This window comes from Micromonospora sp. NPDC048935 (assembly GCF_043197875.1).
In the GTDB taxonomy this organism is placed as follows: Bacteria; Actinomycetota; Actinomycetes; order Mycobacteriales; family Micromonosporaceae; genus Micromonospora.
The window spans coordinates 1-57,671 of the sequence record NZ_JBICTZ010000016.1 but is presented as its reverse complement, the minus strand read 5'-3'; the positions used below and the strand labels follow the sequence as shown (position 1 = coordinate 57,671).

The following is a 57,671-nucleotide window of genomic DNA, read 5'->3' as shown; positions in this document are numbered from 1 at the left end:
CCGGCCTGCTCGACTACCAGGCCGCCTGGGACGAGCAGCGGCGCCTGCACGAGGCGGTTGTCGCTGGTGAGCGCGGCGACACCGTGCTGCTGCTGGAGCACCCGAGCGTCTACACCGCGGGCAAGCGCACCGAGCCGTGGGACCGACCCACGGACGGCACTCCGGTCGTCGACGTGGACCGCGGCGGCAAGATCACCTGGCACGGGCCGGGGCAGCTCGTCGGTTACCCGATCCTGCGGCTGCCCGACCCGGTGGACGTGGTCGCGTACGTCCGCCGGACCGAGGAGCTGCTCATCGACGTGTGCGCCGAGTTCGGGCTGACCGCCGGCCGGGTCGAGGGGCGCAGCGGTGTCTGGGTGCCCGAGGACGACCGGGGGCCGGCCCGCAAGGTGGCCGCCATCGGCATCCGGGTCGCCCGGGGCGTCACCCTGCACGGCTTCTCGATCAACTGCGACTGCGACCTGACCTTCTTCGACCGGATCGTGCCGTGCGGCATCCGGGATGCCGGCGTCACCTCGCTCACCGCCGAGCTGGGCCGCCCGATCACCGTCGCCGACGTGCTCCCGGTGGTCGAGCGCCGACTCGGCACCCTCGTCGCGGTCTGACGCGGGGGCCCGTCCGTTCCCCTCGGGTACGAGGCCGCCCGGCGGCCGGCGACACGACGCCGAGGCGGCGACCCCCCGTCCGACCGGTCACCGCGCGACGCCAGCTCCGCGGGTGCCAGTCTGCCAAGGTTGGGCCGGCGGAGGGCGAAACCCGCTCGACTCGACGACGGCCCGGCCATCGGATTCGCACCGTCCAGGCGGACGGCAACAGCCATAGAAGACGGCGTCCTCCCAGGTAGATCGCCATTACCTATCTGACAGTCGTACTGGGGTTGCCGTCTATGCCTGTTGCGACTAACGTTCCCGTCACGATGACGTTGCCTCCCACGGAGCTGTGACAGCCCGGCATGTAGCCCGAGGTCGCAGTTGCGCCAGCTCCGGCAGTGAGTGGCGACGATATCCGCGAACCCGCACATGAGGGTTGGCTGAAATAACGGGGGATAATTTGTTCAACCATGTCGCCGACGCGTTAGCGCGTGAGGATCTGATACGCCTGAGAGACGACCTTTATGTTCTCCGATTCGAGACGATGAAGGTCGCTTCCGCACTGGGCGCTGTTCAGCAGCTGATGGACGAGGGCCGCATCAGGCCCGGGGACACGCTTGTCGACAGTTCCAGTGGAATCTATGCCTACTCATTGGCGCTGGCGTGCCACAAGTTCGGTTTTAAATGCCATATCGTCGCGTCGCCAAGCGTGGACCTGACGCTGAAGGCACAATTGGAGTTTCTCGGCGCGACTGTCGACCAGCCCCGCGCCACGCGGGATGCCAGCCTCGATCAGGCCGAGCGCGTCCAACGAGTGGTGGAGTACGTCAAGGACCACCAGCGGGCGCACTGGATGAGCCAGTATCACGACCCGGTCCACTACGCCGGCTACCAGCCGATCGCCCAGCGACTCGCGGACAGCCTCCGCGCCGACCGGGTGACGCTCGTGACCGGTGTGGGCAGCGGGGCGTCCTCCGGCGGCCTGGCGACGGCATTGGGAGAGGTCGGTGTCGACGTCGACCTGATCGGTGTCCAGCCGTTCGGCAGCGTGTCCTTCGGCAGCCAGGACATCAGCGATCCCAAGTTCCTGATCTCCGGTCTCGGCAGTGGCATCTACTTCGGCAACATCCGTTATGCCGCCTTCAGGTCCGTGCACTGGATGGGCTTCGACTACGCCCGGTCCGGCAGCGTCGACCTGCTGCGCCACCACGGCGTGTTCGCCGGCCTGTCCAGCGGAGCCGCGTACCTGACCGCGGCCTGGGCGCTGGAACACCGTCCGGCGAGGCGCGGTGAGCCGGTCGTCTTCGTCGCCGCCGACACGGGGCACCGCTACGTACCGGAGGTCTTCGCCTCGACCGATCCGGTGGTGACCCGGGACCCGTCGCTGCCGCTGTTCATCACCCACCAGGACGATCTTCGTCTGCCCTGGTGCAGGACCGACTGGGTGCGGCACGGCACCGCCTTCTCCACGCCACAGCGGAGCCTGTGACATGACCAGGGTCGTGCTGCTGGAGGCTCTGGCTTTCGGCCTGGACCGGCTGTCCCGCGCCGCCGAGGAACGCGGGATCGATCTGGTGCTGTTGACCTTCGACCGCAAGTACTACCGGCGGCAGTTGGCCAAACACCACCACGTGCGGGTGGTCGACGTCGACACGTTCGACATCGACGCGATCCGCCGTGCCCTGGACGCGCTCGCCCCCGTGGACGGCCTCATCTCCAACACCGACACCTGGGCGGCGACTGCCGAGGTGCTCGCCGCGGAGCGCGGGTTCGTCAACGTGCTGCGCCACGCGAGCCGCCTCAGGGACAAGGTCTGGGTCCGCAACACCCTGGTGGACGCGGGGCTCAGCAAGGGCAGGGCCGCCCGCGCGACGCACTGGCTCGACCTTCGCGAGCAGCCCTGGTCCGGCCCGGTGATCGTCAAGGACGCGGCCGGCACGGGTAGCCGCGACGTCCTGCTGGCCCGGTCTGTCGAGGACGCCGAGAAGATGATCGCGCGACTGGTGGAGGGTGGCCTGCCGCCGGAGCGGGTGGCCGTCGAGCCCTACGCCTTCGGCCCCCTGTACAGCGCGGAAACCTACACCACCACCGCCGGGACGCTGCTCTGTGGCGTCACCAGCAGGACCATCTCGGAACTCCCCGAGTTCCGGGAACTCGACATGACCTATCCGGTCGGCCGCGGGACGGACTGGGAGGACCGGGTTCGTCGTTGGGTGGCGGCGGTGCTCGAGGCGATCGGCCGTGGCGTCGGTCCGTCGCATGTCGAATTCGTCGACACGGGCAACGGCTTCGAGATCGTCGAGGTGAACAGCCGGCTCGGCGGTGGCCTGATCGGCGAGAGCATCGAAATGGTGAACGGGATCAGCCCTTACCATTTGCTGATCAGCCAGGCACTGGTTCCGGAGCTGGGTCAGCAGCACGTCGAGCTGGCGAGGACCGCACCACAGGCTGCCGCTTTCGCTCAGGTGGACAAGCACCTGCCCCGACCCGGCCGCCTCGGTGAGATCCTCGGCGTCGAGGACCTGGCATTCTTCCCCGGAAACGTGCGCTGGCACGAGGTGATCGGGCCGGGCACCGTCGTGGCGAACACGACCGATCAGAGCGCCAACTACGGGACGGTCACCGCTACCGGTGCCACCCCGGGTGAGGCACTGCGTCGCGCGCATGCCGGCGCCCGTCACATTCGCCTCGTCCTCGAATAGCTTCAGCGCTTATCAGCGATTGCAGTGCCTCCCGTCCTGGCTTCGACAGACAAGGGGCCTCTACATTGATGCCGCCATTCCGACAGGCAAGCAGGTGAAGGCAAAACTGATTCTCCTCGGCGTGACCCGACACACCGTAGAGGAGGCAACGCGGCTCGGTGCCGAGGTGCTCGTGATCGACACGCCCGCATTCGTCTCGATCCTGGATCTGCCCGCCGGCAGTTGCGCCCTCGCGGACGCCGACTACCTGAAACGCAGCCCCGAGTCCATCGTCGCCACCGCCCGTGCCGTGATCGGCGGAGCCGACGCCTGCCTCACGCTCACCGAAGTCGCGATGAGCCTGTCCGCCGAGGTGAACGCCCTGCTGGGTGTGGCGGACAACAGCCCCGACGTCGTCCGCCGCACGATCGACAAGTCGCTGATGCGGGCCAGTCTGGACGGGACACCGCAGTTGCGGCTGCCCTGGCTCCGGCTCGGTTGCCAGGATGAGTTCGCGGCGTTCCTGCGCGAGGCCCGCGAGACGTACATCGTCAAGCCCGTCGCCGGCGTCGGCTCCGAAGGGGTCAAGCGCTACCAGAATGGCGACTCGCCGCCGTCCGACGGCTATCCCTTTCTGGCGGAGCCGGAGCTGCACGGACGCGAACTGTCGGTGGAGGCGTTCAGCCAGCACGGGCAGCACACGGTCATCGGGCTGACCAGCACCGAGTTGGGGACGAAGGGCGCGGCCGGCGAGTTCGTCGCCTACGGGCACATCTTCCCCGTCGCACTCAGCCCCGCCGAGACCCGGGCGGTCGAAGACACGGTCCGGATGTTTCTGGACGTTCTCGGCGTACGCCACGGCCTGACCCACACCGAGATCATCCTCACCGCCGACGGACCGAAGGTCCTGGAGACCCACACCCGTCACGGCGGCGGCAAGATCCGGGAGCTGGTCCAGGCAGCCCTCGGCATCGACATGGTGCGGCTGGCCCTGGCCGCCCGGCTCGGGCTGGCCCCGGCCACACACCTCACGCCGCGGCACCACCGCGTCGCGGCGGTGCGCTTCCTGCAACCGCCGCCCGGCCGGGTCAGCGCCCACAGCGGGGTGCACCGAGCCCGGTACCTGCCGCACGTCGTGCAGCTGGAGTTCCCGTGGCACGTCGGTGACGAGATCACCACGGAGGAGGTGCTCGGCGACCGACCCGCCTTTGTGATCGTCGCCGCCGACACGCAGCAACAGGTGGAAGAGGCCCTGGCCGCAGTGGAGGAGGAACTCGAATTGGTGGTGCGGAAGTGACTATCTCGGTAATCGGCATCGGCTATGGCGGGGATGTCACGAGCGAGGCACGGACCAGCCTCCAGGAGGCGGACGTCGTCATCGGGCACGAGGACTTCATCGCCTCCGTGCGGCACCTGGTGCGCGACGGCGCGGAGTGCTTCGACGTGCAGACGCTCACCGACACCACCGACAACGTCTTCGCCGCTCGGGCACGGGCCGCCCTCGACCGCGCCCGGGCCGGCGAGCGGGTGGTCATCGTGTCCGGCGGGGATCCTGGCCTCCTCGGCATGGCCGGCCCGCTGATCAGCGAGTTGTCCGCCATCGCCGACGCGCGGAGCCTGCCGCGGGTGCGGGTCCTCCCCGGGCTCTCGGCCTGGCAGTACGCGTCGGCACGGTTGGGGGCGCCGTTCAACGGCGGCATCTGCGTCATCTCGCTCTGCCTCCACAGCCACACGGAGGAGAAGATCCGGCGGCAGGTCGAGGGCGTTGCCGCCGCGGGGCTCGGCGTCGTCGCCTACATGCTGCGCCACAACGGTGAGGCCAAGCCGGAGCGGTACCCGACCGAGGTGCCGGCCGCCGAACTGGCCCGCCGGCGCTTCCTGCTCCTGCGGGACGCGTTACTGCGGCACCGGCCGGCGGACACACCCACCTACCTGTTCAGCGGCTTCGGGGACGAACGGGGTGACACGCCGGAGCAGGCGCCTCTCCAGGACAGCCTGCGGCTGTGGGAGCGGTCCGATGACGAGTCCGTCTTCTGCGTACCCGGCGTCGACCACGCCTCCGCCCACGGATACGTCTGGGACGTGACATGACGGACGCGGTACGACCGCCGAGCGGCACCGCCGTCACGGCGCTGGAGTGCGTCCGATGTGGTACCCAGCATCCGGTCGGCGACTATCCGCTCGGATGCCCCTCCTGTGCCGCGGCGGGCCACGGCTCGAACCTGTTCTGCCGCTACCCCACCGACGCGGTACGCCAGGACCAACTGGTGCCGTACCCGGTGGTTCCGAATCTGGGCCAGGGGCACACGCCGCTGTTCCCACTGCCCTGGCTCGACGGGGTGCTCGTCAAGAACGAGGCGGCGAATCCGACCGGATCCCACAAGGACCGGTTCGCGGCGATGGTGGTGACCCACGCGAAGGTCTCCGGCTACGAGCGCGTCGTCGTCGGATCCTCCGGTAACGCCGGGCTGGCCACCGCCGCCTTCGCCGCCGCCGTCGGTCTCCGGGCCGTGGTGGCCGGCTTCACCTGGCTGCCCGAATCGCTCGCGGGGCCGCTGCGCGGGCTCGGAGCGGACCTGCGCACCTTCGACACGGACGAGGAACGTGTCCGGTACGTCAAGGAGGCGGCCGCGCGCGACGACTCGTTGGCCGTCTCCAACGTCGCCGACATCGTCATCGGCAGTAGCTGCTTCGGGATCGAGGGTTACAAGGCCATCGCCTGGGAGATCGCGGCCAACGTGCCCGGCGGGGTGGACGACGTCGTGATTCCGTCGAGCCGTGGCGATCTGGCGTGGGGCATCCACCTCGGTTTCACCCAGTGGTCGGCCCTGACGGGCGGTCGCGTGCCACGCCTCCACCTGGTCGAACCCTTCCCCCGGTTGTCCGAGGTGCTCGCCGGCCGGGACGTCGCGACACGCTTTCCCGACAGCGCCGGAAGCCTCCACTCCATCGCCGGGGACAGCACGACCGTGCAGGCCCACGCCGCGGTGACCCGCAGTGCGGGCAGCGTCGTGGTGGTGCGGGAGGACGTGGCAACCGGCTGGTACGAGCGGGCGGGTCGACACGGGCACACCTGGGAGATCAGCAGTTGCACCGTGCTGGCCGCCTACGACGACCTCCGGCGACGCGGCGTCATCCCGTCCGCCGATCGCACGGTCCTGATCACCACCTCTCACCTATTCAAAGGGCTGTGACAGCCCCGGCACCGAGGAGACAACACCCATGAAGACGGCGAGTCTGTGGGGTGCGCCCCCGAAGCGCTTCTACCACTTCCTCCGGCGGCTGACACCGGCCGCACCGGGTGAGCCGCTCACCCTGGCCGTGCTCGGTTGTGCCGACGGAAAGTTCGTGCTGCCCGCGGCCCGGCGGGGCATCAGGGTCTGGGCTGCCGACATCGACGAGATCACCCTCTTCGGCGGCTACAAGGAGGACAGCAGCGGCAGGGTGCACGTGCCGGGGCTCACCGCCCGTCTCAAGACGGAGGGGCTGGAGGAGCTTGTCGACATCCACCACGGCAGTTTCGTCGACACACCGCCGGAGCGTCGGTTCGACGGCGTCTTCACCAGCGGCGCGCTCCAGTACTCGAACAACATCAGCCACGACCTCGCCGACATGGTCGACCTGGTGGGCGGCTGCGTACGGCTGGGTGGGCTGCTCTACGTGGACTACATGCTCCCCTACGAGGAGAAGTACAAGGGCCGGCCCAACTGCCCGGAGGCCGGGTGGTGGAAGGAGTACTTCCACGGCCGCCCCGAGTGGCACGTGCACTACAACCGGGCGATGGCGCCCACCCTCGACCGGGCCCACCTCGACTACCCGGTCGACCACTACCACCAGTGGGGGCACGTCCTCGCCGAACGTCGCGTCGACCGCGGCTAGACGTCCGACACCTGGGTCCGGACCTGTGAGTCTCGTGGAGGAGCCCGATGCCGTGACTGTCTCAACTGTCAACAGCGAGTCGGGCCGGTGGCCCACCGGGGACGGGGTCCCTGCCCTGGACGCGATCCGCCCGCTGACCGCGCAGACGCGATGCCCCTTCGCCAGCGGAGCCAACCTCGTCGCGGCACCGAGCTACCGGGGTGGCCCCATCGACGATCACCTGGACCGCGCGCTGCCGGACCTGACCAGCTTCACCCGTCGCGCCGAACGGGACCGACTCGACGCGTTCGTTCTCTGGTTCCCCCTCACCATTGTGGACGCCGCCGACCTGCGAGGTCTCGGCCGCCTGACACATTCCCTGGTGCGGGCCGTCCTGCGGGGCGACCCGAGCCAGCCTCGGGCGGTGGACCCGGAGTTGATCCAACAGCCTCGCTGGCGGCTGTCGTACGCGGAGATGGACTACTTCATGGCCGTCTTCGCCCCGATCTACGGCCCCCACCACAGCAGGTACACCTTCGGCATCAAGAACCAGGTCTTCGTGCTGCTGCAACCCGACAGCTCGTTCCACCTCCGCCTCGGGCGCGACCCGGGCCGGGTGCGGAAGAGCATCAGGAAGCGCTTCGCCCGGGCCGGCCAGTCCTACGACACCCAACTGCTGGAGGCACACAAGTTCGTACTCCCCCTGTCGCATGGCGACCCACCCGTGCGGTGGTACGACATGCCGGTCCTGTGACACGTCTAATCCGAGGATGCGCTCCCCCATGGTCGTCGCCTACCTGGCCAGCCAGAACAAGATCAAGATTGCCGAGACCCGGGAGATCATCCCCGGGATCGAGCCGCTGGACATCGAACTGACGGAGATCCAGTCGCCCGATCCCGCCGTGGTCGTTCGTCACAAGCTCCACCAGGTGGCGGCCGCCGGCCTCACGAAGCCGGTCCTGGTCGAGGACACCGGGCTCTTCGTGCACCACTGGCACACGCTGCCGGGCGCCCTCATCAAATGGTTCGTCGAAGAACTCGGTACGGCCCGGCTGTACCAGGCACTCACCGCGGAGGGACCGACGGCGGCCACCGCGGTCAGCGCGGTAGGGGTCGTCCACCGGGGCGAGACGAGCGTGTGGCAGGGGCAGACGACCGGACGGATCGTCCCTCCGCGCGGCGACCTCGGCGGGTGGACCCCCGTCTTCGAGGTCGGCGACACCGGCACGACCCTCGCCGAGATGTCGTTCGCGGAGCGGATGCGCCACACCATGCGCGCCGCGCCCCTGCGCCAGGCGGTGGCCTGGTTGGCAGAGCGGCAACCCGACCTGTTCCCCTCGTGAGCCCGGGCGTCCGTCCGCACGGACACCACCACCTGGCCGACCGCTGCACCGCCGACCCGATCGAAGACCAGACACGGGAGATCCGTCAGTGCGAATCTGCGTATTCCTATCCGCCACCAACACCGACGAGTCCTACGCCAGCGCGGTACGGGAACTCGGCAATCTGATCAGCGGCCACGGGCACGATCTCGTCTGGGGCGGGTCCGAGGCCGGTCTGATGCAGATCCTGGCCGACACCGTCCAGGAATCGGGCGGTCGCCTCATCGGGGTCTCCGTCGAGTCGTTGCGCTGGGTCCTGCGGCAGAAGCTCAACGAGGGCGACGAGGTGATCGTCACCGCTGATCTCGCCGCCCGCAAGGCGCTGCTGCTCGAACGCTCCGACGCCGTCCTGGTGCTGCCGGGCGGCACCGGCACGCTGGACGAGGCGACGGATGTCATCGAGCTGAAGCGGCACCGGGTGCACGACAAGCCCATCGTGATCATCAACATCGGGGGCTTCTACGACGGGCTCCACCAGCAGCTGACGCGGATGGAGGAGGACGGCTTCTTCGACCTGCCGGTGTCCCAGCTCGTGCGGTTCGCACCGGACCCGTCCACGGCGATGGCCCTGATCGAGGCCACGAGCGCCGACCACGCCGGCGCGAACGGCGTGGCGCCGCACGCGGAGCACTCATGCCCCCGCGGTTAGCGACCCGGGTGTCCCGTGCCATTCCCGCCGGACCCGCTCGTATCCTCGTCGTCAACGCCCTGGTCGGCACCTTCGGCAGCGGCCTCTTCTACGCCGGCAACGTCATGTACTTCACGCGGGTCATCGGCCTCAGCGCCTGGGAGGTGTCGCTGGGCATCTCGATAGCCGGTGCCGCCGGCCTGGTCGCCGCCATGCCGATCGCCGCCCTCGCCGACCGGATCGGATTCCGTCCGACCCTCGTCGCGTTACACCTCCTGCGGGCGGCCGTCTACCTCGCCTACCTCTGGGTGGACGACTTCACCGGCTTCCTCGTGCTGGTCTGCGTCATCGGGGTGGCGGACAAGGCCAGTTACCCCCTCACCCAAGCCCTCGTGGGCAGCCTGTTCGACGGCGCGGCCCGTACGAAGACGATGGCCGTCATGCGGGCGACCCAGAACATCGGCATGTCCGGTGGGGCGCTCGCCGCCGCGGCCGTGCTGACCGTGGATCTCCGCACCGGCTTCCTCCTCCTGACGGCGGCCAACGGCCTGTCGTTCGTCTTCACCGCCAGCCAACTGTGGCGGATCCGTCCCGCCGCCGACGCGGTGGAGGCAGCCGCGGCCCTTCCGGAGGTCGCCGAACCCGCCGCGCGCGTGGGCAGATGGCGACACCTCGGGCTCAGCGGCCTCAACGGCGTGCTGTCGCTGCACGACACCGTCCTGTTCGTGGCGCTGCCGCTGTGGCTGGCCAGCGACAAGGACGCACCCACGGCGATGGTGAGCATCGTCCTCGCCATCAACACCGTTCTGACCGCGGCCGGGCAGGTGTGGTGGACGAGATTCACCCGGACCGTGCCCCAGGCGGCGTGGGCGGCGGTCGCGGCCGGCGCCCTGCTGGCCGGGTCGAGCTTGACCCTGTGCTTTGTCGGCATCGCCGGACCGATCGTCACCGCTGTGCTCGTGTCGGTCGCCGCCGTGCTGCTGACCCTCGGCGAGAACCTGCACGCCGCCGCTGCCTGGGAGATCTCCTTCGCGCTGTCCCCGAGTGACGCACGCGGCTCCTACCTGGCGATGTTCGGCCTCGGTCAGTCCGCCCGTGATGTCTGCGGACCCGCCGCCGTCACCGCGCTCGTCAGCAGCTTCGGCCCGTACGGCTGGGCTCTGCTCGGGGTCACGTTCGTTCTCGGTGGCGCCGGCTTCCGACGGTCGACCCTCCGACTCGTCGAGCGGCAGCGGCTCGCTCGCGAACAGCACACCCGCGGGGCCACCGCGCCAGCCGCACCGGCCGCTCACTAAGGAGGAATGAGTTGCACCTGCTCATCATCGGCGCGGGCAGCGAGCTCCCGCCGCGTGCCCGGGCGGCTCGTCCCGGCCTGAGGACCAGCGTGATCTGTCAGCAGCAGGCGGTGCCGTACCTGCAGGAGCCCGAGCGGATCGATCGCCTGGTCGTGCTCCCCCAGTCGGCGGCGGTGTCGGAGTGGGTGGCCGCCGCCACGTTCATCAACGACGTCGCACCCGTGACGTGGTTGGCGAACTTCACCGAGTACGACACCGACAAGACGGCGGCGATCGCGCAGGCGTTGGGTCTGACGGCGCCCTCGGCCGAGACGTACCGGTACATCAGCGACAAGTGTGCGATGCGCCAACGCCTGGCAGCGGCCGGGGTGGACGACACGCCGGCGGCCGTGGCGCACACCGTCGAGGACATCCGCCGCTTCGGTGACCAGGCCGGTTACCCGTTGATCTGCAAGCCGCTGAGCGGAGTGGGCAGTCGCGGGGTGGTCCTCGTCCGGTCGGCGGACGAGATCGGTCCGGCCTTCCGGCACGCCACGAGCGCGGCCGAGAGTCTCGACGTCACGCAGGTGATGGTGGAGCGGTTCCACCAGGGCCGGGAGTTCAGCGTGGAGGCCGTCAGCGAGCACGGGCGACACCTGGTGGTATGTGTGACGGAGAAGCACCTGGCCAACGGCTTCGTCGAGATCGGGCACGTGCTGCCCGCCCCGCTGTCGCCGGAGGTCCGCTCGGACATCGAGCGGACGGTCGGGGCGGCCCTCGACGCCCTCGGGGTCCAGACCGGTGTCACGCACACGGAGGTGATCGTCACGCCGGAGCGCGTGCGCATCATCGAAACCCACCTGCGGCTGGCCGGCGACGAGATCCCGCAGATGCTTGCGGGAATCTCGTCCATCGACCTCGCCGACGCGTTGGTGCGGCAGAGCGTGGGAATGTCCGTACTCGACGACGTGGAGGTGGCGAAGCGTCGCTTCGACGCCGCACCGCTCTACGCCGCGATCTGGTACGCCGAGCCGACCGCGGACGGCGTCATCGAGTCGATCGACGGAATCGACGCGGCCCGCCTGATTCCGCACGTGCGGGACGTATCGGTGACCGTCGGTCGCGGCGACCGGATCTCGCCGCTGACCATGTCCCGGGACCGGCCCGCGTACGCGTGGGCGACGGGCACGTCGGCACGTGCGGCCCTCGACCGGGCCAGGGCCGCCGTCGGTGAACTGCGCTTCACGACCGTGGCGGACCGGCGGGGGGAGTCTGCGGTGGCGGCGGGGCGATGACCACGCCGAAGGCCAGCACGCGCCGCCCGCGGAACCGTTTCGTCGGCCGGGCGTACGGCACCTTCGGAGAGCTGCTACAGGGCGTGCTGCCGGAAGAGGACGGTGACTTCCTGGTCACCATGCCCATCGCGCGGTGGTCCACAGCGACCTTCCACCGTGACCCGGAGCTGCGCGACCTGGCGGTCTGGCCACCGCACAAGACCAAGGCGCTCACCCTGGCCCGTCTCATCGCCGCCGACCACGCGACGGGGACGACGGGCGGCAACCTGGTGCTGCGCAGCGACATCCCGGAGGGGAAGGGGCTCGCCAGCTCGTCGGCGGACCTCGTCGCGACCGCACACGCCGTCTGCGGCGTGCTCGGAGTCGAACTCCCGCCGACGCGGCTCGAGGACTACCTGCGCGCTATCGAACCGACCGACGGCGTGCTGTATCCGGGCGTGGTGGCCTTCCACCACCGGGCCGTCCGCATCCGGTCGACGCTCGGCTCGCTGCCTCCGGTGTCGGTGGTCGGAGTGGACGAGGGCGGCGAGGTCGACACCCTTGAGTTCAACCGGCTCCCGAAACCCTTTTCGCGACGAGACCAGCACGAGTACGCCGACCTGCTGCACCGTCTCAGCGCCGCGGTCCGCACCGGCGACCTGACGGAGGTCGGCAGGGTCGCGACCCGCAGCGCGGAGATGAACCAGCGGCTGAGGCCGAAACGGCTGCTGGCCGCACTGCGGGCGACCTGCCGGGACGTGGGCGGCCTCGGCGTGGTGTGCGCGCACAGCGGCACCACGCTGGGCGTCCTTCTCGACGGCACCGAGACGGAGTACCGCTCGAAGCTGAGGCAGACCCTCGCCGCGTGCCGACGCCTCGCCGGCAACGCGTCCGTCTACCGGGGGCTCACGTTCGACCTGCCGGCACCGCACGACGCGGGTGCCACCGGGCTCCGGTGACCCCTGCCCCCGGCCCGGCCCGGTGACCCGCTCCCACCTCGGCACCGTCAGAGGGTATTGATCCAGGCCAGGACGGCCTTGGCGGTCGTGGTGGCGTGCTCCTCCATCATCGTGAAATGGTCTCCCGGCACCTCCACGGCGTCCGTGGCAGAGGGAGCGGTCCCGCCGCCGAGAAGCTCCGCGGCCCGGATGCGGAGGGTGGGAAGGGCGGTCCGGTCCGGGGTCCAGGCCGAGAAGATCTTGGAGTACGCCCCGAGTGCGGTGAGCCAGGTGTCGTCGATGAGGCCGAGGTCCTTCTCCCTCTCGAAGAGCCCTCGAAGGATTCCCGCCTGTGCGGACGCCAGGACAGGACTGTCCGGCGCGTAGGAGTCGATCAGGACGAGGCCCGCCGGGGCGAGGCCCCGCGCCTCGAGTTCGGCGGCGACGGCCTGCGCGATCCAGCCGGCCGAGGAATACCCGACGAGCACGAATGGAGTGCCGTTCGCGAAGGTCCGAACGGCGTCGGCGTGCAGGCGGGCAAGCGCGCTCACCGAGGCGGGCAGCGGGTCGCCCGCGGAGTAGCCCGGTTCCGGCAGCACCGAGACATCGCAGACGCCCGCGAAGGATGTCGCGAAGCGGGCGTACTGGAAGGTGCCCGACAGGGCGACCAGGGACGGAAAGCAGACCAGGCGGGGGGTGGCAGGGCCCTGAGCCAGCCGGACCGGGTCCGGGAACTTCACCTCCTTCGAGGTCTCGTCGAAGTGCGGGCGCAGCCCCGAGGCGGTCACCGCCAACTCCAGGCCCTGATCGAATCTGCCCTGCTCGCAGGCCTGGCGGAACATGGCCTCAAGCGAGCCGAACGACGGCGACGGTGCCTGCGCGGCCCCGCCGTCGGACGTGAGGTCCACGAGCAGCCGCCGGGCCAGGTCTCCCGGCGTGGGGTGGTCGAACAGGAGCGTGGCCGGAAGGCGGAGCCCGGTGGCGGCGTTGAGGCGGTTGCGCAGTTGCAGCGAGGTCAGGGAGTCGAATCCGATCTCCTTGAACCCGCTGGTGGGATGCACCTCATCGGGATTGCCGAAGCCGAGCACGGTGGCGACCTGGTTCCGGATGAGCTGGACCAGCACGGCCTCCTGCGCGGTGGCGTCCCTGCCCAGCAGGCTGCCGCGAAGGGCCTGCGGGCCGTCGGGACGCCCCACCGGCTGCCGGGCCGGCGGAACGAGGCCCCGTAGCAGGTGCGGCAGGCTCCCCTCCTCGGCCCAGGAACGCAGCGCCGGTGGGTCCATCGGAGCGGGGACCAGGACCGGGGCCGACAGGGAGAGTGCGGTGTCGAACAGGTCCAGTCCCTCCCGCGCGGACATCGCCACCGCGCCGGAGCGGACCAGGCGGGTAACGTCGCCGCCGGTCCGCTGCGCCAGGTCCTCCCACAGGCCCCAGGCCAACGACTGCGCCGCAAGCCCGGCGGCACGGCGGTGCTGGGCCAGGGCGTCCAGGAACGCGTTCGCCGCGGCATAGGCGCCCTGGCCCGCAGAGCCGAGGATTCCCGCGGCGGAGGAGAAGAGGACGAAGGCCCTCAGGTCGAGGTCCGCGGTGAGTTCGTGCAGGTGCCAGGCCGCCTCCGCCTTGGGCCGGAGCACCGCGTCGAGGCGGGAGGGGCTCAGCGCGGACACGACGCCGTCGTCCAGAACGGCGGCGGCGTGCACGACTCCGGTCAGCGGCCGGGAGAGCCCCGCGAGCAGGCCCCGCAGAGCCTCGCGGTCCGCGACGTCGCAGGCCACGGCCGTCACCTCGGCACCGGTCTCCGCCAGTTCGGCCACCAGGGCCGCCACGCCGTCCGCCTCGGGGCCCTGGCGCGAGGCGAGCACCAGATGGCGCACCCCACGTTCCCGGACCAGGTGGCGGGCGAGCAGGCGTCCCAGCCCGCCCGTTCCGCCGGTGACCAGGACGGTCCCGTCGAGATCCCACCCGCCTTCGGCGGCGGCGGAGGGCGCCACCCGGGCCAGCCGCGGCGCGCACAGCGCACCCTCCCGCACCGCCACCTGCGGCTCCCCGCAGCTCGCGGCGACCGGAATCGCGCGCAGCGACGCGTCGTGCCCGTCGCTGTCCACGAGGACGAAACGCCCGGGGTGCTCCGACTGGGCCGACCGGACCAGGCCCCAGAGCGCGGCCTGATCGAGACGTACACCGTCCTGTGGACGGACCACCGCCGCGCCGGACGTCACCACGACAAGCTTCGACGTGGCCAGCGCGTCCGCCGCCAGCCACACCTGGAGCTCCGCCAGCAGGCGGTGCGAGGCCGCACGGGCGGCGGCCGCCAAATCCCCGCCCGGGGCCGCGAACGTGCCGGTGGGCAGCACCACCGTGTCCGGGACCGGGGCGCCCTCCCGCACCGCGCCGACCAGCTCTGCGAGATCGGCGTACCGGCCGCGGCCCAGCTCCTCCAGGTGCCTCGCGGCCGTCAGACGACCGGGCGCGACGGGAATCCAGTCGGGCTGGAACAGGGCGTCGCGGTGGCGACCGCGCAACTGCGCGATGTTCTCCTCGGAAATCGCCCGGATGACGAGGGCGTCGACGGACAGGATCGGTGTGCCCGATTCGTCGGCCGCCACGATCGACACCGTGTCCGGGCCGACGCGGGCCAGACGCACCCGCAGACTGGTCGGGGCTGCCCCGTGCACCGACACCCCCGTCCAGGAGAAGGGGAGCCGCACCGGGCCGCCGGGGTTCGCCGGGTCGGTGCCACCCGCCGCGGCGAGTGCCTGCAACGCGGCATCCAGCAGGGCGGGGTGCACACTGAACCCGGCAGCGGTGCCCAGGCCCTCCGGCAGGGCCACCTCGGCGTAGACCTCGACGTCGTCGCCGGTGGTGCGCCAGACGGCCTGGAGCCCCTGGAAGGCCGGCCCGTAGACGTAGCCGGCCTCGGCGACCGCCGCGTAGAAGCCGTCGAGGTCGACCCGCTCCGCGCCCGCCGGGGGCCACTCCGTCAGGGCATCCGCGACCGGACCGGCCGCACCCTTGGTCAACACGCCCTCCGCGTGCTGGGTCCACGGTAGGTCCGGCCCGTCCGGCCGGGAGTACACGCCAAGCGTTCGGCGGCCGGACGCGTCCGCGGGACCGACCAGGACCTGCAGGCGAAGCGCCCCCTCCTCGGGCAGCACCATCGGCGCGTGCAGGGCCAGTTCCTCGATCAGGTCGCTGCCCGCCTCGGTGGCCGCATGCATCGCCAGCTCGACGAAGGCGGTGCCGGGCAGCAGGACCGCGTCGCGCAGCGCATGACCGGCCAGCCACCGCTGGTCGGCGAGGGCGAGCCTGCCGGTGAGCAGGAGCGTGCCGGTGTCGGCCACCTCGACGGCGGCACCGAGCAGCGGATGACCCGCGGCGTCGATGCCCGCGGACGACATGTCGCCCGGTCGCCGGGCGGGGACGTCCAGCCAGAACCGCTCCCGCTGGTAGGCATAGGTCGGCAGCTCCGTGCCACGCACGTCACCGGAGCCCAGCACGGGTTTCCAGTCCACCGGAACACCACGCACGTACGCCTCGGCGAGCGAACCCGCGAACCGGACCCAACCGCCCTCGTCGCGACGCAGCGAGCCCACCACGACGGTGTCCACACCGAGGTCGGCGGCGATGGTCTGCACCCCCGTGCAGAGGGCCGGGTGGGCGCTCGACTCGACGAACATCCGGTACCCGTCGGCCAGCAGCGCGCGCACCGCCGCCTCGAAGGCCACCGGCTCGCGCATGTTCCGGAACCAGTACTCGGTGCCGAGCGTCCCGCCGGTCTCCACGAGGCCGCCCGTGACGGTCGAGTAGAAGGCGACAGACGACGGGCGCGACTCGATGGGGCCGAGAAGCGCCAACAGCGGTTCGCGCACCCTGTCCACGATGGGGCAGTGAGTCGCGGCCGACGCCGAGAGCACCCTGGCCTTGATCCCGTCCGCCTCGCACTCGGCGACGAATTCGTGCAGGTCGGCGAGGTCGCCCGCGACGAGCACGGCCCCCGGCGCGTTGACGGCGGCGACCACGATGCTGCCGCGCCACCGGTCCATCCGCTCCTGCGCCAGCGCTGGGGACAGCCGGACGGCCGCCATCGCGCCGAGACCGAGCAGTTCCTCCACGAGGAGGCGGCTACGCAGCGCCACGATGCGCGCCGCGTCGGGAAGGCTCAGCGCGCCGGCCACGCAGGCTGCCGCGATCTCCCCCTGGGAGTGGCCGACGACGGCCGCCGGCTCGACACCGTGGCTCCGCCACAACTCGGCCAGGGAGACCATCACCGCGAACAGCACCGGCTGCATCACATCGAGGCGTTCGATGGACGGCGCGTCGGCCGCCTGGCGGATGACGTCCAGCGGAGACCAGTCGAGGTACGGGGACAGGGCCGCGACGCACTCGGCCATCCGGGCCGCGAACACCGGCGAGTCCTCCAGCAGTTCGGCCGCCATCCCCGGCCACTGCGAGCCGTGGCCGGGAAAGACGAAGACCGCCTTGCCGCTCAGATTGGCCATGCCCTGCGCCACGTTCGGCGCGGCCACACCCTCGGCCAGGGCACGTAGGCCGTTCCTGAAGTCCTCCGGCTCCCGGCCCAGGACCACGGCGCGGTGGTCGAACGTCGAGCGTGTCGCCAGGAGCGCCCGGCCGACCCCGACGGGATCGACGCCGTCCAGGTCGAGGAGGCGTTCGGCCTGCGCGCGCAGCGCCCTGCCGGTCTTGGCCGTCACGATCCAGGGCAGCAGGTCCTGCGCCGAGGGCTCGGCGCCGGGCTCCTCCCCCTCCTCCTCGGCCTGTTCGATGACGACGTGGGCGTTGGTGCCGGAGACGCCGAACGAGGAGACACCCGCGCGGCGCGGTCGCCCGGTCTCCGGCCACGGACGGGCCTCGGTCAACAGCTTCACCGCACCCGAGGACCAGTCGATGTGCGGGGACGGCTCATCCACGTGCAGCGTCCTGGGGAGCAGCCCGTGCCTGATCGCCAACACCATCTTGATCACACCGGCCACGCCCGCGGCCCCCTGGGTGTGGCCGATGTTCGACTTGAGCGAACCGAGCCAGAGCGGGGCGTCCTCCGGTCGGTCCTGACCGTAGGTCGCCAGGAGAGCCTGGGCCTCGATCGGGTCGCCGAGGGTCGTACCCGTGCCGTGGGCCTCGACCGCGTCCACGTCGCGGACCGTCAGGCCGCCGTCGGCCAACGCCTGCCGGATCACCCGCTGCTGCGAAGGCCCGTTCGGAGCGGTCAGTCCGTTGCTCGCCCCGTCCTGGTTCGTGGCCGTGCCACGGACCACCGCGAGGACCCGGTGGCCGTTGCGGCGCGCGTCGGACAACCGCTCGACCAGCAGCATCCCCACGCCTTCGGAGAAACCCGCCCCGTCGGCGGCGGCGGCGAACGACTTGCTGCGCCCGTCCCTGGCAAGGCCCCGCTGGCGGCTGAGCTCCCGGAACAGGGACGGCTGGGACATGATCGTGGTCCCGCCGGCCAACGCCAACGTGCAGTCGCCCTGACGTAGTGCCTGGGCCGCGAGGTGCAGGGCCACCAGCGAGGAGGAGCAGGCCGTGTCCACGGTGATCGCGGGGCCCTCAAGACCGAAGGTGTAGGAGATCCGGCCGGACGCCACACTGGCCGCGCTGCCATTGCCGAGGTAACCCTCGAAACCCTCCATTCCGGACGGCATCCGCGTGCCGTAGTCGTTGTACATGACTCCGGCGAACACCCCGGTCCTGCTGCCCCGCACCGACGCGGGGTCGATGCCGGCCCGTTCGAACGCCTCCCACGAGGTCTCCAGAAGCAGCCGCTGCTGTGGGTCCATCGACAGCGCCTCGCGGGGCGAGATACCGAAGAACGAGGCGTCGAAGTCGGCCGCGTCATGGAGGAAGCCACCCTCGGTGGCATACGACTTGCCGTACGCCTCCGGGTCGGGATCGAAGAGGTCGTCGGGCCAGCCGCGGTCGGTGGGGAAGGTCGTGATCGCGTCACCGCCCGCCAGCAGCAGGCCCCACAGGTCTTCGGGTGAGGCCACCCCGCCGGGGAACCGGCAGGCCATCCCCACGATCGCGATGGGTTCGTCGACCGCCGCGCCGGCCGCGAGCGGCGCCACCGGCGACGCGGGGGCCAGGCCGGAGGCCCGCTCTGCCAGGTGGCCGGCCAACACGGCCGGGGTCGGATAGTCGAACACCAGCGTGGCCGGCAACTGGAGGCCGAAGAGCCCGCCCAGCCGGTTCCGGAACTCCACGGCGGTCAGCGAGTCGAACCCGACGTCCCGGAAGGCGCGGTCCGACCCGATCGCGTCCGGCGTCACGTGGCCGAGCACCGTGGCCGCGCTCGCGCGGACGATGTCCAGCAACTCCCCTACCCGCTCCGCTTCTGGCAGACCCGCCAGGCGCCGGAGCAGGGCATTGTCCGCGGTGCCCGGACCGGAGACGGCAGTGCGCCGGACCACGCCGCCGACCAGCCCCCGGAACATCGCCGGCACCATGCCCGGCACCGCCTGGGCCCGCAGGGCGGCCAGGTTGAGCGGGGCCACGACGAGGACAGCGTCCCCCGTGGCGGTGGCCTCGTCGAACAGCGCCACACCCTCGTCGGACGACATCGGCACCATGCCCAGCCGGCTGAAGCGCGACAGGTCGGCCTCGCCCAGCCCCTCGGTGAGACCGCTCGCCTCCTCCCAGTAGCCCCAGGCCAGCGACTGGGCGGCCAGGCCCCGGGCCCGACGGGCCTGCGCCAGAGTGTCGAGGAACGTGTTGCCCGCCGCGTAGTTGGCCTGGCCGATGCTGCCGAAGACACCGGCGGCCGAGGAGAACAGCACGAAGGCTGCCAGATCGTGGTCGGCGGTGAGCTCGTGCAGGTGCCACGCGCCGTCGACCTTGGGGCGCAGGACCTTCTCCACACGCTCGGCCGTCAACGCCTCGACCACCCCGTCGTCCAGGGCGCCGGCCGCGTGCACCACGGCGGTCAGCGGATGCGCGGCCGGGATGGCGGCGAGGAGTTCCTCGACCGCCGCGCGGTCGGCCACGTCGCAGGCCGTCACCGTGACCTCGGCGCCGAGCGCGGACAGCTCCCGTACGAGATCCGCGGAGCCCGCCGCCGCCATGCCCTGCCTGCTGGTCAGCAGGAGGTGCCGAGCCCCCCGTGTGGTCACGAGATGCCGGGCGAGCACCCCACCGAGGGTCCCGGTGCCGCCGGTGATCAGGACGGTCCCCTCCGGGTCCCAGGCACGCCGCGCGCTCTCGCCGGACGGCGGGGCGCAACGCACCAGCCCCGGGACGAACAGCGTCCCGCCCCGGACGGCCAGTTGCGGCTCACCGGAGGCGACCGCACGCTCGAGCGCCGCCAGCGACTCCGCCCGGCCGTCCAGGTCGACGAGCGCGACGCGGTCGGGATGCTCCAGCTGCGCCGCCCTCACCAGACCCCAGATCGCGGCGTGTGACAGGTCCCCGACCTGCTCGTCCGGCCTCGCCACGAGCGCGCCCCGAGTCACGAAGACCAGCCGCGAGGAGTCCAGATGCGGGTCCTTCAGCCACCCCTGCAACAGTCGGAGGGCGGTGCGGACGGCCCGGCGAGTGCTTCCCGGCACGTCTGCCGAACCCGCGGGGAGGGTGGCCAGCACCACGCCCGGCGGTACGGAGCCCGAGGCCAGCGCGAAAGCCAGACCGCCCAGGTTCGGGTAGCGCTTGACCTCGGCGCCGTCGCGTCCCAGCGAGTCGGGGCCCACCATGGCCCACAGGCTCGGGGGAACGGTTTCCTCCGCTGGGGGCAGCGCGGTCCAGTCGATCCGGAACAGCGCGTCCACGCGGCCGGGTCGACCGGCCGCGAGTTGGTCGGGAGTGATCGGCCGGGTCACCAGGGAGACGGCGGACAGCACCTGCGCGCCCGTGTCGTCCGCGACGGTCAGCGCCAGCTCGTCCGGACCGCCCGAGCGCAGCGCCACCCGCAGCCGGGACGCCCCGGTGCGGTGCAGAACCACGCCGCGCCAGGAGAAGGGAAGCCTGAGTTCGTCGGTCGCGGACACGCCCAGCCCCACGGCGTGCAGGGCGGCGTCCAGCAGCGCCGGATGCAGCCCGAACCGGCCGGCGGTCCGCTCCTCCTCCGCGTCCAGGGCGACTTCGGCGAACACCTCGTCGTCGCGCCGCCAGGCGGACGTCAGGCCCTGGAAGGCCCGACCGTACTCGTAACCCGCTGCCGCGGCAGCGTCATAGAAGCCGGCGACGTCCAGTGGCTCCGCGTCGGCGGGCGGCCAGTCCGCCAGGGCGGGCCGCGCGGACGGTGCTCCCCCGGTGCCCAGGACGGCGCCGGCGTGGCGGGTCCACGGAACGTCCTCCGGGACACCGTCCGGCCGGGAATGGACCGCGAGGCTGCGCCGGCCGAGATCATCGGCCTCGCCCACGGTCAGCTGGAGCCGGACCGCACCCTGCACCGGGATCAGGAGCGGGGCCTCAAGGGTGATCTCCTCGATGAGATCGCAACCCACCTGGTCTCCCGCCCGGAAGGCGAGTTCGACGAACGCCGTACCGGGCAGCAGGACGGTGCCGTGCACGGCATGGTCGGCCAGCCACGGGTGGCTGTTCAGCGAGAGCCGCCCGGAGAAGAGGAAGGAATCGCCGTTCGCGAGGCTGGTGACCGCGCCCAGCAACGGATGGTCGGCGCTCGCGAGGCCGGCCGCCGAGACATCGCCGGCCCCGGGGCCCCGCTCGGTCAGCCAGTAGGACTGGCGTTGGAAGGGGTAGGTGGGCAAATCCACCGACCGGGCACCCACACCCCCGAAAGCCACCCCCCAATCCACCCCAACACCCCGAACAAAAACCTCACCCAACGACATCAAAAACCGCCGAAGACCCCCATCATCCCGCCGCAACGACCCCACAACAGCCACCAACTCACCACACTCATCCACAGTCTCCTGCAACGCCGGCACCAACACCGGATGCGGACTAACCTCCACCAACACCCGATGCCCATCACCCACCAAACCCCGAACCCGATCCTCCAACAACACCGTCTCCCGCAAATTCCGAACCCAATACTCAGCACCCAACTCCGCCGTATCCAACAACCCACCAGTCACCGTCGAATGAAACGGAACCCCACCCGACCGCGGCACCACCGACCCCAACACCTCAAGCAACCGCTCCCGCACCCCATCCACCTGCACCGAATGCGACGCATAATCCACCGGAACCCACCGCACCCGAACCCCACCAGCCTCACACTCAGCCACCAACTCCGCCAACGCACCAGACTCACCCGACACCACCGTCGACCGCGGACCATTCACCGCAGCCACCGACACCACACCCCCCCACCGCCCCAACAAACCCCGCACCTCCCCCACCGACAACGCCACCGAAACCATCCCCCCCAACCCCGCCAACGACTCCCCAATAACCCGACTCCGCAACGCCACCACCCGCGCACCATCCTCCAACGACAAACCACCAGCCACCACCGCCGCCGCAATCTCACCCTGGCTATGCCCCACCACCGCAACAGGCCGCACACCAAACGAAACCCACACCTCCGCCAACGACACCATCACCGCCCACAACACCGGCTGCACCACATCAACCCGCTCCACAGACGGCGCCCCCTCAACACCACGCAACACATCAAACAACGACCACCCCGTAAACGGCCCAAGCGCCGCCGCACACTCCGCCATCCGCCCCGCAAAAACCCCCGACTCCCCCAACAACTCCACCGCCATACCCACCCACTGCGACCCCTGCCCAGGAAACACGAACACGGCACCGGTGGGCTGGTTTCCGCCGCCCGACACGACACCATGACCGTCGCGGCCGTCGGCCAGCAGGTCGAGACCGCGCAGGAGTTCGTCCCGGTCCTGCCCGATGACGACGGCGCGGTCACCGAACGTGTGCCGTCCGGCCAGGGCGGCGCCGACGGCCACCGGGTCCAGCTCCGGGCGGGCCGCCACATGGGCCCTGATCTGTTCGGCCTGGGCCCGCAGGGCCGTGGCACCGTGGGCCGAGAGCACCCACGGGAGCACGCTCGGGGCGGGCCGGTGGGCGGGCTCCTCACCGTCGGTCGGTGGCGCCTGTTCGAGAATGACGTGCGCGTTGGTGCCACTGATGCCGAACGACGAGACGCCCGCGCGGCGCGGGCGGCCCGTCTCGGGCCAGGGTCGGGCCTCGGTCAGCAGCTCGACCCTGCCGGACGACCAGTCGACGTGCGGCGTGGGCTCGTCCACGTGCAGAGTCTTCGGCAGCACGCCGTGCCGCAGCGCCATGACCATCTTGATCAGGCCGCCGACCCCGGCGGCGGCCTGGGTGTGCCCGATGTTCGACTTCAGCGACCCCAGCCAGACCCGGTCCTCCCGCACCCGATCCCTGCCGTAGGCGGCGAGCAGTGCCTCCGCCTCGATCGGATCGCCGAGCCGGGTGCCGGTGCCGTGTGCCTCCAGGGCGTCGATCTCGGCGGGGGTGAGCCGGGCGTTCGCCAGGGCCTGACGGATCACGTCCTCCTGGGCCGGGCCGTGCGGGGCGGTCAGCCCGTTGCTGGCGCCGTCCTGGTTGATGGCACTCCCCTTGACCACCGCCAGCACCCGGTGCCCGTTGCGCCGCGCGTCCGAGAGCCGCTCCAGCAGCACGAGGCCGACGCCCTCGGCGAGTCCGGTGCCGTCGGCGGCAGCCGCGAACGCCTTGCACCGGCCGTCGGCGGCAAGGCCCTGCTGGCGGCTGAACTCCGCGAACACCTCCGGCGACGACATGATCATGGCGCCACCGACCAGGGCCAGCTCGCACTCCCCCCGCCGCAGCGACTGGCCGGCGAGGTGGAGCGCCACCAGCGAGGACGAGCACGCCGTGTCGACGGTGACCGCCGGGCCGGCCAGTCCGAAGGTGTAGGCGAGGCGCCCGGAGGCGACACTTGCGGCACTTCCGGTGAGCAGGTAACCCTCGACGTCCTCCGGGACCGAGTGCAGATTCGCCGAGTACCCCTGGAAGGAGGCGCCGACGAACGTGCCGGTCCGGCTGTCGCGCAGCGACGCGGGGTCGATGGCCGCCCGCTCCCAGACCTCCCAGGCCACCTCGAGCAGGAGCCTCTGCTGTGGATCCATTCCCAGCGCCTCGCGCGGCGAGATGCCGAAGACCGCCGGATCGAACTCGGCCGCGTCGTAGACGAAGCCGCCCTGGGCTACCGCCGGCTGGCCGTCGGGGGCGGGCGTACCGATGCTGTCCACGTCCCAGCCGCGGTCCACCGGGAAGTCGGCGATCGCGTCGCCTCCGGAGTGGACCAGCTCCCACAGGTCCTCCGGCGACCGGACCCCGCCCGGATACCTACAGGCCATCCCCACGATCGCCAGGGGCTCGTGCGCCCCGTCCTCGATCTCACGGAGCCGGCGGCGCACCTGGCGCAGATCGGCGGTCGCGCGCTTGAGATAGTCGGTGAGCTGCTCATCGGTCGCCATATCGCCCTCGTCTGTCTGATCGCTGATCTGCCGTGGTCAGGAGTTGCCGAGTTCCTCGTCGAGGAGCGCGAACAGTTCCTCGTGGGTGGCGGAGTCCAGATCCACCTCGTCGGTGTCGCGCGGTCCGCCGGCGGCCGCCAGCAGTTCGTCGTGCCTGCGCAGCAGGGCACGCAGTCGTTCGGCCACGCGGGCGTCCTCGAGCGCGCCGGGCGGCACCGTCGGCAGGAGGGCCTCCAGGCGCTCCAGGTCGGCCAGCACGGGATGCGCACCGCCGTCCCCCGCCGGCAGGAACTCCCGAAGCAGGTGATCAGCGAGCGCGGCCGCCGAAGGGTGGCTGAAGACGAGCGTCGCGGGGAGCCGCAGGCCGGTCGCCGCGGCGAGGCGGTTGCGGAACTCGACGGCGGTGAGCGAGTCGAACCCCAACTCCTTGAAGGCGCGTTCGGCCGGCACCGCCTCGGGCCCCGCGTGACCGAGCGCTGCCGCCGCGTGCGTACGGACCAGGTCGAGGATGATCCTGCGCCGTTCCGGTTCGGGCAGCCCGGCAAGGCGCGCCTCCAGGCCGTCCCCCGGCGCGGCGGTGGGCTCCCCGTCGGCGGAGCGCACGAGCGCACGCGTCTCCGCCAGGTCCCGCACCAGCGCCATGGGACGGGTGCCCACCGTCGCGGCCAGGTGCTCCCAGTCCACCTCGCCCACCGCGAGATAGGTCTCGTCGTGGTCGAGCGCCTGCCCCAGGGCGTCGACCGCGAGAGCGGGATCGATCACGGACGCGCCGCGCCTGCGCAGGCGTGCCTCGATCCCGGGTTCCGCGATGCCGCCACCGTCCCAGTGCCCCCAGGCGATCGACGTCGCGGTCCGGCCCTGCGCACGGCGTGCCCGCGCGAGGCCGTCGAGGAACGCGTTGCCCGGGGCATAGTTGCCCTGGCCCGCGATGCCGATGGTGCCCGCGAAGGAGGAGAACAGCACGAACGCCGACAGATCCAGGTCGAGGGTGAGCTCGTGCAGGTGCAGCGCGCCGCCGGCCTTGGTCCGCAGAACCCCGTCCATGCGATCGGGGGTCAGGGAGTCGAGCACCCCGTCGTCGAGTACGGCCGCGGTGTGCACCACGGCCGTGAGTGGAAGGTCGGCGGGCACCGCGGCCAGCAGAGTCGCCACGGCGTCCCGGTCCGTGATGTCGCAGGGCGCGACGGTGACCCGTGTGCCCAGCCCCTCCAGTTCGGCCACGAGTTCCTCCGCACCGGGAGCGCCCAACCCGCGGCGGCTGACCAACAGCAGGTGCTCGGCCCCCTGTCGGGCGAACCAACGGGCGGTGTGCCCGCCGAGCGAGCCGGTACCACCGGTGATCAGCACGGTGCCGGAAGGACTCCACCTGCGGGCCGGCGCACGCTCACCGGCCGGCGCACGGACGAGCCGCCGGCCGAACAGGCCCTGCGCCCGCACGGCCAGCTCGTCCTCGTCGCCGGGAGCGGTCAGGGCCGGACCGAGCCGCTCGACGATGCCCGCGTCGCAGACCGCGGGTAGGTCGACCAGACCGCCCCAGCGCTGCGGCTGCTCGGCCGAGACCACCCGGCCCAGCCCCCACAGCATCGCCTGGGCGGGAGCCACCACCGGATCGGAGGTGCCGACCGAGACGGCTCCCCGGGTGAGGCACCAGAGTGGAGCCGCGATCCCCACCTCGTCCAGGGCGCCGAGCAGACCCATGGTCCGCGCCAGACCGGAGGGCAGGACGCGGTGGCCCGCACCAGGGTTCTCGGCGAGGGCCAGCAGCGACAGCACGCCCGCGGGGTCCCCGCCGGCCAGCACCGCACGAAGCGCAGCGGCGATCGCCTGCACCGACAGATCCTGCGGGTCCAGGCTGACCTGGACGGTCCTGTGGCCGGCAAGCTCAAGGGCGCGGGCCGACGCCCCGACCGCCTCATCGTCGGTCAACTCGCCGGGAACGACGAGCAGCCAGGTGCCCGGCCGCGAGGATGCCGCCTTCTCGGGCAGCGGGCGCCAGCTCAGCCGGTAGCGCCAGGAGTCCAGGACCGAATGCCTGCGCTGGTCCTCGCGCCAGGACGCCAGGGCGGGCAGCACCGCGTGCAGGGGCTCTTCCAGGCCAGCGCCTGCCAGGTCCAGGGCCGCCACGAGCGAGGTGGCGTCCTGTTCCTCGACCGCGGCCCAGAACCGGGCCTCTCCCGGACCTGCCGCGGCCTTCGCCGGCCGCTCCGGCGCCGCGTCGAGCCAGTGGCGCTGGCGTTGGAAGGGGTAGGTGGGCAAATCCACCGACCGGGCACCCACACCCCCGAAAGCCACCCCCCAATCCACCCCAACACCCCGAACAAAAACCTCACCCAACGACATCAAAAACCGCCGAAGACCCCCATCATCCCGCCGCAACGACCCCACAACAGCCACCAACTCACCACACTCATCCACAGTCTCCTGCAACGCCGGCACCAACACCGGATGCGGACTAACCTCCACCAACACCCGATGCCCATCACCCACCAAACCCCGAACCCGATCCTCCAACAACACCGTCTCCCGCAAATTCCGAACCCAATACTCAGCACCCAACTCCGCCGTATCCAACAACCCACCAGTCACCGTCGAATGAAACGGAACCCCACCCGACCGCGGCACCACCGACCCCAACACCTCAAGCAACCGCTCCCGCACCCCATCCACCTGCACCGAATGCGACGCATAATCCACCGGAACCCACCGCACCCGAACCCCACCAGCCTCACACTCAGCCACCAACTCCGCCAACGCACCAGACTCACCCGACACCACCGTCGACCGCGGACCATTCACCGCAGCCACCGACACCACACCCCCCCACCGCCCCAACAAACCCCGCACCTCCCCCACCGACAACGCCACCGAAACCATCCCCCCCAACCCCGCCAACGACTCCCCAATAACCCGACTCCGCAACGCCACCACCCGCGCACCATCCTCCAACGACAAACCACCAGCCACCACCGCCGCCGCAATCTCACCCTGGCTATGCCCCACCACCGCAACAGGCCGCACACCAAACGAAACCCACACCTCCGCCAACGACACCATCACCGCCCACAACACCGGCTGCACCACATCAACCCGCTCCACAGACGGCGCCCCCTCAACACCACGCAACACATCAAACAACGACCACCCCGTAAACGGCCCAAGCGCCGCCGCACACTCCGCCATCCGCCCCGCAAAAACCCCCGACTCCCCCAACAACTCCACCGCCATACCCACCCACTGCGACCCCTGCCCAGGAAACACGAACACGGGGCTCAATTCGTCGGGGGCGTGCCCCCGAATGGCATCGGCACCGCCGGACACGACCGATTCCAGCCCGCGCGCGAATCCGTCCCGTCCCTGCGCGACCACGACGGCCCGATGCGCGAAGGCCGAACGCGTGGTGACCAGGGACAGGCCGAGGTCGGCGACGGATGTGGTGTCGAGAACGGCACGCAGATCCATGGCCTTGGCACGCAGGGCGTCCTCGTCCTTGGCCGAGAGCACCATCGGCAGCACCGGGGACGCCACGGGGCGCTCGGCCTCGGCCTTGGCCGGGGGGAGGTCCGGCGCCTGCTCCAGGATGACGTGGGCATTTGTCCCCGACACCCCGAACGACGAGACCCCCGCCCTGCGCGGACGCCGGGTCTCCGGCCAGGGCTGCGCCTCCGCGAGCAACCGCACCGCTCCGGACTGCCAGTCGATGTGCGGCGACGGCGCGTCGACGTGCAGCGTCTTCGGCAGCACGCCGTGGCGTAGGGCAAGCACCATCTTGATCACCCCGGCGACCCCGGCGGCAGCCTGGGTGTGGCCGATGTTCGACTTCAGCGACCCCAGCCACAGCGGGCGATCCGCCGGACGGTCCTGCCCGTACGTCGCCAGCAGCGCACCCGCCTCGATCGGATCACCGAGGGTGGTGCCCGTTCCGTGTGCCTCGACCGCGTCCACACCGTCGGGGGTGAGCCCCGCGTTGGCCAGCGCCTGCCGAATCACCCGCTGCTGGGACGGGCCGTTCGGCGCCGTCAGGCCGTTGCTCGCCCCGTCCTGGTTGACGGCACTGCCGCGCACCACCGCGAGGATCTCGCGACCGTTGCGCAGGGCATCCGACAAACGTTCCACAAGCAGCACCCCGACGCCCTCACCCCAGCCGGTGCCGTCGGCGGCCGCCGCGAACGGCTTGCACCGGCCGTCCGGGGCCAGGCCGCGCTGCCGGCTGAACTCCACAAAGGCAACAGGCGTCGACATCACCGCCGCGCCTCCGACCAGGGCCAGGGAGCATTCGCCCTGACGCAGCGACTGGGCGGCGAGGTGCAACGCGACCAGGGACGACGAGCAGGCGGTGTCGACGGTGATCGCGGGACCTTCGAAACCGAAGGTGTACGAGAGTCGACCGGACACCACGCTGGCCGCGTTGCCGGTGGTGAGGTAGCCCTCGCTGAGCTCCGGCGCGTTGGACAGCAGCGTCACGTAGTCCTGACCGTGGGTACCCGCGAAGACCCCCGTGCGGCTGCCCCGCAGGCCCGCCGCGTCGATCCCCGCCCGCTCGATCGCCTCCCAGGCCGTCTCCAGCAGCAGCCGCTGCTGCGGGTCCATCGCCAGCGCCTCGCGCGGCGAGATCCCGAAGAAGCCCGCGTCGAACTCCGCGGCGTCGTAGAGGAACGCGCCCTCCTTCACGTAGGTGGTGCCGAGCCGGGTCGGGTCGGCGTCGTAGAGCGCCTCCAGGTCCCAGCCACGGTCGGACGGAAACGCCGAGACGGCGTCCGTGCCGGTGGAGAGCAGCCGCCACATCGCCTCGGGCGATCGCGCGCCACCCGGGAACCGGCAGGCCATGCCCACGATCGCGATCGGCTCGTCGGCCGGCGCGGCGCTCACGACGGACACCGCGGAACCCCGCACACCGAGGAGTTCCTCGCGCAGGTGCGCGGCGAGTGCCGTGGGACTGGGCCGGTCGAACACCAGCGTCGCGGGCAGCCGGAGCCCGGTCACGGACCCCAGCCTGTTGCGCAACTCCAGCGCGGTGAGCGAGTCGAAGCCCAGCTCCTTGAACGCCTGGTCGGCGCGGACAGCGTCGGCCGAGGCATGGCCGAGCACCGCCGCGGCCTGGGTGCGGACCAGCTCGAGCAGGGCCCGTCCCTGTTCCGTGGCCGGCATTCGCGCGAGCCGTTCGGCCAGCCCGGCGGAGTCACCGGAACCGGCATCGGCCTGACGCCGCGCCGGAGCGCGCAGCAACCCTCTCAGCAGTGGTGCGACGGCCTCCGCCCCGGTCCGGCTGCGCAACGCGGCCAGGTCCAGACGCAGCGGCACCAGCACGGGCTCGGGACGTGACCTCGCCTCGTCCAGCAGGGCGAGGCCCTCCGCCGAGGACAGCGGTGCCACCGCCGAGCGGCTCAACCGGTAGCGGTCCGCCTCCGCGAGGTGGCTGGTCATCGCCGTCTCCTGCTCCCACAGCCCCCAGGCCAGCGACTGCGCGGGCAGGCCCTGCCCGCGCCGGGCGTGCGCCAGCGCGTCGAGGAAGGCGTTCGCCGCCGCGTAGTTGGCCTGCCCGGCCCCGCCGACGGTCCCGGCGGCGGAGGAGAACAGCACGAACGCCGCGAGATCGGCGTCCCGGGTCAGCTCGTGCAGGTGCAGGGCCGCGTCGACCTTGGGACGGAACACGCTGTCGATCCGGTCCGCGGTGAGGGACCCGACGACGCCGTCGTCGAGCACTCCCGCCGCGTGCACAACGGCGGTCAGCGGGTGACCGGCGGGGACGCCGGCGAGCAGCCGCCGCACGGCCTCGCGGTCGGCCATGTCGCACGCGACGACCGTCACGTCAGCGCCCAGCTCCCCCAGCTCGGCGACCAGCTCTTCCGCCCCCTGCGCCGCAGGACCGCGGCGGCCGGCGAGCAGCAGTCGCCGCACCCCGTGCTCGGTGACCAGATGCCGGGCGACAAGCCTCCCGAGGGTGCCGGTGCCGCCGGTGACGAGGACCGTCCCGTTCGGGTCCATGGGTGCCGGCGGGAGGGTCAGGACGATCTTGCCGGTGTGGCGGGCCTGGCTGAGGAACCGGAAGGCGTCCCTGGCCGCGCGCAGATCCCACGAGGTGATCGGGAGCGGCCGCAGCGCGCCGAGTTCGAACAGCTCGAGGATCTCGCCGAGCATGGCCGCGACCCGTCCCGGACCGGCCTCGGCGAGGTCGAAGGCGCGATAGGCCACGCCGGGACAATCGGCGGCGACGCGCTCCGGCTCGCGAAGGTCGGTCTTGCCCATCTCCACGAACCGCCCGCCGCGCGGCAGCAGCCGCAACGAGGCGTCGACGAAGTCGCGGGCCAGGCTGTTGAGGACCACGTCCATGCCCGCACCGCCTGTCGCGTCGGCGAAGGCGCCCTCGAAATCGAGGGTACGGGACGAGGCGAGATGCCCCTCGTCCAGACCGAGCCCGGTCAGCGCGTCCCACTTGCCGGGGCTCGCCGTCCCGAACACCTCGGCCTTCCAGTGCCTGGCCAACTGGACGGCGGCCATGCCCACCCCACCGGCGGCGGCGTGGATGAGCACGCGCTCGCCGGCGCGGAGCCCGGCCAGGTCGTGCAACGCGTAGTACGCGGTGAGGAAGGCCGTGGGGACCGAGGCGGCCTCGGCGAAGGTCCACCCACCGGGCATCCGGGCGACCAGGTCCCGCTCGGTCACCGCCAGCGGCCCGAACGCGCCGTCGAAGACGCCCATGACGCGGTCACCAGGTGCGAGGTCGGTGACGCCCGGACCGGTCTCGACGACGACTCCGGCGCCCTCGCTGCCCAGCGGCCGCAGGTCAGGGACGAGCCCGAGCGCCAGCACGACGTCCCGGAAGTTGAGCCCGGCCGCGCGCAGCGCCACCCGCACCTGCCCGGGACGCAGGTCGGCGGTGGCCTCCGGTGCGGCGATCGGCGTGAGACCGTCCACCGTGCCCCTCGTCGGCACGTCCAACCGCCACGGCGAACCGTCCCCGGCGAGTTCGATCGTGCCGGGCGCCGACCTTGCGGCCTGTTCCAGCCGGGGGACGAGAACACCGCCCGAGCGGACCGCCAACTGCGGTTCGTGCACGGCCAGGGCCAGGGCCGCCGCCACCGCGGCCCCGTCGGCGGCCGGGTCGAGATCGAGCAGGGTGAACCGGTCCGGGTTCTCGGTCTGCGCGGACCGCACCAGCCCCCAGGACGCCGCGTTCGTGAGGTCTGGCACGCCTTCGCCCGAGCGTGTGGCCACCGAGCCGCGGGTGACCAGGACCAACCGCAACGCGTCCGGCCGGTCCTCTCCCAACCACCACTTGACCAGCTCCAGCGCGTGGCCGGCGGCCGCGCGCACCGACTCCGGCAGCGGGGCCGCCGGCGGGCAGGCGACGAGGACGAGATCCGCGTCCGGCAGCTCGCCCAGCTTCGGCACGGAGACCACGTCGTGGCCCGCCGTCCGCAGCGCCTCGGCGAGCCCTTCCTCGTCGCGCCCCACCAGGGCGCAGCGGATCGGCGCGGTGTCGGTTGGCACCGGGACCGGCCTCCAGTCCAGCCGGAACAGGGAATTCGGGTGGGTCGCGGCCGACCCGCGCAGCAGCTCCGGATCCACCGGGCGCAGTGCGAGTGACCGGACGGACGCGACGGGCGTGCCGGATCCGTCGGCGAGCTGCACGGTCACCGCCTCCGGCCCCACCGCGGCCAGCCTGACGCGCAGGACGGACGCGCCGGTTGCCCACAGGGACACCCCGCTCCAGGCGAACGGCAGGGCACCTCGCCCTTCGGCACCGGTCAGGCCGGAGGCGCCGATGGCATGCAGGGCCGCGTCGAGCAGTGCCGGGTGCAGCCCGAAGGGCTGGGTGCCCAGATCGCCGCCCTCGGCACGGACTGCCTCGGCGAACACCTCGTCGCCGCGCCGCCAGAGCCCCTTCAGCCCCTGGAAGGCGGGCCCGTACACGAAGCCGGACCGGGCTGCCTGGGGGTAGAAGTCCGAGACGTCCACGGCCACCGCGCCGCTGGGCGGCCAGGCGGAGAAGTCGAAGTTCGCCGGCGGGGCCGCCGGGGCCAGCGCGCCGGAGGCGTGCCTGGTCCACAACGCCTCGGCCGGCGCGTCCCAGGCCCGGGAGTGCGCGGTGAACGTTGCCTGGCCGTCGTCTCCTCGACTGACCCTGACCTGGAGCGCGACGGCGCCCTCAGCGGGCAGGGCCAGGGGTTCCTCGATCACCAACTCGTCGACCAGGCCGCAGCCGACCTGGTCGCCCGCCACGACCGCGAGGTCGACGAAGGCGGTACCGGGTAGCAGGACCGTCCCGTGCACCGCGTGGTCCGCGAGCCACGGTTGGGTCTTCAGTGACAGCCTGCCCGTCAGGACGAGACCGCCGTCCTCGGCCAGGTCGACGGCGGCCCCGAGCAGCGGGTGCCGCGGCGCGGTCAGTCCCGCGGAGCCGAGGTCGGCAGGGCCTCCGGCGGCTTCCAGCCAGTACCGCGCGCGCTGGAAGGGATAGGTGGGTAGGGCGACCTTCCGGGCCTGGACGCCCTCGAACGCGGGCCGGAAGTCCACGGCCGTACCCCGGGTGTGGAGTTCCCCGGCCGACAGTAGGAACCGCCGCAGGCCGCCCTCGTTGCGGCGCAGCGTGCCCACGACGGGGATGGACGGGTCCCCGAGGCTGTCGGCGACCGCGGAGGTGAGCACGGGATGCGCACTGACCTCGACGAACGCTCCGGTCCCCAGAGCGCCGAGCGCCTTGACCGCCGACTCGAAGTCGACGGGATGCCGCAGGTTGCGGTACCAGTACTCGGCGTCGAGACCGGTCCCGTCGGCCAGATCGCCGTCGAGGGTGGAGTAGAACGGCACCGAGGCGACAACCGGCTCCAGGTCGGCCAGCAGGTCGAGCAGCGCCTCCCGCAGTCGTTCCACCTGCGGCGAGTGCGAGGCGTAGTCCACCGGGATCCGGCGGGCGCGCACGCCCGCGGACTCCCAGTCGGCGACGAGCTGGTCGAGGTCCTCCGGCGGGCCGGAGACCACCACGGACGCGGGCCCGTTGACGGCCGCCACGCTGACCCGGGCACCGTGCCCGGCGAGCCGGGCCTGGACCTCCGGGGCGGGCAGCGCCACCGACGCCATGCCCCCGGCACCGGCCAGAACCTGGCCGATGAGCCGACTCCGCAGGGCGACCACACGCGCGGCGTCCCGCAGGCTCAGCGCCCCGGCCACGCAGGCCGCCGCGATCTCTCCCTGCGAGTGGCCCACCACGGCCGCCGGCTCGACGCCGTAGGAGCGCCACAGCTCCGCAAGCGAGACCATCACCGCGAACGACACGGGCTGCACCACGTCGACACGGTCGAGCGAGGGCGCGCCCGGGTCGCCGCGGACGACGTCGAGCAACGACCAGTCGGTGTACGGGGCCAGCGCGTCGGCACACTGGCGCAGCCGCTCGGCGAACACCGGCGCCGAGTCCAGGAGTTCCGCCGCCATGCCTGGCCACTGGGCTCCCTGGCCGGGGAACACGTACACCGTCTTGGAGCGGTCGGAGGCCAGACCCCGCGCCAGCCCCGCGGCCTCGGCGCCGGAGGCGAGCGCGGCGAGGGCGCCGCGTAGTTCGTCCTGGTCGGCGGCCACCACGACGGCCCGGTGTTCCAGCGCGGAACGCGTCTGAAGCAGGGACAGGCCGATCCCGGCCCGCGCCGGCTCCTCGTCCAGGTGGGCGGCCAACCGCTGCGCCTGGGCCCGCAGGGCGGCCTCGCTCCTGGCGGTGATCACCCACGGGAGTACGGCCGAGGTCTCCGCCTCCGGGACGTCTTCCGCTCCCGGGGGTCCCTGTTCGAGGATCGCGTGCGCGTTGGTGCCCGACACCCCGAACGAGGAGACACCCACGCGGCGCGGGCGCCCGGTCGCCGGCCACGGCCGGGCCTCGGTCAGCAACTCCACCGCACCCGAGGACCAGTCCACGTGCGGGGACGGCTCGTCCACGTGCAGGGTCCTCGGCAGCATCCCGTGCCGCATGGCCAGGACCATCTTGATCACGCCGGCAACGCCTGCGGCCGCCTGGGTGTGGCCGAGGTTCGACTTGATCGAGCCGAGCCACAGCGGGGCGTCCGCCGGACGGTCCTGCCCGTACGTCGCCAGCAGAGCCTGGGCCTCGATCGGGTCACCGAGGGTCGTTCCCGTGCCGTGGGCCTCGACCGCGTCCACCTCGGTCGCGTCCAGTCCCGCCGAGGCGAGTGCCTGGCGGATGACCCGCTGCTGCGAGGGGCCGTTGGGCGCGGTGAGCCCGTTGCTCGCGCCGTCCTGGTTGACGGCGCTGCCCCGCACCACGGCAAGGATCTCGTGGCCGTTGCGGCGGGCGTCCGACAGTCGCTCCAGCAACAGCATGCCCACGCCCTCACCGAAACCGGCGCCGTCGGCCGCCGCCGCGAAGGCCTTGCTCCTGCCGTCTGGGGACAGGCCGCGCTGGCGACTGAACTCGCGGAACAGCGCGGGGGTGGACATCACGCTGACACCGCCGGCGAGGGCCAGCGAGCACTCGCCCCGGCGTAGCGCCTGAGCCGCGAGGTGCAGGGCCACCAGTGAGGACGAGCACGCCGTGTCCACACTGACGGCCGGGCCCTCGAAGCCGAAGGTGTAGGAGATCCGGCCCGAAGCCACGCTGGCGGCACTGCCATTGCCGAGGTGGCCCTCGAAGCCCTCCATCCCGGACGGCAGCCTGGCGGCGTAGTCGTTGTACATGATCCCGGAGAACACCCCGGTGTCGCTGCCGCGCAGCGTCGCCGGGTCGATGCCGGCCCGTTCCAGGACCTCCCAGGTGGTCTCCAGCAGCAGCCGCTGCTGCGGGTCGATGGTCAGCGCCTCGCGCGGGGAGATCGCGAAGAACGCCGCGTCGAACGCGTCGGCCTCGTAGAGGAAGCCGCCCTCGGTCACGTACGACTTTCCGGGGCGGTCGGGGTCCGGGTCGAACAGGTCCTCCGGCCAGCCCCGGCCGGTGGGGAAGTCGCCGATGGCGTCCACGCCGGAGGACAGCAGCCGCCACAATTCCTCCGGCGTGCTCACCCCGCCGGGGTACCGGCAGGCCATCGCCACGATCGCGACCGGTTCGTCGACGGCGGCCGCGACGCGGGAGGTCGCGTCCACGGGCGTCCCCCCGGCGAGCCGCTGCTGGAGGTGCCGGGCGACGGCGGCCGGGGTGGGGTGGTCGAAGACGAGGGTGGCCGGCAGGACGAGCCCGCTCGCGGAGGCCAGGCGGTTGCGGAGTTCCAGTGCGGTCAGCGAGTCGAAGCCGAGCTCGCGGAAGGCCCGCTCGGCGCCGATGGTGTCCGGAGCCGCATGGCCGAGGACGGCGGCCGCCTCGCTCCTGACGAGGTCCGTCAGCGCGGCGCGCTGTTCGGCCTCGGGCAGGGACACCAGCCGCGCGCTCAGCGCGGAGCCGCCGTCGCTCCCGGATCGGGCGGCCCGTCGCGTGCTCTGCCGGACGAGCGACCGCAGCACCGCGGGCAGTGCCGCCGGGTCCGGGTGGGCGCGCAGCGCGGCGAGGTTCACCGGACTGGCCACGAGCGCGGCCTCGGCCGGGTCGTCGGCCCGGCCGAGGGCGGTGTCGAGCAACGCGAGCCCGGCATCGGCGGACAGCGGGACCATTCCGGCCCGGGCGTGCCGTGCCAGCCCCTGCTCGTCGAGGTCGGCGGTCAGGCTGCTGCGCTGCTCCCAGAAACCCCACGCCAGGGACCGTCCGGGCCGGCCGCGTGCCACCCGGACCTGGGCCAGAGCGTCCAGGAAGGCGTTGGCCGCCGCGTAGGCGCCCTGGCCGGCGGTCCCCAACGTCCCCGCGGCCGAGGAGAACAGGACGAAGTCGGCGAGATCCAGGTCGGCGGTGAGCGCGTCGAGGTGGCGCGCACCGTCCACCTTCGCGCCCAGCACCTTCCCGACCCCGTCCGGCGTCAGCGACTCGACGACGCCGTCGTCCAGCACGCCGGCGGCGTGCACCACGGCGGTCAGCGGATACTCCGCGGGAACCCGTGCCAGCAGCTCCGCGACGGCGTCGCCGTCGGCCACGTCGCAGGCGACGATCGCGACCTCGGCGCCGGACCCCCGCAGCTGCTCGGCGAGGGCGGCGGCACCTTCCGCCTCCGGGCCCCGCCTGCCCGCCAGGAGGAGGTGCCGGACACCGTGCTCTGCCACGAGATGACGGGCGACAAGCCCTCCGAGCGTGCCGGTGCCGCCGGTGATCAGAACGGTGCCGTCCGGACTCCACCCGAGGGGACGGGAGTCGGCCCTGGCCACCCTGGCCAGGCGGGGCACCCGCATGTGCTCGGCACGCAGGGCGAGCTGAGGCTCGCCCGAGGCCATCGCCCGAGGCAGCAGATCGTGGTCGTCGTCGGTGCGGACGTCCACGAGGACGAACCTGCCCGGGTGCTCGGCCTGGGCCGAGCGCACGAGCCCCCAGACGGCCGCCTGCGCCGGATCCGGGACCTCGCCCGGCCCGGCCGCCACCGCGCCCCGGGTGACCACGACCAGCCTGGACGTCTCGGGCCGCTCCTGCGCGAGCCAGGATTGCATCTCCCCGAGCACCTGGCCGACGCACTCGCCGGCCTGGCCGGCACGGACGACGACCTGGCTGTTCGCGGTGTCGTCCTGGCTGTTCGCGGTGTCGTCCGCTTCGGCGGGAGGGATGGCTGCCACCCAGTCGAGGCGGAAGAGGGAATCCGCGCCGCCGCGGGCATCGCGCACCTGCTCGGCGGAGACCGGACGCACCGCGAGGGCCTCCGCCGAGAACACCGGTGCCCCGTCCGCGTCGGCGGCGAGCACCGCGACGGTGCCGGGACCGGTGACCGACAGCCGGACGCGCAGCGCCGTGGCGCCGACCGAGTGCAGGCGCACCCCGCGCCACGAGAACGGCAGCCCGCTCTGGCCCTCCGCACCCGTGCCGAGCGCGTGCAGGGCCGCATCGAGCAGTGCGGGGTGAACACCGAACCGGTGGGCGTCGGCGACGGCCGGCTCGGGCAGCACGGCCTCCGCGAAGATGTCGTCGTCCCGCCGCCAGACCGCCTGAAGCCCCTGGAAGACGGATCCGTAGTCGAAACCGGCGGCCTCGGCGAGCTCGTAGAAGCCCGCGGCGTCGCCGCGCACGGCCCCGGCCGGGGGCCAGTCCGCCAGATCGGGTACGCCGACAGCGGGCCCGTTGCTCAGCGCACCTTCGGCGTGGAGTGTCCAGCCGTCGTCGTCAGCCGCGTCCTCCCGCTGGGAGTAGACGCCGATGGACCGTCTTCCCGCCCCGTCGGCTCCACCCACCAGAACCTGGAGGCGGATCGCCCCGTGCTCCGGGACGGTCAGCGGATGCGACAGGGTCAGCTCGTCGATCCGATCGCACCCGACGTGGTCGCCCGCCTGGATCGCGAGATCCACGAACGCGGTGCCCGGCAACAGGACGAGGCCGTGGACGATGTGGTCGGCGAGCCAGGGCTGGCCGTGTACGGAGATCCGTCCGGTGAGCAGGGCCTGACCGTCGGCCTGGCTGATGGCGGCGCCCAGCAGCGGGTGCTCGCTCGTCCGCAACCCCAACGACGTCGCGTCGCCGGACGGGTCCGTCTCCAGCCAGTACCGCTCGCCGTGGAAGGCATAGGTCGGCAGGTGCTCCGCACCGCCCGGCTCGCCCGTGAAGGCCGCGCCCCAGTCCACGTCGACGCCCCCGACATGGGCCTCGGCGAGCGAGGTCAGAAGGCGCGGCCAGCCGCCCTCGTCGCGGCGCAGCGTCCCGAGCACCACGGCACCGGCCTGCGCGGCGTCGGAGGTCTCCTGGAGCCCCGGCACGAGCACCGGGTGAGGGCTGATCTCGATCAGGGCCTGTCGCCCCTCCGTCAGCAGGCCGCGGACGGTCTCCTCCAGCCGGACGGTCTGGCGCAGGTTCCGCACCCAGTACCCGGCGTCCAGGCCCGCCGTGTCCAGGCGGCCTCCGGTGACGGTCGAGTGGAACGGCACGGTCCCGGAGCGAGGGGCGATCGGCGCGAGCACGTCGAGCAGGCGTTCGCGCAGCCCGTCCACCTGACCCGAGTGGGAGGCGTAGTCGACCGGGACCCTGCGCGCCCGGACTCCGTCCGCCTCGCAGGCGACGAGAAGTTCCTCGATCGCGGCTGGTTCTCCGGAGACGACGGCCGAGGCGGGGCCGTTCACCGCGGCCACCGACACCCGGCCCGGCCAGCGTGCCGCCAGCGCCTCCGCGTGCTCCTCGCCCAGTGCGACCGACACCATCCCGCCGCGCCCGGCCAGCGACTCGGCGATCACCTGGCTGCGCAACGCGACGACCCGGGCACCGTCCTCCAGAGACAGCCCGCCCGCCACCACGGCGGCGGCGATCTCGCCCTGGCTGTGCCCAATGACGGCGGCCGGCCGCACGCCGAAGGAGCGCCACACCTCGACGAGGGAGACCATGACAGCCCAGAGGACGGGCTGGACCACGTCCACCCGGTCCAGCGGCGGCGCTCCTGCGCGGCCGCGCACGACGTCGAGCAGCGACCAGTCGGTGAACGGCGCGAGGGCGGCAGCGCAGGCCCGCATGCGGTCCGCGAACACGGGTGAGTCGTCCAGCAGCTCGACAGCCATCCCCGCCCACTGCGAGCCCTGGCCGGGGAACACGAAGACCGCCTCTCCGCCCGCCTCCGCGACACCGCTGACCAGACCGGCGGCGCTGTCCCCCGCGGCGAGCGCGTCCAGCGCCCGGGCCAGGGATTCGCGGTCTCCCCCGATGGCGACGGCACGGTGGTCGAACGTGGAGCGCAGGGTGGCGAGTGCGTGCCCCACCGAGGCCGGATCGGTCTCGGTGTCGAGGAGCACGCGCAGCCGCGCGGCCTGGTCACGGAGCGCTGGACCGCTCTTCGCGGACAGCGGCCAGGGCGTCGCCGGGAAACGGGACACCGAGGGTGCCGCCGCCTCGTCCGCGGCGGGCGCCTCCTCGATGATGAGGTGGGCGTTGGTGCCGGACACACCGAACGCCGACACGCCGGCCCGGCGCGCACGCCCCGTCTCCGGCCACGGGCGGCCCTCGGTCAGCAGCCTGACGCCCCCGGACGACCAGTCCACATGCGGCGACGGCTCGTCCACGTGCAGGGTCTTCGGCAGCGCCGCGTGCCGCAGCGCCATGACCATCTTGATCACGCCCGCGACCCCCGCGGCGGCCTGCGTGTGGCCGATGTTCGACTTCAGCGATCCGAGCCAGAGGGGACGGTCCTCGGGCCGTCCCCTGCCGTAGACCGCGAGCAGCGCCCCGGCCTCGACCGGATCGCCGAGGCGGGTGCCGGTGCCGTGCGCCTCGACGGCGTCCACCTCGGCGGCGGTCAGGCCCGCGCTGGCCAGCGCCCGCCGGATCACCCGCTGCTGCGACGGGCCGTTCGGGGCGGTCAGACCGCTGCTCGCGCCGTCCTGGTTGATCGCGCTTCCCCTGATCACCGCCAGTACGGGGTGGCCGTTGCGGCGCGCGTCGGACAGGCGTTCCAGGACGAGCAGACCCACGCCCTCGGCCCATCCGGTGCCGTCGGCCGATGCCGAGAATGCCTTGCACCGCCCGTCCGGGGACAGCGCGCGCTGACGGCTGAACTCGACGAAGGTCAGCGGCGTCGGCATGACCGTCACCCCGCCGGCCAGGGCCAGCGTGCACTCGCCCTGCCGCAGCGACTGCGCCGCCAGGTGCAGCGTCACCAGCGACGACGAACACGCCGTGTCGACGGTCACCGCGGGCCCTTCGAGGCCGAACGTGTAGGAGATCCGGCCGGAGGCGACACTTGCGGTGTTGCCGGTCAGGACGTAGCCCGAGAGTGCCTCGTTGTCCTGAAGTCGTCCGGAGCCGTAGTCCTCGTAGGTCATGCCCACGAAGACCCCCGTCTGGCTGCCCCGGACCGACTCCGGGGCGATGCCCGCCCGTTCGAAGGCCTCCCAGGCGGTCTCCAGGAGGAGCCGCTGCTGCGGGTCCATGGCCAGCGCCTCGCGCGGGGAGATCCCGAAGAACCCCGCGTCGAAGTTCGCGGCGTCGTGCAGGAAACCGCCCTCGACGACGTACGTCTTTCCGGGGCCGTCCGGGTCGGGGTCGTAGAGGGAGTGCACGTCCCAGCCGCGGTTCGCCGGGAACCGGGAGATCGCGTCACCGCCCGAGGCCACCAGCCGCCACAGATCCTCGGGCGAGCGGACGCCGCCGGGGAAACGGCAGCCGATGCCGACGACCGCCACCGGCTCGTGCTCCCGGCCCTCCAGCTCGCGCACCCGTTCGTGCGCATCGTCCAGGTCGGCAGTGACCCGCCTCAGGTACTCGAGCAGCCGCTCTTCGTTTCCCATCACTGGTCACCCTTTTTCGTGCCGTACTTCTGGTCGATGTAGTCGAAGAGCTCGTCCTGGGATGCCGAGTGCACGGCCGAAGCCGGCCCGTCGTCACCGGGTGGCGGGACGTCGAGGGCGGTCAGCAGGCCGCGCAACCTGATGGCCAGGGCCTGGCGTGTCTCCCCGTCCGCGGCGTCGACGGCGTTCTCCAGCAGTGCGAAGCCGGCCGTGAGGTCGTCAGCCGCGGAGGCTGCCCCGTCGAGCACCACCTCCACGAGATGCCGGGACAGGGCCGCGACCGTGGGATGGTCGAACACCAGGGTCGCCGGCAGGTCGTGGCCGGTGACCGCGCTCATCCGGGTCCGCAGCTCGACGGCGGTGACCGAGTCCATGCCGAGTTCGAGGAATCCGCGTTCGGTCTGCAGGGTCCGCGGAGTCGCGTGCCCCAGGACCGACGCCGCGTGCGTGCGGACGAGGTCCACCATGTGCGCCTCGCGTTCCGCCTGTGGCAGCGGGAGCAGCCGCTGTCGCAGGGTGAGGGTTTCGGTGCCCGGCACCGGGTCCCCCAGGGTCAGCACCTCCGGTGCTGTCGGCCCCGGCTGCGACGGTGGTGTTCCCGGCTTCGGGACGTCGAGCCAGTAGCGGCGGTGCTCGAAGGCGTAGGTCGGCAGGGCGACCCGTCGCGCGCCGGTGCCCTCGAACGCGCGGACCCAGTCGACGTCCCAACCCCGCACGTGCAGCGCGGCAAGCGCCGTCAGGACGGTGTCGGCCTCGGCGCGGCCGGGCCGCAGCAGGGGTACGGTCAGCGTCTCCCGAGCCCCACCGATGCCGTCCCTGGCCATCGCGGTGAGGACGCCGTCCGGGCCGAGCTCGACGTATGCGGTGACGCCCTCGGCATCGAGCACCCGGACACCGTCGTGGAACCGCACGGCCTGCCGCACATGGCGTACCCAGTACTCCGCGGAGCAGAGCTGGTCGTCCGAGGTGGGCGCACCTGTCACGTTCGACACGAGCGGAATGCGCGGGGGGTGGAAGTCCAGGCTCTCCAGGACGGTGCGGAACGCGTCGAGCATGCCCTCCATGAGGTGCGAGTGGAAGGCGTGACTCACCTGCAACCGCTTGGTCTTGCGGCCCGTCTCGAGCCAGTGCCGCGCCGTGGCCGACACCGCGTCCTCGTCGCCGGACAGGACGACCGAGGAGGGGCCGTTGACCGCGGCGATGGCCAGCCGATCGGAGGTGAAGGGCAGGACCTCCTCCTCCGATGCCTGGATCGCGACCATCGCTCCGCCGCCGGGCAGGTCCTCCATCAGAGCGCCGCGGGCCGCCACGAGGGCGCAGGCGTCGGGCAGGGAGAGGACACCTGCGACGTGCGCGGCGGCGACCTCCCCGATCGAGTGCCCCAGCAGGATGTCCGGACGCACCCCGTAGTGCTCGAGAAGGCGGAACAGCGCCACCTCGACCGCGAACAGGCCGGCCTGGGCGTGCACCGTGCGGTCCAGGAGTGCCTGGTCGTCGCCGAACACGACGTCCTTCACCGGACGGTCGAGTCGACGCTCCAGTTCGGCGCACACGGCGTCGAAGGCGGCGGCGAACACCGGCGAGGCGTCGTACAGCTCACGGCCCATGCCGGCGCGTTGGGCGCCCTGGCCGGTGAACAGGAAGGCCAACCTGCCGCCCGGCCGCACCACGCCCTGGACCAACGCCAGGTCCACGTCTCCGTCGGCCAGGGCGCGCAGGGCGTCCTCGCCGCCCCGCTCGGCGTTGGCCAGGACCACCGCGCGGTGTTCGAACGCCGATCGGGTGGTCGCCAGGGAGAGGCCGATGTCGGCGACGCCGAACTCGGGATGCGCCGCCGCGTGGCCGCGCAGACGCTCGGCCTGTAGGCGGAGCGCCTCGGTGCTGCGGGCCGAGATCGTCCAGGGCAGCACGGACGGTATCCGCGATGGCGCCTGCGCCCTCCGCGGCTCGGGAACGGCAGGTGGCTGCTCCAGGATGATGTGGGAGTTGGTGCCGCTGACCGCGAAGGACGACACCCCGACACGGCGCGGGCGCCCGGTCTCCGGCCACGGGCGTGCCTCGGTCAGCAGCTCCACCGCACCCGAGGACCAGTCCACGTGCGGGGACGGCTCGTCCACGTGCAGCGTCTTCGGCAACACCCCGTGCCGCATCGCCATGATCATTTTGATCATCCCGGCCGCACCCGCCGCCGTCTGGGTGTGGCCGATGTTCGACTTGACCGAGCCGAGCCACAGCGGACGGCCGTCGTGGCGCTCCTGCCCGTAGGTGGCCAGCAGGGCGCCCGCCTCGATCGGGTCGCCCAGCCGGGTACCCGTCCCGTGCGCCTCCACCGCGTCCACCTCGGCGGGCGTCAGGCCCGCGGACGCCAACGCCTGCCGGATCACCTGCTGTTGGGCGGGGCCGTTCGGCGCGGTCAGCCCATTGCTCGCGCCGTCCTGGTTGATCGCCGAACCGCGGACCACGGCCAGGATCTCGTGACCGTGGCGGCGCGCGTCCGACAACCGCTCCAGGAGCAGCATTCCCACCCCCTCGGCCGGGCCGAAACCGTTGGCCGAGGCCGAGAACGGCTTGCACCTGCCATCCGGTGCCATGCCGCGCTGCCGGGTGAACTCCACGAACGCCACCGGAGTGGACATCACGGTCACCGCACCCGCCAGCGCCATGGTGCACTCGCCCTGCCGCAGCGACTGGGCGGCGAGGTGGACCGCCACGACCGCGGACGAGCAGGCGGTGTCGATGGTGAGCGCGGGACCTTCCAGGCCGAGCGCGTACGCCACCCGGCCGGAGATGATGCTCCCCGCGTTCCCATTGCTGAGATAGCCCTCGATCTCCCGGGGGACCTCGGGCAGTCGTGACGCGTAGTCGTGGTACATCACCCCGGTGAAGACGCCGACCCGGTCGCCGCGCAGCGACAGCGGATCGAGGCCCGCCCGCTCGACCGCCTCCCAGGAGGTCTCGAGCAGCAACCGCTGCTGCGGGTCCATGGCCAGCGCCTCACGGGGGCTGATGTTGAAGAATCCCGGGTCGAAGTCCGCGGCCGCACGCAGGAAACCGCCCTCCCGGGCGTAGCTCTTGCCGTACGCGTCGGGATCCGGGTCGTAGAGCCCCTCCACGTCCCAGCCACGGTCGTCGGGGAAGTCGGAGATGGCGTCGCCACCCTCGACCAGCAGGTCCCACAGCTCTTCTGGCGAGTCGATGCCACCGGGGAAGCGGCAACTCATGCCGACGATCACGATGGGGTCGTCCGTTACCGGGCGGCCGACGGCGGAGCTCCCGCTCGCGGCCGACGGGGCCTCCGCGCCCAGCAGCAACTCCCGCAGGTGCCGGGCCAGCACGCTCGGGCGCGGGTGGTCGAAGGCGAGGGTCGCGGGCAGGTTCAGCCCGGTCGCGGCGCTGAGGCGGTTGCGCAACTCCATCGAGGTGAGCGAGTCGAACCCGAGGTCCTTGAAGGCCCGGTTCGGGTCGGCCGCCTCGTCCGGGGAGTGGCCGAGCACCTGGGTGATGGAGGAGGAGACCAGGTCGAGCAGAAGACGCTCCTGCTCGACCGCGCTCCGGACGGACAGTTGCTGGAGCAGGGCGGAGTCGACGCCCGCGGTGGCGTTCCCCCCGGTGGCCCGCCGCCTGGCTGGCGTGCGCACCAGGCCGCTCAACACCGAGGGAAGCGTTCCGGTACGGGCACGGGCGCGCAGGACGTCGAAGTCCAGAGCGGCGGGGGCCAGGAAGTGCCCCTGGTCGCCGAGGCAGCTGTCGAACAACGCCAGGCCGGTGCGGGCGTCGAGCGGCACCAGGCCCGACCCGGTGATGCGGCGAACATCGCGTCCGTCCAGCCGGTCGGCCATGCCCGTGGACCACAGCCCCCAGGCAAGCGACAGGCCCGGCCGGCCAGCAGCCCGACGCTGCGCCGCCAGCGCGTCCAGGAAGGTGTTTGCCGCCGCGTAGTTGGCCTGGCCCGGGCTGCCGATGGTGCCCGCCATGGAGGAGAACAGCACGAACATCGACAGGTCGGCGTCGCGGGTCAGCTCGTGCAGCAGGAGGGCGGTGTCGGCCTTGGGCCGCAGCACCTCGTCGATCCGCTGCGGCGTCAGCGAGGCCAGGACTCCGTCGTCGAGCACTCCCGCCGCGTGGACGACGCCGACCAGGGGGTGTTCGGCGGGCACGGCGGCCAGGGTCCGCTCGAGTGCGCAACGGTCCGTGGCGTCGCACGCCGCGATCGTCAGGGCGGCGCCGGCCTCGGTGAGGTCGGCGGCGAGCTGGGCGGCGCCCTCGGCGCTGCCGCCGGACCGGCTGACGAGCAGAAGGTGCCTGACCCCGTGCTCCGCGACGAGGTGCCGGGCGACCAGCCCGCCGAGCGACCCGGTGCCCCCGGTGATCAGCACGGTTCCCTCGGTGTTCAGCGGAGGGGGTGGCACCTCCTCCGCGCCCGTGGGAGCCGCTTGCAGGCGAGGCGCGTACAGGCCGCCGGCACGGATCGCCAGTTGCGGTTCCTCGACGGCGAGCGCACCGGCGGGCAGGCCGGCCGCAGCGTCGTCCGGGTCGAGGTCGAGCAGGCCGAACCGGCCGGGTTGTTCGGCCAGGGCGGCACGGACCAGCCCCCAGACCGGCGCGTTCACCAGGTCCGGGACGCGGTCCCCGGGTCGGGCGGCCACGGCTCCGCGGGTCAGGAAGACCAGGCGCCGGCCGTCGAACCGCTGGTCCGTGAGCCACCGCTGGATCAGGTCGAGCGCCCGGTGGGCGGCCGCGTGGTGGTCGCCACCGGACCCCGGCGGCACCAGCAGGACGTCGAAGCCGTCGGTCGCCTCCGCCGCGGAGGCCAGGTCGACGTGGACCTCGACGTCGGGGACGAAGCCCAGGTCGCCGGTGAGGGCGGCCCAGCGTACCGGGTCGGGCGTCTGCTGAACCGGCTTCCACTCCAGCCGGTAGAGGGCTCCGGGACCGCCCGTGTGGGCCCCGAGGTCCCGCGGCGCCTCCCGGAACACCAGCGATTCGATCGACGCAACCGGGCGGCCCGCGTTGTCCGCGACGGTCACCGCCACGGTGTCCGCGTCCTTGTGCAGCAGGCTCACCCTCAGCTCGGCGGCGCCGGTCGCGTGCAGGCGGACACCTCGCCAGACGAACGGAACGAGTGCCTGGTCCCGTTCGGCGCCGAGCGCGACGGTCTGCAGGGCGGCGTCCAGGAGCGCCGGGTGCAGGCCGTAACGCGGGGCCTCCTCGCGCTGCTCCTCCGCCAGGGCGACGTCGGCGAAGATCTCCTCGCCGCGCCGCCAGGCCGCCCGGATGCCCTGGAACGCGGGCCCGTAGCCGAATCCGGCGGTGGCGAAGTCCGCGTAGAGCTGCCCGGTGTCCAGGGGGACCGACCCCTCGGGCGGCCACGCGGACGCCTCGGTCGGGGCGCTCCGGACGTCGGGGACGAGCAACGCCGTCGCGTGCCTGGTCCATCCGGCGGACTCGGCGGCCCGGTCGGGGCGGGAATGGACGGTCAACGAGCGCCGGCCCGCCTCGTCGGCGGCGGAGACCGCCAGTTGGAGCGACACCGCCGCGTCCTCGTCGAGGACCAGGGGTGCTTCGAGGCTGAGTTCCTCGACCCGTCCGCAGCCCACCTGGTCACCCGCGTGGACGGCGAGTTCGACGAACGCCGCGCCGGGCAGGATGGCGTTGTCCCTGACGCGGTGGTCGGCGAGCCAGGGGTGGGTGCGCAGGGACAGCTTGCCCGTCAGGAGAAGGCCGTCGGCCTCGGCGAGGCCGACGGCGGCGGCGAGCAGCGGATGGTCCGCCCGTCCGAGCCCGGCGCCGGTCACGTCCGCCGCGTCGATCGGAACGTCCAGCCAGTAGCGGCTGCGTTGGAACGGATACGTCGGCAGATCAACAACCCGACCACCAACAACCCCGAAGAACGCCTCCCAATCCACCGCCACACCCCGCACCGCCAACCCCGCCACCACCCCCGCCAACGCCCCAACCTCACCACGCCCCGCCCGCAGAAACGGCACCACCGTCGCCTCCGGCAACGCCTCCCGCACCAACCCCGACAACACCCCATCCGGACCCAACTCCACAAACGCCGTCACACCCTCAACCGCAACAGCCCGCACACCATCCAAAAACCGAACCGGCAACCGAACCTGCCGCACCCAATACTCAGCAGAACCCAACTCCCCCGCCGCCACCACACCCAACACACCCGACACCACCGGCACCCGCGGCGAACAAAACTCCAAACCCTCCACCACCGACCGGAACTCATCCAACATCGGCTCCATCCGATGCGAATGAAAAGCATGACCAACACCCAACCACCGCACCCTCCGACCCAACCCACCCCAATACGCCGCCACCTCCCCAACCGCATCCTCATCCCCCGACACCACCACCGACGACACCCCAGTAACCGCCGCCAACCCCACCCGATCCGACAACAACGGCACCACCTCCTCCTCCGAAGCCCGCACCGCCACCATCGCCCCACCCACCGGCAACGCCTGCATCAACCGACCCCGAGCAGCCACCAACACACACGCATCCGACAACGACAACACCCCCGCCACATGAGCCGCCGCAATCTCCCCCACCGAATGACCCAACACAAACGACGGCCGCAACCCACACCACTCCACCAACCGAAACAACGCCACCTCAAGCGCAAAAAGACCCGCCTGCGCAAAAACCGTCCGACCCAACAACTCCGCATCCCCACCAAACACCACCTCCCGCACCGACACCCCCAAACGCCCATCCAACTCCCCACACACCGCATCAAACGCCTCAGCAAAAACCACCGACGACCCATACAACTCACGACCCATACCCAACCGCTCCGAACCCTGACCCGAAAACACAAACGCCAACCCACCCTGCTCAACCGCCACCCCACCCACCACACCCGACACCACCACACCCGACGCCACCGCCCGCAGGCCCGCAAGCAGGTCGTCCCGGTCGGCGGCGAGTACGGCGGCACGGTTGTCCTGCATCGCACGGGTCAGGGCCCGGGTGCGGGCCACGTCGAGGACCGCCAGACCGGGTCGGGCCTCGACGTGGGCCAGCAGCTCCCCGGCCTGCGCACGCAACGCCGCCTCGCCGCGGCCGGACAGCAGGACGGGCACGACCTGGGAGGGTTCCGGCGTGACCCGCTCCTCAGCCCGTTCCGGTTCCGGCTCGTACTCGAGGATCAGGTGGGCATTCGTGCCGCTGACCCCGAAGGACGACACGCCCGCCCGGTAGGGGCGCCCCGTGTCCGGCCAGGGGGTTTCCTCGGTCAGCAGCCGGACGGCACCCGAACCCCAGTCGACATGCCGGGACGGCTCGCTGACGTGCAGCGTCTTCGGCAGCACACCGTGTCTCATCGCCATGATCGTCTTGAGCACGCCCGCCAGGCCCGCGGCCGCCTGGGTGTGCCCGAGGTTGGACTTGACCGACCCGAGCCACAGCGGACCGCCGCCACCGCGCTCCTGCCCGTAGGTGGCCAGCAGCGCGCCCGCCTCGATGGGGTCGCCGAGGGTCGTCCCGGTGCCGTGCGCCTCGACCATGTCCACGTCGGCCGGGGACAGCCGTGCGTCGGCCAGCGCCTGCCGGATCACCCGCACCTGCGACGGGCCGTTCGGAGCGGTCAACCCGTTGCTCGCGCCGTCCTGGTTGACGGCGCTGCCCCGCAGGACGGCAAGCACCTGGTGGCCGTTACGTCGCGCGTCCGAGAGCCGCTCCAGCAGGAGCACTCCCGCTCCCTCGGACCACCCCGTGCCGTCGGCGGACTCGGAGAACGCCTTGCACAGACCGTCGGGGGCCAGGCCGCGCTGGCGGCTGAACTCCACGAACACGACCGGGGTCGACATGACGGTGACGCCGCCGGCCAGGGCGAGTGAGCACTCACCCCTGCGCAGGGCCTGGGCCGCGAGATGCATGGCCACCAGAGACGACGAGCACGCGGTGTCGACCGCGACCGCGGGGCCCTCGAGGCCGAAGGTGTACGCCAGGCGGCCCGCGAGCACGCTGCCGGCGTTACCGGTCAGCAGGTGACCCTCGACCTCCTCGGGTGCGCGCCGCAGCCGCGAACCGTACTCCTGCCCGTTGGTGCCGGCGAAGACGCCGGTGTCGCTGCCTTTCAGCGTGGAAGGGTGCAGGCCCGCCCGCTCGAAGACCTCCCACGAGGTTTCGAGCAGCAGCCGCTGCTGCGGATCCATCGCCAACGCCTCGCGCGGCGAGATCCCGAAGAAGCCCGCGTCGAATCCGGCGACGTCGTCGATGAATCCGCCGCGCCGGACATAGCTCTTGCCGGCCCGCTCGGAGTCGGGGTCGTAGAGATCGGGGTCCCAGCCGCGGTCGGCGGGCAGCGGGGACATCACCTCCCGACCCTGTCGCAGCACCTGCCAGAGGTCTTCCGGAGACCGGACACCGCCGGGGAACCGGCAGGCCATCCCGATGACGGCCACCGGCTCGTGGCCGCCGTCCTCCAGTTCCTGGATCCGACGGTTCGCCTGCCGCAGCTCGGTGGTGAGCCGGTTGACGAAATAGCGCAGCCTGTCCTTGTCCTCGTCGGCCATGGCTCAACGCCCCCTCTGGTCCAGGTCCCTGGTTTCGGATATTCCGAACTCTTTTTCGATGAACGCGAAGACTTCGTCGTCCGAAGCCGCGGCGATCTCGTCGTCGACGTCAGCCGACTCGGGTCGACCGGTCGTGCCGCTCGGGGTTTCGCTCAACCTCGTGACCAGGACGCGCAGCCGGTTGCCTATGCGTGCCCGGTCGGCGGCGCTCAGGTCGGAGTTGGACAGCAGCGGTTCGAGTTCGTCCAGCCCCGCGAAGACCGGGTCCGCGGGGTCGGCCGCGGCCGGCAGCACCAGCGAGCGCAGGTGCCGGGCCAGCGCGGCCGGGGTCGGGTGGTCGAAGACAAGCGTCGCCGGGAGCTTCAGGGCGGTCTCGCGCGACAGCAGGTTCCGAAGTCGGACGGCCGCCAGCGAGTCGAAACCGCAGTCCTTGAAGGCCCGGTCCGCGGCCACCGCCGACGGGCCGGAGTGGCCCAGCACCACGGCCGTACGGTCGCGGACGAGATCGAGCAGCACGGCGTCGCGGTCAGCTTCGGAAAGCCCGGCCAGTCGCTCCCGGAGCCGGGCCGACGCGTCGGAGCGCCGCTCCTGCTCCCCGTCGGCCATCCGGGCTTCGGACAACTCGGCGAACAGCCGGGCGGGCCGGTCGAACGCCAACTCGGAGACGTAGGTGGGCCAGTCGACATCGGCGACGGCCAGCACCGGCTCGTCGCGGTCGAGGGCCGAACCCAGAACCTCCAGGGCGAGATCCGCGTCGAGGGTGGACACACCCCTGCGGCTCAGCCCCGCGGCGACCTCCGGCGATCCCACGAGCCCACCTCCGGCCCAGGGGCCCCAGGCCACCGAGGTGGCCGTCAACCCTTCCGCGCGCCGCCGCTGGGCCAGCGCGTCGAGCATCGCGTTGGCCGCCGCGTAGGCGCCCTGGCCGGTGTTGCCGACGGCGGCGGTGAAGGAGGAGAACAGCACGAACGCCGACAGGCCCAGCTCCCTGGTCAGATCGTGCAGATGCAGCGCGGCACGGGCCTTGGGCGCGAGAACCGCGTCGATCCGGTCCCGGTCGAGCGCGCCGATCAGCGCGTCGTCCAGGACCGCGGCCGTGTGGACCACAGTCGTCAGCGGCCGGTCGGGCCGGATCGTCGCCAGCACCGAGGCCAACTGCGAACGGTCGGCCACGTCACAGGCCAGGACCTCGGCCGTCGCCCCCAGGTCTTCGAGCTCGGCGACGAGTTCGGCCGCCCCCGGCGCGTCCGGCCCACGCCGGCTGACCAGCACCAGGTGCTCGATGCCCCGCTGGACCAGCCAGCGCGCCGTCCGAGCGCCCAACGCGCCGGTGCCTCCGGTCACCAGCGCGGTGCCGTGCGCACGCCACTCCCGCGCGGCCCGCGACGCCGTGACCGGAGCGCGCAGCAGGCGTCGCACCCGCACCCCGGAGGTCCGGATGACGGCCTCGGACTCCTCCCCGTACGCGCCGGAGACCACGGCCAGCACCCGCTCCCAGGTCCGTTCGTCGACCGCGGCACCCTCGACATCGACGAGGCCGCCCCACCGGTCCGGATGCTCGAGTGCGCAGACCCTGCCCAGGCCCCACAGCGCGGCACCGTCCGGGTCCGGCGCGACACCGTCCGCGCCGGTGGAGACCGCCGAGCGGGTGAGGCACCACAGCGGTGCCGGCAGTCCGGCCTCGCCGAGGACCCCGATCAGCGCCGCGGTGGCGTGCAGCGCCGCCGGCTCCGCCAGCCCGAGCAGGGAGATGACGCCTGCCACGTCCCGCACGGCCCGGAGGGCGTCCAGGAGGCCGTCGCCGTGGCGGAGGACAACGGCATCGGCACCCGCCCGCTCCAGCGCGCGGACGGCGGCACCCACCAACCCGGCCTGGTCCTGTTCCTCAGCCGCCACCAGCACCCAGGCCCCCCGCAGGGTGGGAGCGGTGCCCTCCGTACCCTGCGCGGGCTGCCACTCGATCCGGTAGCGCCAGGAGTCCGTGACGGCGGCGGCCATCCGTTTCCTGCGCCACGCGGCCATCGCGGGAAGAACGCTGCTCAGCGGGGCCGCCGGGTCGACGCCGAGTTCGGCGGAGAACTCCGCCAGGTCGCCGCGGTCCACCGCGTCCCAGAGGCCACTGTCGGGGGTGCCCGCCACCACCGGCACGTCGTCGTCGAGCCAGTAGCGCCTGCGCTGGAAGGCGTAGGTCGGCAACTCCACGGTCGCGGGGCCCGAGCCCTCGAAGACCGGCGACCAGTCGACGTCGACCCCGCGTACGAGCAGCACCGACAGCGAGAGCAGGAACCGCCTCATCCCGCCGTCGGCCCGTTGCAGCGTCCCCGCCACCAGCACCTGGCTCGCCTCGCGTTCCTCCGCGACCGCCGTCATCCCGACGGCGAGCACCGGATGCGGGCTCACCTCGACCAGGATCTGGTGCCCCTCGTCGAGCAGCGCGCCGACGGCCGACGCGAACTGGACGCTCTGCCGCAGGTTGCGGTACCAGTACTCGGCGGTCAGCGAGGCGCCGTCGCGCTCGACCCATGCACCGTCCACCGTGGAGTAGAACGGCACCGTCGCGGGCGTCGGCCGCAGACCGTCCAGCACCTCGATCAGGCGCGCACGGATCCCCTCGACCTGAGCCGAATGGGAGGCGTAGTCCACCGCCACCCGGTTCGCCCAGACGCCCCGGGCCTCGCACGCCGCGAGAAACTCCTCCAGGGCCGCCGGCTCGCCGGCGACCACGACCGAGCGGGGGCCGTTGGCCGCGGCCAGCGAGAGGCGGTCCGCCCAGGGGGTCAGGAAGTCCGCACACTCCTGTGGTGTCAGGGTGGCGGTCACCATTCCGCCGCCTCCGGCCAGGGATTCCCCGATCAGCCGGCTGCGCAGCGCCGCCACCTTCGCGCCGTCTTCCAGAGAGAGGATTCCGGCCACGCAGGCGGCCGCGATCTCGCCCTGGCTGTGCCCGACGACCGCCGCGGGCCGCACGCCGAACGAGCGCCACAGTTCGGCCAGGGAGACCATCACCGCCCAGAGCACGGGCTGGACGACGTCCACACGGTCCAGCGGAGGCGCGCCGTCGGCACCGCGTACCACGTCGAGCAGTGACCAGTCCGTGAACGGCGCCAGCGCCGCCGCGCACTCGGCCATCCGTGCGGCGAACACCGGCGACTCGTCGAGCAGCTCCACGGCCATCCCGGCCCACTGCGACCCCTGCCCGGGGAAGACGAACACCGGGCCGGACGGCGCGGTACCCGAGCCGTACACGATCTCCTCGTGCTCCTCGCCGTGAGCCCAGGCGCGCAGCGCCGCCGGGTCGGTCCCGGACGCGACGGCGACGGCCCGGTGCTCGAAGCGCGTACGTGTGGCCACCAGCGACCTGGCGACGGCAGCCATCGAGAGTTCGGGACGGTCCTTGAGAAAGGTCGCGAGCCGACCGGCCTGCGCCCGCAGCGCCTCCTCGGACCGGGCGGACAGCACCAGCGGGAAGGTCGACACCGGGGATTCCCCCGTGGGCGTCTCCTCGTGCGGCGGGCCCTGTTCGAGGATCACGTGCGCGTTGGTGCCGGAGACACCGAACGCCGACACCGCGGCCCGGCGCGGACGTCCCGTCTCGGGCCACGGCCGGGCCTCGGTCAGCAGCCGCACGGCCCCCGCCGACCAGTCGACGTTCGGGGACGGCTCGTCGACGTGCAGGGTCTTCGGGAGGACGCCGTGCTCCAGCGCCTTCACCACCTTGATCACGCCCGCGACACCCGCTGCCGCCTGGGCGTGGCCGATGTTCGACTTCAGCGAGCCCAGCCAGAGCGGACGATCGGCGGGGCGGTCCTGCCCGTAGGTGGCCAGCAGCGCGCCCGCCTCGATCGGGTCGCCCAGCCTGGTTCCGGTGCCGTGTGCCTCGACCGCGTCCACGTCGGCCGCGGTCAGCCCGCCGTCGGCGAGAGCCTGCCCGATCACCCGCTGCTGGGACGGGCCGTTCGGGGCGGTCAGGCCGTTGCTCGCGCCGTCCTGGTTGACCGCCGAACCACGGACCACCGCGAGCACCCGGTGCCCGTCACGACGCGCCTGGGCGAGAGGCTGGAGCAGGAGCATGCCCGCGCCCTCGGCCCAGATGGTGCCGTCGGCCGCGGCGGCGAACGACTTGGCCCGACCGTCGGGGGCGAGCCCGCGCTGGCGGCTGAACTCGACGAACATGCCGGGATTGGCCATGATCGTCGCCCCACCGACCAGGGCGCGGGAGCACTCGCCCCGGCGCAGCGCCTGCACCGCCAGGTGAAGCGCGACAAGCGACGACGAGCAGGCGGTGTCGACGGTGACGGCCGGGCCTTCCAGGCCGAAGGTGTACGCGATCCGGCCGGACGCGACGCTCGCGGTGTTGCCGGTGAGCAGGTAGCCCTCGACCTCTTCGGTCGCGCGGTGCAGCCGCGGCCCGTACTCCTGCGCGGCGGCGCCCACGAACACGCCGGTCCGGCTGCCGCGCAGCGACGTCGGGTCGATGCCCGCCCGCTCGAACGTCTCCCAGGCGGTCTCCAGCAGCAGCCGCTGCTGCGGATCCATCGCGAGCGCCTCACGCGGGGCGATGCCGAAGAACTCGGCGTCGAACTCGTCCGCGTCGTGGACGAAGCCGCCTTCGCGGGCGTAGCTCGTCCTCGCCCTGTCGGGATCCGGGTCGTAGACGCCCTCGTTGTCCCAGCCTCGGTTGGCCGGGAACGGCGAGATCCCGTCGACGCCATCCGCCAGCAGTCGCCACAGATCCTCCGGGGTCGCCGCGCCACCGGGAAGACGGCAGCTCATCGCGACGATCGCGATCCGATCTTCGTGCACCGCGACCGGCACGGGCTGTGCCTGCGTCCCCGTCGTGCCGGCGAGCAGGGCACCGAGATGCTCGGCCAGGGCCTCCGGTGTGGGATGGTCGAAGACGATCGTGGGCGGGAGCGCCATCCCGGTCTCGGCCGCCAGCCGGTTGCGGAGCTCCACTGCGGTGAGTGAGTCGAGTCCGAGATCCTGGAAGGCCCGGTCCACCGGCACGGCCGCCGACGAGGTGTGGCCCAGCACCAGGGCGACCTGGTCACGGACGAGTGTCGCGACCGCCTCGGCCCGCTCGGCGCCGGACAGCGCGGCGAGCCTGCGGAGCAACTGCGTGGACGCGCCGACACCGCGCCGCGCACGGGTGGGCAGCAGGCCGTGGAACACCAACGGCACGTCGTCCGTACGCCTACCGCGCAGGTCCACGGCGAGGGCGGCCACGACCGGCTCGTCGCGGCCGAGCGCGGCGTCGAAGAGGGCGAGCGCGACGTCGGTGGCCAGCGGACGCAGCCCGCGGGCGGCGATCCTCGCCCGCGCGGCCGCCGTCAGGCCCCCGGCCATGCCTCCCTCGTCGGCCCAGGGCCCCCAGAGCAGCGAGAGCGCGGGCAACCCCTCGGCCCTGCGGCGTACGGCCAGCGCGTCGAGGAACACGTTCGCCGCCGCGTAACCCGCCTGGCCGGCGCTGCCCGCCAGGCCCGCGATCGAGGAGCACAGGACGAAGAAGCCGAGCGCGTGGTCCCGGGTCAGCTCGTGCAGGTGCCAGGCCGCGTCGGCTTTGGCGGCGAGGACACCGTCGATCCTCGCGTGGTCCAGCGAGGCGACGGCTCCGTCGTCCACGACTCCGGCGGCGTGCACCACCCCGGTCAGGGGACGGTCCGGTGGGATCGCCGCGATCAGCTCGGCGAGGGACCCGCGGTCGGTCACATCGCAGGCGGCCACCTCGACCGTGCCGGCGCCGAGCCGTTCCAGTTCCGCCGTCAGCGCGGAGGCCGCGGGTGCCTGCGGACCGCTGCGACTGACCAGCAGCAGGTGCCGGGCTCCGTGCTCGGTCACCAGGTGGCGGGCCAGCGCCGAGCCCAGGGCGCCGGTGCCCCCGGTGACGAGGACCGTGCCGTCGCGCGGGTCGACGCCGGGCGAGGCAGGTCCCGCGTCGGCGCGTACCAGCCTCGGGACGAGGGGGGCGGAGCCGGCACGGACGGCCAACCGCGGTTCCCCCGCGGCGAGCACTGTCGCGAGCATCCGCGCCGACAGACGCCGGTCGGCGGTGTCGACCAGGATGATCCGTCCCGGGTGCTCGGCCTGCACCGACCCGACAAGGCCCCACACCACCGCCGCCTGCGGCTCCGGCAGCTCGTCTCCGACGGCGACCGCGGCTCGTGTCAGCAGGACGAGGCGGGCGTCGTCGAAGCGGCTGTCGCCGAGCCACTCCTGGACGAGGTCGAGGGTCCGATGCGCCGCCTCCCGCGCCGATGCGGCCGGGCTGCCGTCCGGGCGCGGGAGGATCGGGGCCAGCACCACCGCCGGCTCGCCGGTCACCGAGGCCAGGTCCGCGAAGACCTCGACCGGCGCGTCCTCCTCGGCGAGGGCTGCCGCGTCGGGGGCCACGACGACGACGCGACCGTTCGGTGGTGCCTCGGCTGCCGTGCCGGGTTCGAGTTCCCGCCAGGTGAGGGTGTGCAGGGAACCGTCCCGGCCGGTCCGCGCGGCACCGCGGAGCTGGGCCGCCGCGACCTGCCGGAGCACGAGCGAGCCGATCGACAGCACCGGACGCCCGGTGGAGTCGGCCACCGCGACGGCCACCATGTCCGGCCCGGTCCGCACGATGCGCAGGCGCAGGCTGGAGGCGCCCGCGGAGTGCAGCCGCACGCCGGTCCAGCTGAACGGCAGCCTGGCCTGGTCCGGATCCTGCTCCAGGTCGTGATTGACGAAGCCGAGCCGCATGGCCTGCAGGCCGCTGTCCAGCAGGGCGGGGTGCACGCCGTACCCGGCCACGCTCGGACCCTGTGCCGGGTCGACCTCGGCGAACAGTTCGTCGCCACGTCGCCAGGCCGCGCTCAGCCCCTCGAACGCCGGGCCGTAGCGGAAGGCGGTGCCGTCGAGGTCGTCGTAGAAGCTCTGGACACCGACAGCCGTGGCACCCGGGGGCGGCCACGAAGCGAGGTCCGGGTGGTCGTCCGGCGTGTCGTCGGGGGCGAGGACTCCGCGCGCGTGGCAGGTCCACGGCTCTTCGCCGGTGCGGGAGTGGAGTGCGAGGGTACGGCGGCCGGAGTCCTCGGCAGCGCCGACCGTCAGCTGGAGGACCAGCTCGCCGTTCTCCGGGAGGATCAGCGGCGCCTCGTGGGTGAGTTCGTCGAGCCGCTCACACCCGACCTGTTCGCCGGCCTGGAGCGCCAGTTCCAGATAGGCCGTGCCGGGCAGGACGATCTCGCCCAGCACCGTGTGGTCGGCGAGCCAGGGGTGGGTGCGCAGGGACAGCTTGCCCGTCAGCACCAGGCCGTCGGCCTCGGCGAGGCCGACCGCGGCGCCGAGCAGCGGGTGCTCCGCCGAGCGCAGTCCCATGGCCGTGACGTCGCCCAATTCGGGGCCCTGCTCCAGCCAGTAGCGGCTGCGTTGGAACGGATACGTCGGCAGATCAACAACCCGACCACCAACAACCCCGAAGAACGCCTCCCAATCCACCGCCACACCCCGCACCGCCAACCCCGCCACCACCCCCGCCAACGCCCCAACCTCACCACGCCCCGCCCGCAAAAACGGCACCACCGTCGCCTCCGGCAACGCCTCCCGCACCAACCCCGACAACACCCCATCCGGACCCAACTCCACAAACGCCGTCACACCCTCAACCGCAACAGCCCGCACACCATCCAAAAACCGAACCGGCAACCGAACCTGCCGCACCCAATACTCAGCAGAACCCAACTCCCCCGCCGCCACCACACCCAACACACCCGACACCACCGGCACCCGCGGCGAACAAAACTCCAAACCCTCCACCACCGACCGGAACTCATCCAACATCGGCTCCATCCGATGCGAATGAAAAGCATGACCAACACCCAACCACCGCACCCTCCGACCCAACCCACCCCAATACGCCGCCACCTCCCCAACCGCATCCTCATCCCCCGACACCACCACCGACGACACCCCATTAACCGCCGCCAACCCCACCCGATCCGACAACAACGGCACCACCTCCACCTCCGAAGCCCGCACCGCCACCATCGCCCCACCCACCGGCAACGCCAGCATCAACCGACCCCGAGCAGCCACCAACACACACGCATCCGACAACGACAACACCCCCGCCACATGAGCCGCCGCAATCTCCCCCACCGAATGACCCAACACAAACGACGGCCGCAACCCACACCACTCCACCAACCGAAACAACGCCACCTCAAGCGCAAAAAGACCCGCCTGCGCAAAAACCGTCCGACCCAACAACTCCGCATCCCCACCAAACACCACCTCCCGCACCGACACCCCCAAACGCCCATCCAACTCCCCACACACCGCATCAAACGCCTCAGCAAAAACCACCGACGACCCATACAACTCACGACCCATACCCAACCGCTCCGAACCCTGACCCGAAAACACAAACGCCAACCCACCCTGCTCAACCGCCACCCCACCCACCACACCCGACACCACCACACCCGACGCCACCGCCCGCAGGCCGTCGTCCAGGTCGCTTCTCGTCGTGGCCAGGACGGCCGCCCTGTTCTCCAACGCGGCCCGACCCGTGGCGAGCGAACGGCCCAGATCGGCGGGCGTCAACTCTTCGTCGTCGGCGAGCAACTTCCGCAGGCGGGCCGCCTGCGCGCGGAGCGCTTCCTCGCCCCGCCCGGAGAGCAGCACCGGCACGGGGTACGAAACCGTCGCCGACGCCTCCGCCGGCGCCTCGGCCGGCGCCTGCTCGAGAATCACGTGCGCATTGGTCCCACTAATACCAAAAGACGACACCCCCGCCCGCCGAGGCCGACCCACCTCCGGCCACAACCGCGACTCCGTCAACAACCGCACCCCACCCGACGACCAATCCACATGAGA

Annotated in this window: 16 protein-coding genes and 1 pseudogene (1 of these 17 running past the window's edge); 13 read left to right on the top strand and 4 right to left on the bottom strand. The window is 72.3% G+C overall.

Features of this window, described 5'->3' with window-relative positions:
* The 13 genes from lipB to ACGFIW_RS31035 form a co-directional block, all read left to right on the top strand.
* Positions 1–605: the 3' portion of a lipoyl(octanoyl) transferase LipB gene (gene lipB, locus ACGFIW_RS31095; protein WP_393323369.1), read on the top strand. Its footprint begins 37 nt before the window's first position; 605 of the gene's 642 nt are visible here — the last part of the coding sequence; the start codon falls outside the window, past its left edge; the stop codon is at positions 603–605.
* Positions 606–1,134: 529 nt separating this feature from the next.
* The gene (locus tag ACGFIW_RS31090) at positions 1,135–2,079 is read left to right on the top strand and encodes a pyridoxal-phosphate dependent enzyme (protein ID WP_393323366.1); all 945 of its coding nucleotides are present in this window, start codon (positions 1,135–1,137) and stop codon (positions 2,077–2,079) included.
* Between the two features lies 1 nt (position 2,080).
* On the top strand, positions 2,081–3,292 hold the full coding sequence (locus tag ACGFIW_RS31085; RefSeq protein WP_393323363.1) for an ATP-grasp domain-containing protein: 1,212 nt from the start codon (positions 2,081–2,083) through the stop codon (positions 3,290–3,292).
* A gap of 121 nt (positions 3,293–3,413) precedes the next feature.
* On the top strand, positions 3,414–4,568 hold the full coding sequence (locus ACGFIW_RS31080) for an ATP-grasp domain-containing protein (protein ID WP_393323361.1): 1,155 nt from the start codon (positions 3,414–3,416) through the stop codon (positions 4,566–4,568).
* Positions 4,565–5,362 (top strand): SAM-dependent methyltransferase, encoded by a 798-nt coding sequence (locus ACGFIW_RS31075; RefSeq protein ID WP_393323358.1) that lies wholly within the window; start codon positions 4,565–4,567, stop codon positions 5,360–5,362. Before ACGFIW_RS31080 ends, ACGFIW_RS31075 begins: the two co-directional genes overlap by 4 nt.
* Positions 5,359–6,465 carry a pyridoxal-phosphate dependent enzyme gene (locus tag ACGFIW_RS31070; protein ID WP_393323356.1) on the top strand — a complete coding sequence of 369 codons (1,107 nt, stop codon included), beginning with the start codon at positions 5,359–5,361 and terminating at the stop codon, positions 6,463–6,465. The genes ACGFIW_RS31075 and ACGFIW_RS31070 overlap by 4 nt, the downstream gene beginning before the upstream one ends.
* A 28-nt stretch (positions 6,466–6,493) precedes the next feature.
* Positions 6,494–7,150 carry a class I SAM-dependent methyltransferase gene (locus tag ACGFIW_RS31065; RefSeq protein WP_393323353.1) on the top strand — a complete coding sequence of 219 codons (657 nt, stop codon included), beginning with the start codon at positions 6,494–6,496 and terminating at the stop codon, positions 7,148–7,150.
* 52 nt (positions 7,151–7,202) lie between these two features.
* The gene (locus ACGFIW_RS31060) at positions 7,203–7,883 is read left to right on the top strand and encodes a hypothetical protein (RefSeq protein WP_393323350.1); all 681 of its coding nucleotides are present in this window, start codon (positions 7,203–7,205) and stop codon (positions 7,881–7,883) included.
* A 16-nt stretch (positions 7,884–7,899) separates the two neighbouring features.
* Complete coding sequence (locus ACGFIW_RS31055; protein ID WP_393323347.1) at positions 7,900–8,472, top strand: non-canonical purine NTP pyrophosphatase; 573 nt, start codon at positions 7,900–7,902, stop codon at positions 8,470–8,472.
* An 88-nt stretch (positions 8,473–8,560) separates the two neighbouring features.
* The gene (locus ACGFIW_RS31050) at positions 8,561–9,160 is read left to right on the top strand and encodes a TIGR00730 family Rossman fold protein (protein ID WP_393323345.1); all 600 of its coding nucleotides are present in this window, start codon (positions 8,561–8,563) and stop codon (positions 9,158–9,160) included.
* Positions 9,145–10,434: an MFS transporter gene (locus ACGFIW_RS31045; protein ID WP_393323343.1), complete on the top strand. Its 1,290-nt coding sequence runs from the start codon at positions 9,145–9,147 to the stop codon at positions 10,432–10,434. Before ACGFIW_RS31050 ends, ACGFIW_RS31045 begins: the two co-directional genes overlap by 16 nt.
* Positions 10,435–10,445: 11 nt before the next feature.
* Positions 10,446–11,708, top strand: coding sequence for an ATP-grasp domain-containing protein (locus tag ACGFIW_RS31040; RefSeq protein WP_393323340.1), 1,263 nt, complete (start codon positions 10,446–10,448; stop codon positions 11,706–11,708).
* Positions 11,705–12,646 carry a kinase gene (locus ACGFIW_RS31035; protein WP_393323338.1) on the top strand — a complete coding sequence of 314 codons (942 nt, stop codon included), beginning with the start codon at positions 11,705–11,707 and terminating at the stop codon, positions 12,644–12,646. Before ACGFIW_RS31040 ends, ACGFIW_RS31035 begins: the two co-directional genes overlap by 4 nt.
* Positions 12,647–12,693: 47 nt before the next feature.
* Here ACGFIW_RS31035 and ACGFIW_RS31030 read toward each other — a convergent pair.
* The 4 genes and pseudogenes from ACGFIW_RS31030 to ACGFIW_RS31015 form a co-directional block, all read right to left on the bottom strand.
* A pseudogene (locus ACGFIW_RS31030) lies at positions 12,694–24,024 on the bottom strand (type I polyketide synthase); the annotation flags it as partial.
* Positions 24,025–24,066: 42 nt separating this feature from the next.
* Positions 24,067–40,293 carry a type I polyketide synthase gene (locus ACGFIW_RS31025; protein ID WP_393323335.1) on the bottom strand — a complete coding sequence of 5,409 codons (16,227 nt, stop codon included), beginning with the start codon at positions 40,291–40,293 and terminating at the stop codon, positions 24,067–24,069.
* Positions 40,293–48,827: a type I polyketide synthase gene (locus ACGFIW_RS31020; RefSeq protein ID WP_393323332.1), complete on the bottom strand. Its 8,535-nt coding sequence runs from the start codon at positions 48,825–48,827 to the stop codon at positions 40,293–40,295. Before ACGFIW_RS31020 ends, ACGFIW_RS31025 begins: the two co-directional genes overlap by 1 nt.
* Before the next feature lie 3 nt (positions 48,828–48,830).
* Positions 48,831–57,665 (bottom strand): type I polyketide synthase, encoded by an 8,835-nt coding sequence (locus tag ACGFIW_RS31015; RefSeq protein WP_393323329.1) that lies wholly within the window; start codon positions 57,663–57,665, stop codon positions 48,831–48,833.
* Positions 57,666–57,671 lie beyond the last annotated feature (6 nt).

Bases quoted from the DNA above. Each gene is read 5' to 3' on its own strand.
- ACGFIW_RS31035 (WP_393323338.1), top strand. From the start codon at position 11,705: ATGACCACGCCGAAGGCCAGCACGCGCCGCCCGCGGAACCGTTTCGTC.
- ACGFIW_RS31090 (WP_393323366.1), top strand. From the start codon at position 1,135: ATGAAGGTCGCTTCCGCACTGGGCGCTGTTCAGCAGCTGATGGACGAG.
- ACGFIW_RS31055 (WP_393323347.1), top strand. From the start codon at position 7,900: ATGCGCTCCCCCATGGTCGTCGCCTACCTGGCCAGCCAGAACAAGATC.
- ACGFIW_RS31020 (WP_393323332.1), bottom strand. From the start codon at position 48,827: ATGGCCGACGAGGACAAGGACAGGCTGCGCTATTTCGTCAACCGGCTC.
- ACGFIW_RS31065 (WP_393323353.1), top strand. From the start codon at position 6,494: ATGAAGACGGCGAGTCTGTGGGGTGCGCCCCCGAAGCGCTTCTACCAC.
- ACGFIW_RS31070 (WP_393323356.1), top strand. From the start codon at position 5,359: ATGACGGACGCGGTACGACCGCCGAGCGGCACCGCCGTCACGGCGCTG.
- ACGFIW_RS31025 (WP_393323335.1), bottom strand. From the start codon at position 40,293: ATGGGAAACGAAGAGCGGCTGCTCGAGTACCTGAGGCGGGTCACTGCC.
- ACGFIW_RS31085 (WP_393323363.1), top strand. From the start codon at position 2,081: ATGACCAGGGTCGTGCTGCTGGAGGCTCTGGCTTTCGGCCTGGACCGG.
- ACGFIW_RS31045 (WP_393323343.1), top strand. From the start codon at position 9,145: ATGCCCCCGCGGTTAGCGACCCGGGTGTCCCGTGCCATTCCCGCCGGA.